Origin of the sequence: Fortiea sp. LEGE XX443, assembly GCF_015206815.1 — a bacterium.
Classification (GTDB): Bacteria; Cyanobacteriota; Cyanobacteriia; order Cyanobacteriales; family Nostocaceae; genus Nostoc_B.
Genome location: NZ_JADEXZ010000030.1, coordinates 1 through 57,671, shown reverse-complemented (window position 1 = coordinate 57,671; position 57,671 = coordinate 1). Strand labels below are relative to the sequence as shown.

Sequence of the window (57,671 nt, the reverse complement as noted above, 5' to 3'; positions counted from 1 at the left end):
TAGGCAAGAAAGCCTATCAACAGCTATTTGAATTGGGTTTTGTCGATACTCCCTACCCCAGACAAGGCGGCTCAACTTCTCAAAAATAAATTTTGGTCATTTGTCAATGGTCATTTGTCAAAATTTCATAATTCATACTTCATACTTCGTACTTCTCCTATCTGTTAATAATAGAGAAGTAGGTTTTTTCAGGAATTGCGATGATTAGTCCGCAGCAGATTGAAGCAATGATCAAGGCGGAACTGCCAGATGCTCAGATTCAAGTACAAGACTTGACTGGTGGCGGTGACCATTATCAAGTAACAGTAGTTTCATCGCAGTTTGCAGGTAAAGGACTGGTACAACAACACCAGTTAGTCTATGCTGCGTTGCAGCAAGCTATGTCAACCGAAGCAATTCATGCCTTGGCAGTAAAAACACAGACTCCTGAATCTTGACAGACAACAGCCACTTCATAAATTTATTTATTAGTAGAAGTGCGATTGACTCCAGACTGTGGACTATTAACTCTTCACCAAAGGAAATACCATGACACCAGAACTCGAAACAAAAATTGATAACTTACTAAAGGAAAACAAAATTTTGGTTTTCATGAAGGGAACCAAACTAATGCCTCAATGTGGTTTTTCTAACAACGTTGTACAAATTCTCAACACTTTGGGTGTTCCCTTTGAGACTATTAATATCCTCGACGACCAAGAAATTCGCCAGGGAATTAAGGAATATTCTAACTGGCCAACAATTCCTCAAGTTTACATTGATGGCCAATTCGTTGGTGGTTCCGATATCCTGATTGAACTCTACCAAAAAGGCGAATTACAGCAAATGGTAGAAGTCGCACTAGCTTCATAAATTAACTAAGCAGTCATCTTAGATGCTGCTGAATACAAACTTACAGCCCCGATTTTAGGGGCTTTTTCATAAAAATACACGTCTCAAAGCCAAAAAATTCACTAATCAGCAGCTAGTGGGCGAATAGAAAACTTTCTGATTTTTATTTAAGAAATAAAAATGTATAATTAAACACCCCTCAGAAAAATTGGCAAAAATACAACAGGGCTGAGGGGATGTTTTGATCAATACAATCTCTCCAAAGTTTCCTACGAACACACGCTTGATCAATACAGATAATGTGTTATAATCATCTGCGTCAAGCTGCTGTTACTAACACATGACTAAACTACAGTCATTAGTAGTAATCGTGTTGTGGTTCAGGTTCTGGCTGTGTCATTGCAAAATTTGATCCATCGTACAAGTAACGGCTGGCTTCCTCCTCTAAACGATGAATCAGATATGGCTCAATGGCGTTGCTCTGACGAAGTGCGGCTAGATATCCATCCAAATACATCCGCATATCATCCATGCGATAACCGCGATTCCATAGCTCGACGAAGGCGTCGGTAATTCTTTGGTAATAGCGGATAGTTTGTGTGTCTTGGAGCATAACTGCTGTTTTAATCTCTTTGGAATGAGAATTTTAAATGATTCGCGCTGAAATGTGAAGTGCCACTTTCGCCTTGTTGGCGTTTTTAGCATATAACCTATGCCAATATGTTTATCGAGGTCAGCCCCTCCAGCAGCTACAGCGTAGTTAGATCCTATTCCAAAAAACTGGGTAAATGATTCTTTGATAATTTATTCTTAGATTTTTTTTTGGTCAACAGCCCATTTATTGGCTAAGGTGGACGCTTTACAAAGCTGAATCCGCTGGCGCAACAAGGCTGAACAATAGTTAAACTAATGGACAATTGGTTTAACATGAATTTCTCAACAAGCTATATCTTGCCAAGAAAAAGGTCTTTATTAAAAAGAACTTTTGATAAGTCTAACAAAAATTTAAGAATATTACTAACTAAGCTTTGGAAAAGGCATCAGTCAAAGATACTACGGCTATTTGTTTGCAGAAATGTAAAGCTATTTACGATTAGAAGTAACAAAGACTACAAAACCTTGAGCTTGAGCTTGTTACTTTGAAAGTCATCAACGCTAAGGGGTCTTACCGCCGTGGGTTCGGTTTGTATTGAAATCGTTGAGGGGAATCCCCATTTGAGGTCGTTGCTAGGTTGGCACTTGCAACAATTGGAATACAGGGTAAATCAAGCTGCCAGCATTTATCAAGCAAGGGAAGTGTTTTTAACCCATCAACCTACTCTAGTGATTCTAGATGCGGATTTGCCTGATGGAGATGGTATCGAGTTTTGCCGTTGGTTGCATCGTCAGCAGCAGCCTTTAATTTTGATGCTGTCTGCCCGTAGCAATGAAGCAGATGTTGTCGCAGGCTTGAAGGCTGGGGCGGATGATTACCTGAGCAAACCGTTTGGAATGCAAGAGTTTCTGGCTAGGATAGAGGCGTTAATTCGCCGTACACGCACGCCCACAGCACCAGCATATTTAGACTATGGCAGTTTGCAAATTGATTTAGTGCAACGCCGTGTCCGCTTCCAAGGGGAATTTATCGATTTAACCCCCCAGGAATTCAGTTTGTTGTATGTTTTGGCGCAAGCTGGGGGAGTACCTCTCTCTCGCTCAGAATTACTGCGTCGTGCTTGGCCAGATGCGATAGACAATCCGCGCACGATTGATACTCATGTGTTATCGCTACGAAAAAAAGTAGAACTTGATCCCCGCCAACCTAGTTTGATTCAAACTATTAGGAATGTGGGATACCGATTTAACATGGAAATTTTGAATGCTAATCTTCCACAATCACAAACAAAATTAGCAAAAGAACGGTTTAGTAATCAGCGCCCAACGCTAACTACTCAACGGTGATTTTATTAAACGAAAAGTGTGTAGGGGTGTTAAATCCATTCTTCTGCTGCTTGCACTTCTGCTTGAATCAAACTGGCTTGTAAACTAGCTAAGTCTACCTCAGAGTTTGATTTATCTGCTAACAACTGACCTTGGTGCAGGTGCAATATTCGTGTACAAAACATTTGAGACAAATCTAACTGGTGATTGACCATCAAAATTGTAGTTTGTTGGGTTTGAGCTAGTTGAATTAAGATTTGTATCAGATGAGAGGCTGTACCCCTATCCAAGGCAGATGTTGGCTCATCTAATAGTAGGATTTTAGGTTGGATGATTAAAGCACGAGCGATCGCTACTAGTTGTCTTTGTCCCGATGAAAGCTGTAACTCTGTTTTGCCTAACCAATCATCAGGAATTCGCAGTTGTTCCATCCAGTGACTGACTCGTTGCTGAATCGTCTGTTTGGGCAACATTCGCAAAACTAAAGGATATTCTAAGGCTTGCTGGACTGTCATCCCCAGTAGTTTTGACTCTTGCAATACCAGTGTCACCCTTTGGCGTAGTTGGATAGTAGGAATTTGGGAATATTCTTGATTTTCGAGATAGATTTTGCCGCTAGTGGGTTCGCTCAAGCGGTTTATTAGGCGTAGTAATGAGGTTTTTCCAGCACCAGTTACTCCGGCGATCGCAATTCTTTCACCAGGGAATACTTGGAAAGAAATATCCTGTAAAATGGGGTAGCCTTGGTGATTACTTTTCAATTTTGTAAATAGATTAACTTGCTCAACCCTGAGTTGGGCTTGTGACGTGAAATTATCCACAATTACAATTTTCCTTTATTCTCACGCAGAGGCGCGGAGAGTTTTTTTGCGTTTCTGCGTGAGGCTTTTGTTTAAGATGTCTCTATCACAATAATTCGTAATTAAATTTATAGTTTAATGAGGGATTGTAGCCCTTCTTTAATTACGAATTACGAACTAGTAATTATTAGTCAAGGCTGTAGTGATAGTCCAAGCATCGACTAACAGCAGTAGTAATGTAAATCCTAGCAAAATTGCATACATCCAAGGTTGGGCTAAGGGGCGAACATCTTTGGTGTCTATGCCTGTTTTGGCTTGCACAATATTGACTAAACGGGCAAATCCAGCCACTCTCATCGGTAATAGATAAGCTTTGCCATCTTTGCTGAGGAAATAATAAACTAGTCCCCCTTGTCCAGTAGAACGGGGTTTGATTTCTTTAACATCCGACCAAGGTAAAGTCCAACCTTGACGAAAGAAACGCGGAACCCAAACAGGGTAAGTTACTTGAATTTCTTGCTCATTGGTAATTACTCTTTCTGTCAACACTGCATAAAGTCCGACAAAGCCAATACTAATTCCTAGCCAGAGTAATGATGGTGGTGTTTGTGCGGCTGTTGCTTGGGCTAAAAATGGCAATGGTACTGTGAGTGCTAGATATAAACTCAACAGGGTAATCCGAATCAACGGAGATAGACGAAAAACGACAGTAGAGGTATTAGCTGAGTTTGCTGTCACGGTTCCATCACGATAGTTGCTTTCAGTTTTATCCTAACTGGAAGGACAATCTTCAGGCGACTCTATGGCAAATACTTCTGTACCACAGTCCAACCAGTTAGGGATACCCAAGCAAACCCGGCGAAGAGAATCATATTGACAGTAATGTGTAAAGTTTTAACCCAATGTCTTCTGGGGCTAATTTGAGTTGCACTAATAGCAGATAGTAATACTAAAAATACTACTACTAGCCCAGAAACTAAATGTGAAGATTGCCCCAAAGAACCAAAGTGGCCTAAAGTGCCGATAATCCCGATCGCCAGTAATAGTAAAACTAAACTCACCATACTAATGCCCATTGTAAGATGGAGCGATCGCACTCCCCCAGGAAACTCTAAAAAATTAGGCAAAGATTGAGAAGTTCTCGCTCGCCACATCCAAACACCAGTAATTGCTAACATCAAATACGCCAGTAGGGATAACCCCATCGACCAAGCAGCTATTTTCCACAACCAGAGAAAAGAAGGTAGGTGCATAAATAAAGTATGAAGTGTGAAGTCTGTAGACGTGCTTTGCGCGGCTTCCCGTACCCCTACGGGGAAGCAAGCTACGCGTAGCGTCTCCGTTAGGAGAAGAGTAGTATCAAATTTTAGCTTCTTGACCATTGACTCTTGACTTTTAACACAATAAAAAAGGCCGCTGAAATCAGCAACCTTAAATTTTATTGAAGAAATTTTTTATTTTAATCAAAGGATGCTAGAGCATCAGGGTTAAAGGTTTTGTTGTATCTCCGGTTTTGGTATTAATTGAATGGACTATTGGTTTTTTACTGATAGGGTCGAGAGTAACTGAGTCGGTATTAAACTCGACACTGCTTGGCTCGTGAATTGCCAGGCGATCGCACGGAATCGTATCTGATAAAATTGCACTTGCCATCATCCCCGTATGAATCTCCATGTGAGCTTCTAGTGGGGCTTCAAACACGAGGCGTTGCCCAGGAAACACAACCCTTTCAAAGTACCAGTTAGAAATGTTAGAGATGCGAGCTACCTGGATTTTGCTCGTGGCATTAACGTAGCAGCAGAGAATTTTCCCCGATTCCTCAGGTGGTAGAGAATCTAGTATTTGAGCCATAACTGCCGAGGAGCTTTACGCCAAACATTGTATATTACATCAGCCAAGACTAACATCGGCTGATCCCCAGTTGCTGTAACTCCGACTACCAACTGAAAATTTCTACGTTATTTCTATCTAAAGTTATGTTCAAATGATGAAAATTTTATAAAAGAAATTAATTTTTAGTAAATTATACATTGTTAAGGAAAATTTTTAATTATTTTCTTTGGTTACAAATTTGTTATGGCTATTAATTAACCATAAATCAGTTAGCTTGTATCCACTTTGGGATGAGTTATTGTTTTGTTCTATTCCCAAAGTAATAAAAAGAGATCATCGCTTAATGGATGAACTCAATGTTATGGTAAAGATATATGAACAATTTATTCATAAAGCAATCTATCCTGTGTGATGCCAAGCAAATTTAGCCATTTCTGCAATTTTCGCCGGAAAATCGTAAAAGCATAAAATTGCTCAACCGTCAAATTAGATTGCCATAGATTATAAGACTAACCAAAACTTAGATTACAAAACTGACTGTATCTCTGGCTTTTCCTTCCAGAATGGCAAGAAAGAGGTTAAAACACTAAATGATCGAAAATCGAATTCTCTATGTTCGCCTTCCATGTAACCCCATCTTTCCCATTGGGGTTGTTTACCTGTGCGATCATGTCTACAAGCTATTCCCTAAAATCGAACAGCGCATTTTCGATTTGGGAACAGTGCCACCTTTAGACTATGCTACGGCTTTAGATCGCTGTATTGATGAATTTAAACCCACATTACTAGTATTTTCTTGGCGGGATATTCAGATTTATGCTCCAGTGGGTGGACGTGGGGGGAACCCACTGCAAAATGCTTTTGAATTTTACTACGCCAAAAATCCCTTCATAAAATTACGCGGGGCATTGGGTGGATTACGAATCTTTATTGCCTACTATGTAGAGTTGTGGCGGAATCTGGGATTAATCAAACGCGGGTTAAACCGCGCCCAAAAATACAACACTGATGCGCGTGCAGTTGTGGGTGGTGGTGCAGTCAGCGTATTTTACGAACAGTTAGGTAAAAGCTTACCTTCAGGAACAATTATTTCTGTGGGAGAAGGCGAAACCTTACTAGAAAAATTCTTAAGTGGTAAAGAATTTCGTGATGAACGCTGTTATGTAGTCGGAGAAGGCAAACCACGCCAACGCTTGATTCATGAACAACCAACTCCGTTAGAAAAAAGTGCTTGTAACTACGACTATATCGAAAATGTCTGGCCAGAGTTTAACTATTATCTGCAAGACAAAGATTTTTATATAGGTGTTCAAACCAAGCGGGGTTGTCCGCATAACTGTTGCTACTGTGTTTACACTGTCGTTGAAGGTAAACAAGTACGGATAAATCCAGCAGCAGAAGTTGTGGCTGAAATGCGACAACTATATAATCGCGGTGTGCGTAACTTTTGGTTTACCGATGCTCAATTCATCCCCGCGCGGAGATTTATCAATGATGCCATAGAACTATTGCAGGCGATCGTTGATTCTGGAATGACAGACATCCATTGGGCAGCATACATCAGAGCCGACAACTTAACACCCGAATTATGCGATTTGATGGCAAAAACCGGGATGAACTATTTTGAAATCGGCATTACCAGCGGTTCTCAAGAACTTGTACGCAAAATGCGGATGGGTTACAATCTGCGGACTGTCTTGCAAAACTGCCGTGACTTAAAAGCAGCCGGGTTTAACGATTTAGTTTCCGTCAATTACTCCTTTAACGTCATCGATGAACGTCCCGAAACTATTCGCCAAACCATCGCCTACCACCGCGAATTAGAACGAATTTTTGGCGCAGATAAAGTCGAACCTGCCATCTTCTTTATTGGACTCCAACCCCATACTCATTTAGAAGAGTATGCTTTCCAAGAAGGTATCCTCAAACCGGGGTACGATCCTATGAGCTTGATGCCGTGGACAGCTAAAAAACTACTTTGGAATCCTGAACCTCTTGGTTCTTTCTTTGGTGAAGTCTGCTTGCAAGCTTGGCGACAAAATCCCAACGATTTCGGACGAGAAGTAATGAAAATCCTAGAAGAAAAGCTAGGTTGTGCTGACTTAGAAGCAGCACTATCTGCACCTATCGAGACGAAAGAAAAGCAACTATCAAGTATATCATAAAATACAGAGAGAAGTTAGAAACTAAAAAATTTCTTCCTTATATCTAACCTCTTTCCTCATTTCTCTCCCCTCTGCGGTTCACTTAACCAAACCCCATGTTAGAAGGTTCGATCTTACAACAACTGGAAACAGCCCATCGCCGTAGCAGCAGACCAATTCGATTTGGGGTGTATTACAAAAATACCCTAGTTTCTTTGTGTCATGCTCTAGAAGACCACATTCTTTCTGATGAAGGTAAGCCCCTGGTAATTACAGCTTTCCAAAGGGGTAAATGGTATCTGCTAGAAGCAGAAAGATACGCAGACATTGCCAGATGTAGCCGTGAAATTGTCATCATGGCATCATCAGACACAGGCTTTGTTGAACATCCCACCAGTCAATTACCTAATGTAGACTTAGTGTCATTAGAGCCAACCGACCCAGTAGCGCAGGAATGGCATTTGATTATTCTGTCACCAGAATACACTGCGATGGTGCTTTGTCAAGAACTATCAGAAGCTGATTATTATGGTGCAGGTGGATTACCAGCCTCAGATTTAGAGCGAAAATTCTATGGTTTATGGACATTTGAACCAGAGTTAGTCAGAGAAACAGTAGGATTAGCGATCGCTCATATTCAACAATACAACCCAGAACTAGCAAAAAAACTCACTACTCATCAACAAGCAATCCAATCTCGTCTCTTTACACCAGAAGACTTAAGTACAGTCGTCTCACGCGTAGTCGATTACCTCCAAACTGGGCAAGAAAACTTATCTATCCCCATAGCACCGCGTCAACAAGCCCTTGACCGTAACTTAGTTTCTAACGAAATCCAAGCATTTTTGCGGATGGCGCAGTTGATAGATTTAGCAGACATCAACAACCCAATGGCCGCTGGAGAAGTTGTAGCCCTTTCTGAAGTGATGGGACAGTTGTTAGAACTACCAGCTTGGCAAATCAAAAGATTGCGGCTGGCAGGTTTACTACACCGCATCGATCCGCTACAACAAGCTGAAAGCGTTCTGACTCCCGGAACATCCATCCGTTATCAAGAACAAGCCCCCAGTTGTCCATTAACTTGTCCCTTAGTACCAGGGGCGCAGGTGTTACGAACCATGCCCAGACTACGGGCGGTAGCCCAAATCATCACGCACCAAACCGAGTGGTGGGACGGTACAGGAGAACCCGCAGGATTAGCTGGAGATGAAATTCCCTTAGAATCGAGAATTTTGGCATTAGTCGCGGAATTTCAATGGCGAGTCAATCAAATTAAATCAGCTAATCAAAGTCGGGAAGAAATATTTGCTCAAGCTTTAGAAGAATGCCGACACCAACAATCAACCCGCTTTGACCCTAAACTAATAGATGCCCTAACTTTGTTAGTCATGGGTTTGCAACAAGGACTCGATTTACCCGTGATGACAACCAAAGCCAGCAACGGTATGTGGTTGCTTGATTCTCGGTGGGATAGTCACAGCAAGAGTAGTGAGGAGATTGGTAGTTACCTCAAATGAACATTGAAGCAATTAAAGCCGGAACCCTCAAACAACTCCCAGGGGTAAATTTAGAGGATGAGGAACTCTGTAAACTTGATTTAAGCCGCATTAATCTTGCTGGCGCTACCCTAGTTGGCACTAATTTTAGGGGTTCCAAACTCGAAGGTGGGCATTTAGAAGGAGCCAATTTGATGGGAGCAAACCTACAAGAAACTGACTTGCGGGCGAACCTCATGGGAGCCAATTTGATGCAAGCCGATTTAACCAGTGCTGACTTGCGTGGTAGCAATTTACGCGGCGCTAACTTAATGGGCGCAACTCTAAGTGATGTATCTTTAGCGGGTGCTTTTTTGAGTGGTGCGAATTTGATGAATGTTAACTTGCAAGGCGTTGACTTGCGGAGTGCTGACTTGCGCGGTGCGAACTTGAGTGGAGCAAATCTCAAAGGCGCAGACTTAAGCCGTGCTGACTTGCAAGGAACATTGTTAAGTGAGGCGAATTTAGAAGAAGTTGACTTGCGTGGTGCGAATCTTGCAGGGGCAAATTTGACAGGTGCTAACTTGCTGTGTGCAGAATTAGAAGGAGCAAATTTAAATGGTGTGAAGTTATATAAAGCATGTTTAGTGGGTACAGTAATTGAGACACGGGCGTAAATATTGCACAAAAAAAGCACTACCCTTGGCTATTGTTAAAATTTTTGCAGGTGAAGCAGGTAAAAATTTATCAGCCTAACTTTACCCAGTAGCAATCCCTATCAAAAAATCAAAGTATGACCGACGAAAGCTCATCAAACAACTCAGATGAAGAGGAGTTTGACCCGGTAACAGACTCAAGGGATTGGTCAGCAGCAGAAACAGAGTTAGCCTGTTTTGCGCTTGCTAGAAGCAAGGGTAAACGGTTGGTTAAAATCATCAAGACCAAAAAACCACCTATGCCGATTATTTGTATTTTTGAGGACTACCAAGAATGACACACGTCGCCGCACAAGTCTCAATTACCGCAATCATTCCCATGTTGACTGCTATCGGAAATCGACAATGGGAACAGTTCAAAGAACTAGAGGCAGATTTTGTATCTCAGTATGGAGTAGAGATATGGCAAGAAATTTTTAACTTCCGTCTCAAGCCAGCACTGGATAAAGATTCTGACAGATGGTTACTTATTCAGTGGTGTGGTGAAGGAATCATTTCAGTCAATAATGTGGTGTAGGTGCGATCGCATAAAGTTAATTATATCTATAGAAACAATTTAGTTATCAGAGGTGCGATCGCTGCAATTGGCCTCTCATCCACAACGCCGAAATACTCATTAAACATAACCCCATCACGCCCATTAAAGGATTTTGATATACTCCAGTTACCCAATCAGGCACTACACTTGTATATTGAACTAATCCGCCAACATTGATAATATAGAAGCCACCAACCAAACCACCATGCAAACCAATTGGTAAGCCTAAACGTCCTCTGCGCCAACGCTTTGCCCATACCTGCGTTAACCCCAAAACTACTAAAGCAGGGAACTGCGGCAGAGTTTGAATAATTGCTTCTAATGGCTTAATAAAATGCAACGCAGCAAATACAATAGCATCCGTCCATAGTGCCACACGCTGACTGTAATCACGTTGTAATTCATCAAGCAGCCAGCCGCGAAATAATAACTCCTCAGCAAACCCAACGCCTAAACCAACAACTAAACCTTCTAAAATTATTTTTAGTAAAAAAACTTTGGGCTGTTGCCATACCAGCCAGCCTAAAAGTCCTTCTATCCCAAAAAGTATCCAAATATTAGTTAACCCTATAGCCAAGCCACGCAACAAATCTACCCTATTATGTCGCGTAATGTCTAAGCCGTAATGCTGCAAAATTTGAGGTTGCTGATAGACATGTTTACCCCATAACTTCAGGAGAAAAATAAACTCTACATATAGCAGAACCATTGTCAAAATACTTACTAAGTTAGCATCACCCACTAGTAAGTAAATAGGCGTAGCTAAAGGTAACCATAGCGCCAACAGCACGAAAATAAGACAACCCAGCCGAACAGGAACAGGGAGTTTAGCTAAACGGACAAGGTTGTTTTTCATACTGAGTAAGGGAAAAAATTCGTAGTTCCAATTATTGGGTGTTTCTTCATGAATTACGAATTACGTTAGCGTAGCGGTAGCGAGTCCGCGAGCGTCATTACGAATTACGAATTAGTGACTATTCATCGGGTTCAATTGTGCTGGATAAACCATGACTTTTCAGTGTTTCACAGTAGAATTCAGCGTGTTCTTGGGCGCAGGTAATCACTAAAGCTAACCCGTTAGAGTGGGCTTCCATCATAATACTCACAGCCTGGGGTTGAGTGAGGCTGGGTACAGTGGTTAATAGCACCTGTACTACGTACTCCATAGAGTTGTAGTCGTCGTTATGGAGCAAAACGCGATACCGAGGGGCGAGCTTGCGGGATGTGGAACGCTTCTCAATGGTTTCGACTGACACAGTTCTTTGCTCTTTTATCGATGATTTACTACAACGGAATGCCTTTTTGGCGATCGCTTAACAGCTTAACAGTTATTTACTTATTTTATAACATTTAGTTCCAAACTCTCTCTTACCCAAAAGTTTGTTCTCAAGACTAGCGCATTCTCCCAATTAAAATGAAAAAAGCTGCAAAATCATCATTGCCACTGCCCTAGCTAAATGATTATGGATACACATCTAGAATTTCAACCAGGACAAATTGTGTCTTTAGAGCATGGTGACAAGAATTTGTACGCAGAAGTAATTGAAGTTGTAGTGTCTCGTCAGTTGTGTTGGGTGCGTCCTTTACTGCTGGCTAACCATACTCAAGAACCACCACTAATTACTGACTTACGAGACGCATCTGACTTGCTTTGGCCTATCCAATTATTTCGCCCTGCTTTAGACACAGAAGTAATTACCCTGCTGAGTCAGGTTTTCGTTAAAGAACCACAAGGCGAACCAGACTTGGCTGCTAAACAGCAACTCCATCAATTTATTCAGCAGATGTGGCAAGAGAATCATACCCAGTAAACTTAAGCTTGGGCGAATAAAATTCGCGGCTATACAAGCGAAGTCCGCCTTCTCGGACTTAGGGAAAATTAAGGATTAAACCCGCGCAGGCGGGTTTTGTCTGTGTAGACGCGGTTTCTAACCGCCCATTTCGTTGTATTAGGCATAGCAAATACCAGCATCTTTCATTCGCCCAATTGCTTCCTGCATTCGTTCCTCAGGAATAGTTAAAGCAATGCGGAAAAAGCCTTCTCCGGCTGCACCGTAACCGTTGCCTGGAGCCACCATAATGCCGCATTTGTCAAGCAGCAAATTTACAAATTCCGCAGAAGAATAGCCAGGAGGAACAGGAACCCAAACGTAAAGAGTAGCTTTTGGCGGCTGAATCGGCCAACCTAAAGATTGCAATCCTTTCACAATAATGTCGCGGCGATTTTGATAAACAGACATCACCGCTTGCAGTTCGGCTTCTGTGGTAGAGTAAGCTGCGATCGCGGCTTTTTGAATTGCTTTAAAAACTCCCGAATCAACGTTAGTTTTTACTTGTCTTAAACCTTGAATTCCCAAGGCATTACCAGCTACAAAACCAATCCGCCAGCCTGTCATATTGTAAGACTTGGACAAACTGTGGAACTCAATGGCTATATCTTTTGCTCCTGGAACTTGCAACACACTCGGTGGTTTGTAGCCATCGTACGCCATTTCTGAGTAAGCATGGTCATGACACAGCAAGACGTTGTACTGTTTGCAAAAATCCACTAATTCTGTAAAAAACTCCATTGTTGCTACCCCTCCAGTCGGATTATTTGGGTAGTTAATCCACAAGAGCTTTGCTTTTCGGGCAATTTCTTCAGGAATCGCACTCAAATCGGGTAAAAATTGGTTTTCTAGCTTTAGTGGCATTGTGAAAGGCTCACCATTAGCAAAAATTGTAGAAGTGCGATACACAGGATAACCAGGGTCTGGGATGAGTGTATAGTCTCCCGCCTCCACAAAGGCTAAAAAGGTATTATGTATTGCTTCCTTAGAACCGATAGATGCAACAACCTCTGTATCTGGGTTTAACCCCGTCACCCCAAACCGAAATTCCATCCACTTAGCCGCGGCTGCTCGAAATTCTTGCATCCCTTCGTAGGGAGGATAGTTGTGGTTGGTAGCGTCATCAATCGCCTCATGCATTACCTGAAGAATATGTGCAGGAGTCGGTTTATCTGGGTCGCCTACTGCCATATTAATGATGTCTACTCCCTGAGCCACGAGCTTGTCTCGTTTACGGTTAATTTCAGCAAAGAGGTAGGGAGGAATTTTTTCTAGGCGTTGAGCAAGATGCATGGCGACTTAACTACTAGTGCAAACATTAATGCTGATTAGCACAGTTTACGCCACACCAAGTCATTAAACAGTAAAGATCACAGAAAAATACTAGTCATCATCAATTTGGCCGTGACTGTGATTGTGTGAACACAAAATATCGTCTACGGTTCAAGGCTAAATCATGAAAACCGCTTCAGAAGCAGACGATACGAAGATTAATATCCCAGGCTTGGAACTAGTTGCACCCGACCAGCATCCATTTCTGCCATCAATAATTCCAGAGCTTCATAGTCCACATCCGAGATATAACCCATCTGTGTCAATTCACAATTAATTTCATTTTCTATCTCTGGAGTTAATTTTTTAATGTCAAGCGCCTTTTCTACCAGTTGGCGAATAGCGTACTTACTTGTTCTCATATTTATGTACCCATTTTAGGTAATACTAAATTATCAGAGATAGAGTTAAGTATAAATTGTGATCTAAATGCCTACACTTTAGTGATATAGATCACAATTAATTCGATAAATAATTTATCTTTAACTCTATCTTAACCTAGGCAAATGAGCTTATTGAATCTCATACTGAGCTTTAGCTAATTGAGCTTAAGTGCTTACAAACTAAGCTTTTGCAGCAAAATTACTGATGAGTGATTTCTTCCGTGGCTGTCTATGTTGATTGTTTTTGAACCGAGATTAAAAAAAAGTATAGATAAATACATTTCACCCTGTATTTATGACAATCTTTAAGGATGTACCCTCCAGCCATAAAGATTCCGCAAAGAGAAGTAATACATATGGTCGATGCTTAAAAAAAGAGATTATGTTCAAATAAATCTCAGGTTAAAGATTTAATAACTCTAATTTAGGATGTCAATATGCAAGCAGTGCTGAAATGCCCAAAAATTGCAATTATTCGTCCACATGGCAATCTTAATGCCGCCAACGCATTGGAATTTGAAAGAGATTTGACCACAGCGTTAACACAAGAGGCTGTATCAATCTTGCTAGTGGATTTGGCAGGGGTAGAATCATTGGACAGCGCAGGGTTAATGGCATTGGTGTCTGCACTGAAGCTGGCTCAAAACTTAGGATGCAGTTTAAGACTGTGTTCTGCGTCTCCAGCTATTAAGATTATTTTTGAATTAACTCAACTAGATAGTGTATTTGAGTTTGAAGGCAAAGCCGAATTGGCAGTAGTCAGCACTTGATTAGAGGAATCAGCAACATGACATGGGTGACTTGGTGACAAGTTTATGTAAAGGAAGTTGTCATTTGCCAAGGTAACCCGATGGATAGACTTAATCAATGCTAAGGTGGGAGGTGATTATCTGTCATTTATTTTAAAGTAGCTAGAAGATAGCACAGTGGCTGTTGCAGTTGAACAATTAATCACATCGGATATTTTAAAACCGGCACGTTACCTCGGTAACGAACGCCTAGCAGTACATAAGCATTGGGATACGGCAGTCATACGTTGGGTATTAACCTACCCAGAAGTATATGAAGTTGGAGCATCCAACTTAGGGCATATCATTCTCTATAACATTTTGAATGCCCAACCGCGCCAATTGTGCGATCGCGCTTACCTCCCAGGTACAGACTTGGCAGCCAAACTCCGGGAAACAAACACACCCTTGTTTGCTGTCGAGTCAAAGCGATCGCTCAAAGAATTTGACATTTTAGGTTTTAGTCTCAGTTACGAATTAGGTGCTACCAACATCCTAGAAATGTTGGATTTGGCGGGAATCCCCCTCACATGGCAAGAACGAGCAGGAGGAAATTACCCGCTAATTTTCGCAGGTGGACAAACGGCAACCTCAAACCCTGAACCATACGCCGACTTTTTCGACTTCTTCGCTTTGGGTGATGGCGAGGAACTCTTACCAGAAATCGGTTTGGTATTGGAAGAAGGCAAACAAGCCAGATTGAGTCGCCGAGACTTACTCCTCGACTTGGCACAAATACCGGGGGTATACGTTCCCCAGTTATACGAAATGGCAGCAGATGGTTCAGTTCATCCTCACCACCCAGACGTACCAAAACGTATTCTGAGGCGAGTGGCTACTCCCATACCCGCCTATTCCATTGGGCTAGTACCCTACATAGAAACAGTACACGATCGCCTGACAATTGAGATTCGTCGTGGTTGTACCCGTGGCTGTCGCTTCTGTCAACCAGGAATGCTGACTCGACCTGCACGGGATGTCGAACCAGAGAAAGTTGTAGAAGCAATTGAGCAGGGAATGCGGGCCACTGGTTACAATGAATTTTCCCTACTGTCTCTAAGTTGTTCAGACTATTTAGCCCTACCAGCGGTGGGGATGGAAATAAAAAATCGGTTAAAAAATGAAAATATTTCCCTGACTTTACCTAGTCAACGGGTAGATAGATTTGATGAAAACATTGCCAATATCCTCGGTGGTACAAGACAAGGTAGCTTGACTTTTGCACCAGAAGCCGGAACCCAACGGATGCGGGATATAGTGAACAAAGGTTTGACGAATGAAGAACTGCTCCGAGGCGTAAAAACTGCTTGGGAAAAAGGATGGGATAAAATCAAACTCTATTTCATGATTGGCTTGCCAGGTGAGACAGATAGTGATGTTTTAGGCATTGTAGAAACAGTCTCCTGGTTACAGCAAGAATGTCGAGGTAAAGGCAGAAGACCGCTGAACTTTAACTTAACAATTTCTAACTTTACGCCCAAACCACATACACCATTTCAATGGCATTCAGTAGCTACATCTGAATTTAAACGCAAGCAAAACCTACTGAGGCAAGAATTCCGCCGGATCAGAGGAGTAAAAATAAATTTCACCGATGTCCGCATTTCGGCAATGGAAGACTTTATCGGTAGAGGCGATCGCAGTTTGGGTGTAGTAGTGCGCCGCGCTTGGGAATTAGGTGCAGGTATGGATTCTTGGTATGACAGTCTAGATAAAGCTTTCACCGCTTGGGGAAATGCAATCACAGAAGCAGGTCTAGATTGGAAATACCGTCAAGTAGAAAAAGGTGAGTGGAACTTTACAGAAAGTATGAAGGCTGAAGTCAGAAGTATGAATGAAAATTCATTCTATGACATTCATCCTTTCCTAGATGTACCCCTACCTTGGGATCACATTGATACCGGAATTGATAAAAAGTGGCTGAAAGAAGACTTACAACGAGCTTTAGACGCAGCAATTGTCCCAGATTGCTCCTTTGAAGGTTGTTCGCACTGTGGTGTCTGCGGCACCGATTTCGGCCACAATATTGTGATTGAACCGCCTACTATCCCGGAATTTACAGGTGAATTTGTTCCCAATACTACCAAAGCACAAAGATTGCGTGTCTGGTTTGGTAAGCAAGGTGATATGGCTTTGCTTGGTCATCTAGATTTGATGCGTCTGTTTGACCGCGTTATCCGCAGAGCCAGTTTACCAGTCGCGTTCACTGGTGGATTTCATCCCAACCCACGAATTGCGATCGCCAGTGCTTTACCTCTAGGGGCTACCAGCAATGGCGAAATCGTTGATTTCGAGTTAACTGTACCAGTGGACATCGATACTTTCCAAGAAAAGTTAGCGCGGGAATTGCCCACAGATATACCCATATATCACTTGGCAGAGATAGAGTTAAAAGCGCCAGCAGCTACCCAAATATTAGCAGCAGCCGAGTACTTAATTACTGTTGTCCTATGGAGTGAAACCACACCTGCACAATGGCAAGATTGGATTAATGCCATCAAAACAAAAGAAGAAATTTGGTCAGAGCAAACAACTAAGTCAGGTAAAACTCATTTGGTAAATCTGCGCGATCGCTTGTTTGAATTGGCATTAGTAGAAACTCACCACAGTACAGCAGAATCTACCGCTATCCTGCGTTATCTAGGTAGTTGTCGCAATGACGGTGTTTCCCTGCGTCCTGAGCAAATCCTATCTATGCTAGAAGCAGTTGCAGGTAAAGAATTTCAACTTCTGCAAATTCACCGCAATCAATTAGTTTTAGGAGTATAATCCCTAAAGGGTAACTTGCTAGTAGTTGCCCTGATGTAGCACATCATGGGAATTGATTTTTAGCAAGGTTGCGTTAGAATGGGGTGAAGAGAAATTTTCTGGCGCTGCATTGAATTAACTAGTTCACTACCCTTATACTCAGGGAGCGAAAGCGAAGATATTAGAGAGCAACTTCTAGGATTTTATCCCAGACAAGCTGAAGCGGATTAAAAAACAACCTCTCTTTATAGCAACTTGAGTGAACTAGTAACTTAAAAGCAGGCTCCGTCGGCAACTCTTACTCTATATTTTTTTAAACAACTGCTGAATGCCTAATTCCTAAATGGTGCGGGTATCGCATCAAAAATCAACCACGGACGGTTGATTTATTTACTTAAACAATATGCAGCCGTTCTGGAATAATCAGGCGTGTAAACGCAATTACCCAGTCAATAGCTCTATAACCATGAGCTTGGATTCACAATTTTTATTATCAGCAGCGCCTTTGGAAGCTGGTAGGGGCGAGGGGCATAACAAACCTCCAGAGCTACACTAGTGCTGCCAATTTTTGAGGAAATTGAATGCCAAAACAAATTATCATCGCAGAGCAGCATCAAATTGCTGCCGTCTTTTCTGAAGATCAAATACAAGAACTCGTTGTAGCCACAGGCCATCACCAAATTGGCGATATCTACTTAGGTGTAGTAGAAAATGTACTGCCCGGAATTGACGCGGCTTTTGTTAATATCGGTGATCCAGAACGGAATGGCTTTATTCATGTAACAGACTTAGGCCCATTGAAACTAAAGCGGACAGCCGCCGCAATTACAGAACTTTTAGCACCGCAGCAGAAAGTGCTGGTGCAAGTAATGAAGGAGCCAACCGGTACTAAAGGGCCAAGGCTAACTGGTAACATTACCTTACCTGGACGCTACGTGGTACTGATGCCTTATGGTAGAGGTGTGAATTTATCCCGACGGATTAAGAGTGAAACTGAGCGCAACCGCTTGCGAGCATTAGCGATTTTAATCAAGCCGGCGGGTATGGGTTTGTTGGTGCGTACAGAAGCAGAAGGCAAACCAGAAGAAGCCATCATGGAAGATTTGGAAGTACTGCAAAAGCAGTGGGAGGCGATTCAGCAAGAAGCGCAATCAACCCGTGCGCCAGCACTACTTAATCGAGACGATGACTTTATCCAGCGTGTATTGCGGGATATGTACGGTGCGGATGTTAACCGGATTGTTGTAGATTCCAGCACTGGACTAAAACGGGTGAAGCAGTACTTGCAGAACTGGAGTGGAGGTCAAACACCACAAGGGTTGCTCATTGATCATCACCGCGATCGCTCACCCATATTAGAATACTTCCGCATCAGTGCAGCAATTCGGGAAGCCCTGAAACCAAGAGTAGATTTACCTTCTGGTGGCTACATTATTATTGAACCAACAGAAGCACTCACAGTAATTGATGTTAACTCCGGTTCATTCACGCGATCGGCCACTGCCAGAGAAACAGTATTGTGGACAAACTGCGAAGCAGCCACAGAAATTGCCCGACAATTGCGACTGCGGAATATTGCCGGGGTAATCGTTGTTGACTTCATTGATATGGAATCGCGGCGCGACCAATTGCACGTTCTGGAACACTTTAATAAAGCACTAAAAGCAGATAAAGCTCGTCCCCAGATTGCTCAATTAACAGAACTTGGTTTAGTAGAACTAACCCGCAAGCGTCAAGGTCAAAACATTTACGAATTGTTTGGGGAAACATGCCCCACTTGTGGCGGTTTAGGGCATGTTGTCCGTCTACCAGGAGAACCCGAAAGTCGCTTGCCCACACCACCAGAACTGCCTGATCGTTTCGTTTCCTTACCTCACAGAGAACCCCGTCTGCCCGCTGCTCGTCTGACAGAACCACGAGAAAGCTTTGATAGCTTTGGGGAAAATTTTGATGCCGATCCTGACTTAAGTGCCTTAAATTTAGTGAATCATCCCAGTTATCACGAACTGGGTGATAACAATAAGCGTGGTAGCCGCACTCGTCGTAGACGAATTAGCATCAATGGAGCAAATGGTAAAGATGAACCACGGCTGGCTCCTAATTCTCTGGGCTTTGATAATGATACCGATCTAGACCTTGATAATGAAGTTGACTTAAGCCCAACACCAGAAATCCCCGCACCCAGCTTAGGCAAATCAGGTTGGACTGAAAGAGTTGAACGGAATAAGATCATCAAAACAGAACCTGTGAAACCAGTGGTTGAACCACCGGAGATTAGAACTGTAGAAATGACTCTAGAAGAACAGGATGTTTTTGCCTTAATGGGAATATCTCCCTTAGTGAAATTGGATCGGGAAGTAAAAAATCCCAAGTCTGTAATTATTAATATTGTTCAGCCTGGACAAGTGGCAACTGCACCACCAGAACCACCCTCAAGCACAACTATTACCGAAACAGTCAGCAAAGAAGTAAATACATCGCCAGTAGAGTTAGAGGAAAAATCCTTACCAGAAGAAGAAAATGAGTCAGATGGATTTGCGACAAGTGCTGAAGAAGCTGAAGCAAATCTTAGTGCCACAGGTAGCCGTCGCCGTCGCCGTCGTTCCTCGGCAGTAGAGTCAGATACTTCCAACTCCGAGGAAAGTTAATATGTTCTATGGTAGATATCAACCCAACTGCTACTTTTACTTCACCAACAGATTTAGGTGAACTTAAGTGGCTTGAGTTTTCTTCTACTTTATCGGGCATTTCTGGATTAGTTGCAGGAATCGATGAAGTTGGGCGTGGTGCTTTATTTGGGCCTGTAGTTGCAGCAGCAGTTATCCTACCAGTCGATGCTTTTTCAGAATTGATTGCAGCTGGGATTAAAGATAGTAAAAAACTGTCTAGTTCTCGCAGAACTCATCTAGCAAAACAGATTTGTCGGCTGGCAACGGACTGGAAAATCGGTTTTGCGGCAACTGCCGAGATAGATCAAATAAATATTTTGCAGGCAACGCTTTTAGCTATGAAACGGGCTGTACTAAAACTGAAGGTACAGCCTGCAATCTGCTTAGTTGACGGCAATCAGCCAATTAAAGACTTACTTGTACCCCAACAAACAATAGTGAAAGGAGATGAGCGATCGCTTTCCATCGCAGCTGCTAGTATTGTGGCTAAAGTTTGGCGTGACGAGTTAATACTGCGTCTAGCATCAAAGTATCCGCAATACGATCTAGAGCGTAATAAAGGATACGGTAGCCCAAAACATTTACTGGCGTTGCGACAATACGGCGCTTCATCCCTGCATCGTAAATCTTTCAGCCCTTGCCAAATTCAGCAGTGATTTGCATAATCTTGGTGTATTTGTTGGTGGGTGCGATCGCGTTTAGGGTGCTGCTTCCTCCTTAACAGAGATGCTCTGATACCTTAAAATCCTGACTTTTGATCATAAATAAGCCTAACTTGGTAATAGAGATGAAAGTCAATCGAGTTAGTTAGATCGGTAATATTCTATAGTTGTATCAGAGGGGCATTTCGCTACACCATTTATGTATTCTGGCGGAGAGGGTACACGGCCATAGCTTTCAATGTGTTTACAGACAATACTGACCGTTTTCGCTTGCTTGTCCTCAGTACGCGGAACAGCAAAGACTGCTCCAGCATACCATCTAAGTTCTATGCCCAACATGCCACCACAGTCATCTTGAACGGCATAGCTATAAACAGCGTCAATCTTTGTTTTAGAGGCCAAGTCAGCATTTGTTTCAGTATAGTAACGGTAACATATTTGTATTCCAAAAATTGGGGGAGAAGAACCATGCCTAGTTGCTGGTTCATCAGGAGGTTTAAAAAAAGTTTTGTGTTTAGCGAAGTATCTTTCCTGTTCTTTAATTTTATATATAAGACGGTTTTCTGCGTCTTTCTCAAGTTTTGATATTTTTTTGACCATTACCTGATATTCGTTTTCATGATTACATCCACTAAAAAGAAAGCTTATTGAAATAATGCTCAAAAATAAGATGTTCAGGCAAAGGAAAGTACTATTATTACTTGAACTATCAATAGGTTTTAACTTTCTTAAATATAGGAAATGCCTAAAATCTTTCATGAAAACACATGATAGTTATTTTGTAAAGTGCGGCAGTTATAACTGAGCGTGCAAACAATCAGTATAAAAGCTCATAGCTGGTAGTGAGTGATGAATCGCTTAATACTAGCTATGTATTTTTATAAAAACTGCTCATTTAATACTAAGTAAATATTAGTCTAAATTCAAAATTGGTAAATCACCATTATCTTCTAAGGCTTTTTCTGATATTTGTGATGTCACCCAATGACGATAATCTGCTAGTAAGTGATGTAACAATCTTTGCTTAACGGTTACTAATACACTTTTAAGTAAAGCATTGCCAGTGGTTTCTATAATCGGTTTTGGAGTAAAAGAAAGTGGTGGTGGCAAGTCTACTTGCACTTCTAAATCGGCTTTGCCTTCTAAGAAAGTACCGCTACTGTGCTGATAAGGAGATAAATGTCCTTGTAAATTGAGAGCAAAACGCTGGTTAATGTACTCAACACCCCGAATTTCACAAGCAAGCGATCGCAAATAAATTATGCCATTTGATTCTGCCCAAACTCTCATATCTACGGTAGGCTGAATACTTAAAGACATAAAAGATAGAGGACGCATTTTTAAACGGAATACTTCCTCGGAAAGTTGATGAATACGGCTATTATCAACTAAAGCATTCACCAGACGTTGCGGCTGACGTAAGTAATGCTGTATGGGAATAGGCTGATGCGGTACAGCAATTTTTACCGATTGAGAGGCAGTAAATCTGGTAGGCATGATTTGCAAACAACTATTATTTGATACTTCTATATCTTAATGAATTTATTATATTTATTATTTTTTATTGAATAAAGTAAATCTAGAATAAGTACCACTAACTTTTAACCTATCTTTCTCGATATTAAACTAGTCTTGCAAGGATATTTGAAAGAATTTTGCTACTATTTTTAAAATTATACAATAATTCTAAAAAAATTATGAACTCTTCTATTTTCCTGCTTGATTTCCTCTAAACTCCAGTCACCTCAACAAGAGTTGCCCCCACACAGTGCTGACCCATCCTTAGCAGTAAGATAAAAAAATCAAATTATTCACAACCCAGATCAGAGAGATGTAAATTAAAATACAAGTATTTTTGAGCAACGTTTTTTAAGATGTGGATATTGCACATTTAGAAACTACTTCTCAATTACAAACTATATCGTTGTTCGGTTTTTTCAACAGACATCTCCGAAAAAAATGCAGAGGCGTAGCAATGCTACGCCTCTACAAGGTTTCTGGATAACACATATTTAAATTTGGTCGATGTCTAACACTGAGTTTGTCTGCGGTATAGTCTATGAATCTCACAATAATTCAGCTTCAAACATTATGTCTCTATCTATTGCTCATTTAGGGCCTCCAGGCACTTATGCAGAACAAGCAGCTGTTTTATATGTCAACTGGCTAACCAAAACAACAGGGATTAAAGCTATTTTATGCCCATATCCCAGCATAGCCCAGTCACTCCAAGCGGTTGCTGCTGGAAAAGCCCAGTTAGCAGTTGTACCAGTAGAAAATTCCATTGAAGGTAGCGTCACTATGACAATGGATGCGCTGTGGCAATTGGAAAGTTTGCAAATTCAGTTGGCTCTAGTTATGCCTATCTCCCATAACTTAATTTCCTGCGCTACTGACTTAGATAGCATTAAGAAAGTTTATTCACACCCGCAAGCTTTAGCACAATGTCAAGGTTGGTTAGGCCAATTCCTGCCAACTGTACAAATAATTCCGAGCAATTCTACAACGGAAGCACTACAGTTGCTCCAGCAAGATTTAACAGCAGCAGCGATCGCATCTTCCAGAGCCGCTCAACTCTATAATTTGCCAATCTTGGCTCAAGGCATCAATGACTATCCAGAAAACTGTACGCGCTTTTGGGTGGTCAGTCAGAGCAACTTAGCACCTGATTACCATATATCTTTATCAAATGTTACTCATACATCACTAGCTTTTAGCGTACCTGCAAACATACCCGGTGCTTTAATCAAGCCCCTGCAAGTATTTGCTGAACTAGGAATTAACCTGAGCAGAATTGAATCTCGCCCTACCAAGCGATCGCTAGGAGAATATTTATTTTTTATTGATCTAGAGGCAAATGTTAATGAACCAAAAATGCAATCTGCCATAGCAGATTTAAGGAGTTACATAGAAATTTTTAAAATTTTTGGCAGCTATGGTGTCTTACCAGTTAGCATTCTTGAATCATAATTCAAAAATCAACACTCCTATTTGCTTGAACTTGAGAGAATTAAGTTTGAATAGTTAGCAAATGAGACTACTGGCATTTTCCGTGCTAATCCCAGTAAGTCTCCAGCATTTCTACACCTTCTTGATGATCAGGATTCTTGAATTTAGGTGTCTTGAGTAAGATTATCCACTCAGAAACCAGGCTTATGACTTCTGATTAAAGGTATCTTTCAACACAGAACGGGCTGCCAAGTGATTACGAGTAGAGGTTAAAATTTCTGCTTCTCGTTCCAAGCGAGCTGACGTGTCTTGCATTTCTAGCAACGACTGTTGTTCGGGAGCAACACCATAAAGGTTACTAGCTACCCAATAAGATAGCTCTATAGGCAAGTCTGGTAATTCTTCTGGTAATTCAATGTTTTGTTCTGTTAACTTAGCTGAGAGACGCACTACATCTTTGAGTAATTGTTCAACTTCTGCACCCAAAGGACGCAAATCTTTTGTTGGTGGTTCATCTTCTATCCACTGGACTAAACCGACGCGATAGGGTTTTTCACGTACATATTCTAAGACGCGAAACCTTTGTTGCCCCAAGGTTAGCATCTTCATCCGGTCGTCTGGTAGACGCTGGTAATGGATGATTTCTGCACAACAGCCGACGTTTGCTATTGTGCCTTTCACGGGATCGACCATTAACACTCCGAACCTGCGATCGCTCTCCAAAATCGTGTTCATCATGATTCGGTAGCGAAATTCAAAGATGTGTAAGGGTAATGGTCTAGTAGGAAAAAGAACTACTTCGGGTAACGGGAACAGAGGTAGTTCACGAACAGCAATTCTAGAAGAAGATGTCATTGTTATCTTAGAATAAATTTAATTTTAAAAATTTATCGTTCTCTACTTTTCCCGTACTTTGCTTACATTCTATCACTAAATAAAAAGCCCTGAGGTCAATTTCCTCAGGGCTAGTTCAGTATTCATACCATAGTCAATGGTCAATAATAATATTTTCCTTATAGCAACAGCCAAGGTGATGAGGACATAAATAGATGACAAAAGACTTTTAACCCTGTAACCTGTCACCTGTAACCTGTCACCTGCTATAACTATTGACTCTTTACCAACTACAGTTTGACTTCAATATCCACGCCCGATGGCAAATCTAGCTTCATTAAGGCATCAATAGTCTTAGAGGAAGGCTGGTAGATGTCAATAATTCGGCGATGAGTGCGGGTTTCAAAATGTTCGCGCGAATCTTTGTCTACGTGAGGCGATCGCAATACACAATATATTTTCCGTTTTGTAGGCAAGGGTATTGGGCCTATGGCTGTAGCGTTAGTCCGGTTAGCTGTGTCTACAATCTTCTCGCAAGATGTATCCAATAATCGACGGTCAAAAGCTTTTAAACGAATTCTAATCTTCTGCTGCTGTAGAGTTGCCATCTTTAGTTTTCCAGGTTCTGATTAATTGAGAGAGAGACAGATAAAAGAGCAGAGATGGTAAAACGCCTCTCTGCTCTTGATTATTAGGGTAAAAAGAAAGGTACTACTTAAGGATTTTAGAGACGACACCAGCACCGATGGTGCGACCACCTTCACGAATAGCAAAGCGCATACCCTGCTCGATTGCGATCGCGTTGATCAATTCTACAGTCATCTTGATGCGATCGCCGGGCATCACCATTTCCGCTTCACTACCATCATCGGAGGTAAAGGTTTTAATAGTACCGGTTACATCTGTTGTCCGTACGTAGAACTGAGGACGATAGCCAGAGAAGAAGGGTGTCTTCCGTCCACCTTCTTTTTCAGTGAGTACGTAAACTTCACCTTCAAATTGGGTGTGAGGAGTGATGGAACCAGGCTTGGCAATTACCATCCCACGTTCAATATCAGCTTTTTGGATACCACGAAGTAGTACGCCTGCATTATCCCCAGCCATCCCTTCATCAAGACTCTTCTTGAACATCTCGATCCCGGTGACGGTGGTGGCACGAGTATCTCTGATCCCAACCAGTTCAACGTTATCGCCGACTTTAACTTTACCCCGCTCAATCCGGCCAGTGGCGACTGTACCCCGGCCTGTGATGGAGAATACGTCTTCTACTGCCATTAGGAAGGGTTTATCAATATCCCGCTCTGGTGTGGGGATGTAGGAATCTACTGCATCCATTAATTCGTAGATTTTATCTACCCAAGGATTGTCACCCCGTTGTGTTTTGGGGTTAGCAGTCATTGCTTCTAGGGCTTGTAGACCAGAGCCTTTAATAATGGGAATATCATCACCAGGGAAATCATAACTGGAAAGCAGTTCTCGTAGTTCTAGCTCTACTAGTTCTAAAAGTTCTGGATCATCCATCAAGTCTTCTTTGTTCAAGAAGACCACCAGACTGGGAACACCCACTTGTTTTGCTAACAGGATGTGTTCGCGAGTTTGGGGCATAGGTCCATCAGTAGCTGCAACTACAAGAATGCCACCGTCCATTTGCGCCGCACCGGTGATCATATTTTTTACATAGTCAGCGTGTCCGGGGCAGTCTACGTGAGCATAGTGACGGTTTTCCGTTTCATACTCAACGTGAGCAGTATTGATAGTAATACCCCGAGCTTTTTCCTCTGGTGCATTATCAATTTGGTCATAGCCTTTAGCTACTGCTTGACCCATAGCCGCCAAGGTCATGGTGATGGCTGCTGTTAAAGTCGTTTTACCGTGGTCAACGTGACCAACAGTACCTATATTTATATGGGGTTTATTTCTTTCAAACTTTGCGCGTGCCATGAATCCTCGTTTCCTTTTTTAATTAAGCGTTCCCTTTGCTTTTGGCGATGATAGTTTCAGCTACGCTGCGAGGCACCTCTTCGTAGTGGCTGAATTCCATCGTAAAGATACCCCGACCTTGGGTTTTCGACCGGATATCGGTGGCGTAGCCAAACATGGTCGCTAGTGGAACTTTAGATGCCACTTTAGCGAGTCCCTGTTCAGTGCTTTGGCTTTCAATCTGCCCCCGACGGGAGATGAGGTCGCCAATGACGTTCCCGATATAGTCTTCAGGAACTTCCACCTCGACTTTCATCATAGGCTCTAATAGCACTGGTGAAGCTTTCAGCACAGCTTCTTTCAGTGCCATTGACCCAGCAATTTTAAAAGCCATTTCCGAAGAGTCTACATCGTGGTAAGAGCCATGCACTAGCGTCGCTTTCACATCAATTAGTGGATATCCAGCTAAAATACCAGATTCACAGCTTTCTTTCATACCTTGCTCGGCAGGGCCAATGTACTCTTTCGGTACTACACCGCCGACAATTTTAGAGACGAATTCAAAGCCAGTACCGGGTTCTCCTGGTTCCAAATTGATCACAACGTGACCGTATTGACCTTTACCACCACTCTGACGGATGAACTTACCTTCCACGTTGGTGACAGTTTTACGAATTGTTTCGCGGTAAGCTACTTGTGGCGCACCAACGTTCGCTTCCACTTTGAATTCGCGTAACATTCTATCCACCAGAATCTCTAGGTGGAGTTCTCCCATCCCTGCAATTACAGTTTGGTTGGTTTCTGGGTCAACGTTGACACGGAAGGTTGGATCTTCTTCTGAGAGAGATTGCAGAGCCTTGGATAGCTTATCCATATCGTTTTTGGTTTTGGGTTCAACCGCTACCGAGATCACAGGCTCTGGAATGAATAGGGATTCCAGAATTACTGGTGAGCCTTCATCAGTAATGGTATCACCTGTCAAGGTGTCTTTTAACCCCAGCGCCGCACCTAAATCACCTGCTCTTAGTTCATCGACATCTTGGCGGTCATCTGCCTTCATCAGAACTAGGCGGGAAATCCGTTCTTTCTTATTTTTAGTAGCATTTAAGACGTAGCTACCTTTTTTCAGAACACCGGAATAAACGCGAACAAAGGTGAGGCGACCGTAGGGGTCAGCCATAATTTTAAATGCCAGCGCTGATAGAGGTTCATTGTCATCAGCCCGACGCTCTACAGTGTCGCCATTGGCGAGTGTGCCTTGAATTGGGGGTACTTCTGTTGGTGCGGGTAGATAATCTACTACAGCATCCAACATCAGCTGCACGCCTTTGTTCTTAAAGGCTGAACCACAAAGTACAGGGACAATTGTGCCTGCAATTGTCCCTTTCCGCAGGGCAGCCCGGATTTCCGCTTCTGTCAATGCTTCGCCGTCGAAATACTTAGTCATCAAAGCGTCATCAGTTTCGGCGACTGCCTCTACCAGCTTGGTGTAGTACTCTTCGACTTGCTCGTGCATATCTGCTGGGATATCCGTTTCTTGGATATCTGTGCCTTGGTCGTTGTTATAAATATATGCCCGTTTCCGAACCAAGTCTACAATGCCTTTGAAGTCGTTTTCGCTACCGATAGGCAGTTGAATGGCAATGGCATTTGCCCGTAGGCGATCGCGCATTTGTTCGTGAACTTTATAGAAGTTCGCACCTGTGCGATCCATTTTGTTAATAAAGGCGACTCGAGGCACTTTGTAGCGGTCTGCTTGCCGCCACACTGTCTCCGATTGTGGTTGTACTCCACCTACAGAACAAAATACAGCAATTACACCATCCAACACCCGCATGGAGCGTTCTACTTCAATTGTGAAGTCTACGTGACCAGGAGTATCGATAATGTTAATTTGATAATCTTTCCAACTGGTACTGATAGCCGCAGCAGTGATTGTGATTCCCCGCTCCCGCTCCTGCTCCATCCAGTCGGTTACAGCAGTTCCTTCATGAACTTCACCAATTTTATGAATTATCCCAGAGTAAAATAATATTCTCTCTGTTGTTGTTGTTTTGCCCGCATCTATATGCGCCGCAATACCGATATTGCGTACTCTCTCTAGCGGGTTTGTACGTGCCACAGTAGCCTCCTATAATTTTTGGCTCATGATATCTTGTATATTACTCTTTGTTAAGATTCTATACTTTTACGGATAACCGTCTGGGTTTTTGTTAGTCGGCGATATACCACTGCTTGATGCTAGATATATCGCGGCTCTGTTTAGTAACGATAGTGGGCAAATGCTTTGTTAGCTTCTGCCATCCGGTGCGTTTCTTCGCGCTTACGAATTGCATTACCGCTTTCGTTGGCTGCATCCATTAGTTCATTTGCCAATTTGCCAGCCATTGTGCGCCCTGGTCTAGACCGAGAAAATTGTACTAGCCAACGCAGTGCTAGGGTAGTACCCCGTTCTGAGCGTACTTCCATTGGGACTTGGTAAGTTGCACCACCAACACGGCGAGCTTTCACTTCTACCAAAGGTGTTGCATTACGCACTGCTCTTTCAAAGGTTTCTATTGCAGGATTTCCAGTGCGCTCCTCAATAGTTTTCATCGCATCATAAACAATGCGTGCAGCTAATGATTTTTTTCCGTGACGCATGATCCGGCGAATAATCATGCTCACCAGACGACTGTTATACACGGAATCAGGCGGAACTGGCCGCCTTTGAACTACACCACGACGAGACATACTTTACCCTTAATTCGGAATTTGGCAACGAAATTATATGCTATCAGACGACGAAGTATCTAAGAGGTGGAGTCCGCCACCTAGACTTTCGCAATTTTTTTTACAGTACAGTTGCAGCGACCCTGAATTGCTGATTTGCTATCCTCAAATGGGACACACAAAGCGACAACATCACGGGTATTAATTTGATGAAAGTGCTGTTGTCGCTTACAGCAATCTCAATAAAACTTACACTTGCTCGCTGAGTGTAGGCTGTCAGTGTTAACTTGACTAATTTAACTTTTGAAAACAGACAATTTTATCTATTTTCACAACCGTTTGAGAGCGATCGCTAACTTTTTATATTTTTTGCCGCTTCCAGACAAAGCGACTAATCGCAATTTGATACGACTAATCGCCTCTGCCTTATTTTTTGGCTTCTTTCGGGCGCTTGGTTCCGTATTTGGAACGGCCTTGTTTGCGGTCTTTAACGCCAGCTGTATCCAAGGTGCCACGGATGATATGGTATCTTACGCCTGGCAAGTCCTTGACACGACCGCCGCGAATCATTACAACTGAGTGTTCTTGTAAGTTATGACCAATCCCTGGAATATAAGCTGTAACCTCAAATCCAGATGTAAGTCTTACCCTTGCTACCTTGCGTAGGGCTGAGTTAGGCTTTTTAGGTGTGGTTGTGTAGACTCTTGTACAAACACCCCGGCGTTGTGGGCATTGCTTGAGAGCTGGGGATTTGGTTTTCTGACGCGCTTTTTCGCGTTCGCTACGTATTAGTTGCTGTATGGTTGGCATGAGTTACAGCGCGTGAAGCTGTTTATGGGTCTAAGTTTTAACAAATCCTGATTATATCTTTTTTCTTGCTTCTTTGTCAAACTAGATGCTTTAAAGTCCAGAATGGTGACTTGTGGACTCTTGAATAAAAGAGAATGAGTTACCACAGCTACAGGTAGCAACAGCTTGAGGATTGTGGAAACGAAAGCCTCCGCCCATCAAATCTTCAGAATAATCTAATACTAACCCATTGACATATTTTAAACTTTGGTTATCTATAATAATTTGCAGTCCGTTCACTTCAAAAGTGCGATCGCCTTCCTTGATAATCTCATCAAAAGACATATCGTAAAATAAATCAGCGCATCCCCCTAATTTTACAGCTAACCTGACCAAGGCATTGGGCTGCTGCTTTGACTTTAATCGTGCGATTTCAATCTTTGCTGCTTGACTCAGTTGAATCATGGAATTTATTTTTGCAGTTGAAAGCCCTTCTTTAAATATGACAGATGGCGTGACACTAAAACTTAAAAAACTGTTTTTGCTCTGAGAATTTAAATTTAGTTATGAACAACGAGATCCCCGATTTATCAAAGCAATCGGGGATCTCAGCTTTAAATTGTCAAAAAGAAGGGTGTTGTAGGTGGGTGTCGGGGAAATTAGTGGTGAGGTGTACAAAAAGAAAGTTTTTTTTCTCCCTTCACACCCCACATCTTACACCCTAGTTTTGGTCACAAATCAGGACAGATTGTTATTTATCCAGATTCATCTAAATTTTGGGACTATTTTTCTGTACGAGCATAATCATCTTGGTAGCGAATAATATCATCTTCGCCCAAGTATTCGCCATTTTGTACCTCAATTAGCACTAAAGGAATCACTCCGGGATTCTCTAGACGATGGGATGTACACTGAGGTACATAGGTTGATTGGTTATTACCCAGTAACACTTCGCGATCGCCACAAGTTACTCTAGCTGTACCAGAGACAACAATCCAGTGTTCGCTGCGATGGTGGTGCATTTGCAAGCTGAGACGGTGTCCGGGCTTAACTTCGATACGCTTGATTTTATATCCACGCCCTTCTTCTAAAACTGTAAAAGAACCCCAAGGGCGCAACTCGGTTGCAGCAACGCCTCGATTAGCGAGCGCAGCAGTTAGGGGTAGGGTCTTAGTTGGTGCGGTTTCTTGATATTGAGCCATAGTTACCTCATTTGGAGACATAACAAGCTGTCCTTACTTTTAACCATTGATGGAAAAATCTGGCGCAATCTTGCAACCGTGAAAATCAGCAATTCAATTACACCTTGCTAACCATAGCAAAATCAAACTTTAAGGTGTAAAGAGTCACGGCTAAAACTCTGGTGAATACACAAACTCTTTATATAGCGGCATTCGAGCTTATCTAATCTTTAAAAATTGTTGCGAACCGTGAAGGATAAAGGCTGAAATGAATGTTTCAGACTAGCCTGCGGCAAGCCGCTGCGCGTCTACATACTTCATTCATTTTTGTTGCAAGAAAATCCCAATACCGTTATGAACACGAGCAGCAGTATTCGGAGAACGGTCGAGTAGTTGTCCTCCCAGATAAAGACTGGTTGAACTACCACCGTCTAAATTAAGGGCGTTAACACAGCCAAGCTGTTTCATCAATTGGGCATGTTCTGCTAGTGTAGGCCCTGCTCCACCAGCACGGTTATGCACAGCAGCAATCATCAGCGTACCTGTGGCGGTGGTGCATATACCACTGCGAACAGCTTTTTCTGCAATAAAAGCATTGCTAAATTTTTCTTCTTTAGCATCGAGGACAATTTGACCGTCTTGGATTAAAAGTGGCCCGGCTCCCATAATATTGGGGTAACGGCTAAAGTCAGCCGGAGTAGTCGCAGCAGTAAGACTAACTTTTGTTCCTATGGGAAGTTGAGTAGCAGCATTCGCAGCCATCCCGCGGAAGGTTAGCAAGTAACCATTTTGGGGAATAGGAATAGTAGTCTCACCAGCTTTACCACCAGCTAACTGACTACTAACTTCGTCTTTTTCAACTATGAGGATAGTTTCATTGTCTATAAGGGGTGTATAGTTTAATCCCCAGCTAGGAGTATAACGAGCAATCCCACTCTGCACATAACCACTATTGAGAAACAGAATTGGTAAGCGGAGATTGTTAGGAGCAATCAAAGTTTCTTGTAATGTCAGTCTACCTACATAAAATTGCCCAGAATTATTCCAAGCGATCGCGCCTCGATTGAGAATTGGCCCGGATATCCACTGATTATCTCGACGAATTGCGCCTAAAGGTAATCGATTGTTGCGGTTAAAATAACCACCATTAATTGCAGCTACAGCTAAGTATTTTTGCGCTGTTTGAATTAAGGGATCTGTGCCAATTAGAGTATCAGGACTTGCCCAAATTGGTTTTAAGACTAACCCAACTGTGCGGGGGTTTGCTTCTAACCAAACAACTGGAAAACGCGCTGAGTTTAAACTGACAAATTGCTGTCGCCAACGCAATCCTATTGCCCAAGCAATATTTCGCTCTACCATTGCATCAGGTCGAATCTCGACAATTAGGCGATTGGGGTTAGCTACTGTAGTGACGCGGGGAGCAAAACCAAAAGGAACGCTGAGGCGAAGAATAGTTTGGTTTTTGACCACCTCTACTTTTTGAATCAAGGTATCAGGAGTTGATTGTGGTGGTGCTGCTTCTGGTAATAATTGTTTAAGCAGATTTGGCAGTAATGGTGGTGGTGTAGGCGTGTAGCGTTGAATTAAGGCGGGATCAGCGACAGCATCCAGAGTAATTGTCCATTCTCGATTGGGTGGCGTAGTAGCTTTAGGTGCGATCGCATCTGGATCTACCGACGGTGGAGTTTGGGGTTGTTTGATTGGTAATCCTTGCCTAATTTGCCAAGGTGTTGAATTGTCTAAATCGACAACAATGTGGTTTTTCCTGATGGTAGTAACACTGGGATCTATCGGTTGCTGACTGGAAACAATATTTTTGATTTGGGCTTGAGGAGTGACAATCACCAAGGTGTTACCATTGGCCTGTACCTGCCAATCTGCTTGTTGAGCAAATTTAGTGATATCTAAATAGCGATATCCTCCCTGTAGCTGAGTTACCAAAATGGATGGGTTGGTAACTGACGAAAACCACTGTATTGGTTGTCTGTTTGGGTTGTTGCTGTTTAAAAAATCAGCACCAATTATTTGCTTAAAAACTCCATCGCTGAGATGTATTTTCCCTTGACCAGCTTTGTCTTGTCGTAATAACCAAGCACCAGTTATAGTACGACCATTGAGGGAAATTTGATTACCAGAAGATGGTACTTTTAATACAGATGGTGCTGGCGATCGCGGAGTTACTTCTGGCGCAGGTTGAGCTACCGCAGCCCAAGTAGTGGATAAGCAAAGTATCGTCGCTATTAATGAGATATTTACTGGGAAAGCACGGCGATCGCCAGACTGAGCTACAATTTTTTGGCAAGGATTTGGCATTTTTACCATAATTTATGCAGTACTTTAGCAAGCTATCACCCAAGGGGTAAACCGACTAGTTGTCGGAAAACCTTTAAAAAAGGTGATTTAACTTTTGAAGAAACGTGATAGTCTATATAGTGGCTTGCTGTCTCTTATAAAGATTAACAAGTTCTCTTCCCGCTAAAACCACTGTAACTGACCGTTTTAACTAGCACTAGTTCCCGCCAAACTATACATATATAGCTTTGGTAATCAAATTTAGATTTAAAGTACTCTTACCTCACTCGATAGTTGCTATTCTGTTACTTAGAAGTGAGGCGTAACTGTCAGTAGCAAAAGTTGCAACGGCTCATCAGGAAATATAGACAACAATAAAAATATTTAGGAATTGTCAAATGGGTATATAGTGTAATACGCTGATTTTGTTGCTGAATCAGGAACCTTATAGCTTTTAAACAGTGGATTTTTCAGTTTGAATTTTGTGTCAGGTAAGTAGAAGCTGCCTACCTGATAGACATATATCATCTGAAGAAATTGCGAAAATACTTAATCTTTGAATACAAACAGATAACTTTAGGACAAAATGTAATTTGTCTAACCTAGCATAAACACATAAGAATTAACGCAACAATTTTAACACGGCTAAACTAATAATTAACCGCAGTTAAAATTTTTTTTCCCTAAATTCCAGTGATTTATGTATTGCTGCGGCGCAAAATTGAGAAATTTTTCCTCACAAGCAGTGGCAAAATTTGTGACTCAACTTCTCAGGAATAGGCTATGAACGATCAACGGGTGAATCAATTGCAAGAAATGACATTTTCAAACAAAGACTCTAGAGATACCTACCAAGGACAAAGGTGGTTAGTAGAGGAACGAGATGCCTGTGGCGTAGGTTTTATTGCTCATCGCCAGAATATTGCCAGCCATGAAATCGTCACCAAAGCCTTAGCTGCATTGACCTGCTTAGAACACCGGGGTGGTTGCAGCGCTGACCAAGACTCTGGTGATGGTGCAGGGATATTGACAGCGATTCCTTGGGAGTTGTTGCAAAAAGAATATTTTTCAGGAAGGATGGAAATTGGCTCTACCAGCAATATTGCTGTGGGGATGATATTTTTACCGCAAGACCCAGAAGTAGCACAAAAAGCGAAAGCCCAAGTTGAGCAAGTTGCAACAGAAGAAAAATTTACTGTACTGGGCTGGCGAGAAGTACCAGTACATCCCCATTTATTGGGAATACAAGCCAAAGAAAATCAACCCAAAATAGAACAAGTTTTTCTAGCTGCTGACCAAACTGGCGATGAATTAGAAAGACATCTCTACATCAGCCGGAAGCGAATTTTCAAAGCAGCAAAAAGTATCTCAGAGGACTTTTACATCTGTTCCTTATCTAGCCGCACAATTGTGTACAAAGGCATGGTGCGTTCGGCTGTATTGGGAGACTTTTATGCGGATTTAAAAAATCCCGCTTATCAGAGTGGCTTTGCAGTTTATCATCGCCGTTTTAGTACCAACACCATGCCCAAATGGCCTTTAGCACAACCAATGCGGCTATTGGGTCACAACGGAGAAATTAATACTCTGTTGGGTAACATTAATTGGATGATGGCTAGAGAAGCCAGCATTAGTCATTCAGTGTGGGGCGATCGCAACAATGAACTCAAGCCCTTAGTACTGTTGGACAACAGCGACTCGGCCACCCTTGATAACGTACTGGAGTTACTAGTGCGTTCAGGTCGCAGCCCCTTGGAAGCCTTGATGATTATGGTTCCAGAGGCTTACCAAAATCAGCCATCTTTGCAGAAATATCCCGAAATTACTGATTTTTACGAATATTACAGCGGCTTGCAAGAAGCCTGGGATGGCCCAGCACTGTTAGTATTCGGCGATGGTAAAAAAGTTGGTGCAACTCTCGATCGCAACGGTTTAAGACCAGCACGCTATGTCATTACTAAAGATGATTACATTGTTGTGGCATCGGAAGCAGGTGTAGTTGATTTTCCAGAAGCCAATATTGTTGAGAAAGGCAGACTTGGCCCAGGACAAATGATTGCCGTGGATTTAGAAACTCAGGAAATTCTGAAAAACTGGGAAATTAAACAACGCATTGCCAAACAGCATCCTTACGGGGAATGGTTGCAAAACCATCGCCAAGATTTACAGTCCTTAGTCAACAATCATGGGACAAATGGCAATGGGAATGGCAACGGTAAGGGACAATTCACAATAGACAGACAAACATTACTCCAGCAGCAAACAGCCTTTGGTTACACCAGCGAAGATGTGGAAATGGTGATTCAACCAATGGCGGCTGAAGGTAAAGAGCCGACTTTCTGCATGGGTGATGATATCCCTCTCGCAGTGTTGTCAGGAAAACCCCACTTGTTGTATGACTATTTCAAACAGCGTTTTGCTCAAGTAACCAACCCACCAATTGACCCACTGCGGGAAAAGCTGGTGATGTCCTTAAAAGTGGAATTGGGTGAACGGGGTAATTTATTAGAACCAAAACCAGAATACGCCAAGCGAGTCAAGCTGGAATCGCCCGTATTGACAGAAGCAGAATTAGATGCAATTAAAGTGTCTGGTTTTGCGACAGCGCAATTGTCAACTCTATTTGCGATCGCCAACGGCCCAGCAGGACTAAAAGCCGCAGTCCAATCTTTACAAGCCCAAGCAGCTGAGTCAGTCCGGGCAGGTGCAAAGATATTAATCTTGAGTGACAGAGTAGGTGAGAGCATTAGCTCAGAATCCAGCTATATTCCACCTTTATTAGCCGTGGGTGCAGTCCACCACCACCTGATCCGGGAAGGCTTGCGGATGAAAACATCCCTAATAGTTGATACGGCTCAGTGCTGGAGTACCCATCACTTTGCTTGTTTGATAGGCTATGGTGCGGGTGCTGTTTGCCCATACATGGCTTTAGATACAGTCAGGGATTGGTGGTTTGACCCGAAAACCCAGCAGTTCATGGAACGAGGTAAATTGCCTAGCCTCAGCTTAGAACAAGTTATTGGTAATTATCGCAAAGCTGTAGAGTCGGGATTGTTGAAAATCCTCTCCAAAATGGGTATATCCTTGCTTTCGAGCTATCAAGCAGCCCAAATCTTTGAAGCCATCGGGATTGGTGGAGATTTATTAGAACTGGGATTCAAGGGTACAGCTTCCCGCATCGGTGGTTTGAGTGTCAGCGAACTAGCACAAGAAGTGCTTTCCATCCACAGCAAAGCATTCCCAGAACTGACAGCTAAGAAGTTGGATAACTTGGGTTTTGTTAACTACCGTCCTGGTGGCGAATACCACATGAACAGCCCAGAAATGTCTAAAGCATTGCATGAGGCTGTTAAAACCAAGCAATACGACCATTACGAAGTTTACAAACAATATCTCCAAGGCAGACCAATCACAGCTTTGAGAGACTTGTTAGACTTTACAAGCGATCGCTCCTCTATTCCTTTAGCAAAAGTAGAATCGGTGGAAGCAATCCTCAAACGCTTCTGTACTGGTGGGATGTCCTTGGGCGCATTGTCACGGGAAGCCCATGAAGTTTTAGCGATCGCCATGAACCGCATTGGTGGTAAATCTAACTCTGGGGAAGGTGGCGAAGATCCTGTGCGTTACAACGTCTTAGATGATGTAGAAGAATCTGGTTACTCGCCTACCCTACCGCACCTGAAGGGCTTGCGGAATGGTGATACTGCTTCTAGTGCCATCAAACAAGTCGCATCGGGGCGCTTTGGTGTCACCCCAGGATATTTAGCCAGTGCCAAACAAATAGAAATTAAAATTGCTCAAGGTGCAAAACCAGGAGAAGGCGGACAACTACCGGGAGCAAAGGTTAGTTCTTACATAGCCATGCTCAGGCGCTCCAAGCCAGGTGTGACATTGATTTCGCCACCGCCGCACCATGATATCTACTCCATTGAAGACTTAGCACAACTGATTTTTGACCTGCACCAAATCAACCCGAAAGCGCAGGTATCCGTGAAGCTAGTTGCAGAAATCGGAATTGGGACAATTGCGGCTGGTGTTGCGAAAGCCAACGCTGACATCATCCAAATTTCTGGGCATGATGGCGGTACAGGTGCATCACCACTCAGTTCAATTAAACACGCTGGCTCACCGTGGGAACTCGGATTAAGTGAAGTACATCGCGTCCTGATGCAGAATAGTCTGCGCGATCGCGTCATTTTGCGGGTAGACGGCGGACTCAAAACCGGCTGGGATGTCTTGATGGCTGCGTTGATGGGTGGGGAAGAATTCGGCTTCGGTTCCATTGCCATGATTGCCGAAGGTTGCCAAATGGCGAGAGTTTGCCACAAAAATACCTGTCCTGTAGGTGTAGCGACTCAAGATGAAAAACTGCGGCTGCGATTCAAGGGTATACCCGAACACGTCGTTAACTTCTTCTACTTCGTTGCCGAAGAAGTGCGGAGTCTGTTAGCAAAACTGGGATATCATTCCTTGTCAGAAATTATCGGTCGTGCAGACTTATTAACAGTGCGTCCAGAAGTGACACTCGCCAAAACCCAAGCACTAAATCTCAACTGCTTACTGCAACTACCAGATACTAAAACAAATCGTAATTGGTTAGTGCATGAAGAAGTTCATAGCAATGGTGCGGTAATAGATGACCAATTGCTGGCTGATGGAGAAATTCAAGTAGCTATTCGCAACCAATCTACTGTGGATAAGACTTTAAAGATAGTCAACACCGATAGAACAGTTGGTACAAGATTAGCAGGTGCGATCGCTTCCCGGTACGGCGACGGTGGTTTTGAAGGACAAATTAATCTCAACTTCCAAGGCAGTGTAGGGCAAAGCTTTGGAGCCTTCAACCTCCCTGGCATGACTCTGACTCTCTTAGGAGAAGCCAACGACTACGTAGGCAAAGGAATGCACGGTGGGGAAATCATCATCAAACCGCCAACAGAAGCCACCTATGATCCAGCACAAAACGTGATAGTTGGCAATACCTGCCTCTACGGCGCTACTGGTGGGTTCTTATTTGCCAACGGTTTAGCCGGTGAGCGTTTCGCAGTCCGCAACTCCAAAGGCACAGCCGTTATTGAAGGCGCAGGCGATCACTGTTGTGAATACATGACTGGTGGTGTAATAGTTGTCCTTGGCAAAGTGGGACGTAACGTAGCTGCGGGGATGACTGGCGGATTGGCATATTTCCTGGATGAAGACGGCTCATTCCCTGAGTTAGTCAATCGGGAAAATGTCCAAATTCAGCGAGTACTTACGGAAGTAGGACAAAAGCAACTGCAAGAATTAATTAGAACTCATGCAGAACTTACTGGTTCACCAAAAGCGAAAGCAATCTTGCACAACTGGACAGAATTCGTTTCTAAATTCTGGCAATTAGTACCACCTTCGGAAGCTGATAGTCCAGAAGCGAATCCTCAAGCGGTGGTAGAAAAACACCTGAGTTCGGTGTAGTCATTAACTGATTACTGATGAATAAAAAGGGGACGCTGCTACTGTCCCTTTTTTTCATAGCTACTAGACTTTTGGTAAAAGCTGTGTTTATTCTTTCCATATTTTTGAACACATAATACCAATTCACGAAAAGCCTGATACAAATAAAGCATTTTTACCTAGATTGGGAAATAGTAATTTTGAGGAGCAATCAAAAATATTCTCTCGATTACTAGGATTATTCAATAAATATCAGACTGTTGTATTAGGTGATAGAGAATTTTGCTCTGTAAAGTTGGCTAACTGGCTCTCTGATCAAGAAGTACAGTTTTGTTTGAGATTAAAAAAGAATGAATTTATTCAAAATGAAGATAAAATTTGGCACTCCCTTGATAGCTGAGGTTTATTGATAGAATCACTATGGTGATATTTAAACCTATCTCAGTCTGATGAAAAGCGATCGCTCCCAAAACACACAAACTTCTTTTCAACGCCCTGAACTGCTTGCGCCAGCAGGTAATTGGGAATGTGCTAAAGCTGCTGTCGAAAATGGGGCTGATGCGATTTATTTTGGCTTGGATAAGTTTAACGCCAGAATGCGGGCGCAAAATTTTACCGAAGTAGATTTACCGCAATTGATGAAGTTTTTGCACCTCCGGGGTGTGAAAGGCTATGTTACCGTTAATACTCTAATTTTTCCGCAAGAATTAGCCGAAGCACAGCAATATCTCCGCACAATTATCGCGGCTGGTGTGGATGCGGTGATTGTGCAAGATGTGGGTATTTGTCGTCTTATCCGTCACCTCTCACCAGATTTTCCGATTCACGCTTCAACCCAAATGACCATCACGAGTGCGGCTGGGGTGGAATTTGCTAAATCTCTCGGCTGTCAATTGGTGGTGCTGGCGCGGGAATGTTCTATCAAGGAAATTAATAAAATTCAGCAAGCAACTGCTTTACCACTGGAAGTTTTTGTTCACGGCGCTTTGTGTGTGGCGTATTCTGGTCAGTGTTTAACTAGTGAAGCTTTGGGTGGACGTTCAGCTAATCGGGGTGAATGCGCTCAAGCTTGCCGGATGCCATACAATTTAATTGTTGATGGTGAAGTTGTAGATTTGCAGGAACGCAGATATTTATTGAGTCCTCAAGATTTGGCTGGGTTGGAAGTATTACCAGAGTTGGTGAAGTCTGGGGTAAATAGTCTGAAGATTGAAGGTCGGTTGAAAGCGCCGGAATATGTTGCTAATGTGACTCGTGTTTATCGAGAAGCTTTGGATAAGGTGATGGTGGAGTTGTATGAGAAGAAGGGAATCAACAAAAGTGTTGTATATTCTCAAGAGGATAATGAAAAAACGAACCACAGAGAACGCAGAGAACACAGAGAAATGAGAGTTTCAGAGGATTTATCTGTAAGTTCGGAACACTACAATTTGGAGATGGCGTTTTCTCGCGGATTATATACAGGCTGGTTTAACGGAATTAATAATCAAGAATTGGTTCATGCGCGTTTTGGGAAGAAGCGCGGGGTTTATTTGGGCGAAGTCACTCGAATTCGCAATGAACAGGTGACAATTAATTTAGAAGCACCTGTAAAACCAGGAGACGGAATTGTGTTTGATTGTGGTCATCCTGAGGCGAAGGAAGAAGGCGGTCGAGTTTATACGGTGACACCGAAGGGAAAGGAAACTGTACTAACTTTTGGGAAAGATAACCTCAATTTTCGCCGGGTACATGTGGGTGATAAGGTGTGGAAAACAAATGACCCAGAACTGGATAAACAATTGCGTCAAAGTTTTGCTGGCGACAGCCCGCAATTTCAGCGTCCGATATCTGTGGAAATTTATGGGGAAGTTGGAGAGTTATTGTTGGCGATCGCTCGTGATCAACTTGGTAACATTGTACAAGTAGAATCTGCGATCGCCCTAGCCGAGGCGCACACTAAACCTTTAGATACAAGTCGCTTACAAGAACAATTCGGTCGCCTGGGTAACACTCCCTTCTGTTTAGGAAACCTCACCAATCATCTCAATGGTGCTGTGATGCTTCCAGTGAGTGAATTGAACAGAATGCGTCGAGAAATTGTAGCGCAGTTAGAAGAGTTACGCACTCAACCCAAACCCTGGGAACTCCGTTCTGCTGTTTCCTTTCAAGACTTACTCCCTCCTGCATCTCCCTTATCTCCTGCATCTCCCGCACTGGTAGTTCTAGTACGCAACCTCAAGCAACTCCAAGCCGCCCTGCAAACTGGTGTGGAAACTTTATACTGTGAATTTGAAGACCCGCGCACCTATTGCCAAGCCGTACAACTAGTACACCAAGTCCGTCCAGCAGAATTCTCCCCACACCCCAGCATTTGGGTTGCACCTCCTCGAATTACTAAACCTGGGGAAAACTGGATTTTACAGCAAGTACGTGCTGCAAATGCAGATGGTTATCTAGTACGGAATTATGATCAGTTACAATTCTTTGGTGCAGATAGATGCGTTGGTGATTTCTCTCTTAATGTTGCTAATCCTTTAACCGCAGATTATTATAAACAGCACTTTGGTTTGGAACGGCTAACTGCATCCTACGATTTAAATATTACTCAATTAGAAGATTTACTCAGCAGCTGTCCACCACAATGGTTTGAGGTGACAATCCATCAACATATGCCAATGTTTCACATGGAACATTGTGTTTTTTGTGCATTTATTTCTGATGGAACAGATTATAGCAACTGTGGAAGACCATGTGAAAAACATGAAGTAAAATTACACGACCGCATTGGTAGTGAACACGTCTTACAAGCAGATGCAGGTTGTCGCAACTCTGTATTTAATGGTACTGCCCAAACGGGAGCCGAGTACGTACAGCGCCTCATAGAATTTGGATTACGCCATTTCCGCATTGAGTTTGTCAACGAAACACCAGAACAAGTGACTAAAACAATACAGCGCTACCATCAGCTACTCCAAGGCGAGATTTCCGGTTCTCAACTTTGGCGAGAGTTGAAGTTACAAAACCAATTAGGTGTGACTCGTGGCCCCTTGGGATTATCTAAAGTTGGTGGCGGCAGGAAGTTGTAATAAAGGCAAAGGGTTTAAAGCTTTTACCCATAATTTACATGGTGCAACTTGTATGCACAACAGCTTATGACATTGCCTAGTAATCTAAAATTATGAATAGAAATGTTAAGAAATATAAAGTAAATATCAATGTCCAGTTCTGTTGTTGACAAAAATAAGCCTCATGTCATAGTTATTGGTGCAGGTATTGGCGGACTAACGGCTGCGGCTTTATTAGCCCATCGAGGTTACAGCGTTTTAGTCCTCGACCAAGCGATTGTACCGGGAGGCTGTGCTTCTACATTTAAACGTCAAGGATTTACTTTTGATGTTGGTGCAACTCAAGTAGCAGGGTTGGAACCAGGCGGCATACACCACCGCATTTTTTCTGAACTAGAAATTGATTTACCAGCCGCTACTCCTTGTGATCCGGCTTGTGCGGTGTATTTACCTGGGGAAAGCACCCCCATAAACGTTTGGCGCGACTGTGAGAAATGGCGCGAGGAACGACAAAGGCAGTTTCCTGGTAGCGAACCATTCTGGCAGTTAATGGCAACTTTATTTGATGCTAGTTGGGAATTCCAAGGACGTGACCCCGTGTTACCGCCGCGGAATTTGTGGGACTTGTGGCAGTTAATACAGGCAGTGCGTCCCAGTACTTTTATCACTGCACCCTTCACTTTGTTGACGGTAGGAGATGCCTTAAGATTATGCGGACTGGGTAATGACCAGCGTCTGAGAACATTTTTAGATTTACAACTAAAGTTGTATTCTCAGGTAAGCGCCGACGAAACAGCATTACTATATGCAGCAACAGCCTTAAGTGTCTCGCAACTACCCCAGGGATTGTATCATCTCCAAGGTAGTATGCAGGTATTGAGCGATCGCCTTGTGCAAGCTTTAGAAAGAGACGGCGGACGTTTGTTAATGCGTCATACTGTTGAAAGCATTAAAATTGAAAACGGCAAAGCCACTGCCGTTGTTATCAGAAACCAGAAAACAGGGGAAATCTGGACAGAATCAGCTGATCATGTAGTGGCTAACGTCACTGTACAAAACTTAGTGCAACTATTAGGAAATCAGGCTCCATCAGGTTATCAACAGCGAGTCGAAAAACTACCGCCAGCATCAGGGGCGTTTGTCGTGTATTTGGGTGTAGATGCGAGTGCTATTCCTTTAAATTGCCCGCCCCATCTGCAATTTATGTACGATGCTAACGGCATTATTGGCGAGAATAATTCTTTGTTTGTTTCCGTCAGTCATCCTGGTGATGGGCGCGCACCTGAAGGTAAAGCCACAATTATTGCTTCATCTTTTGTCGATTATGAACAGTGGTGGCAAACCCCAGATTATCCATCGCTGAAACAAAAGTATACAGAAGAAGCGATCGCCCACCTCAACAAATACTTTTACCTGAAACCAGAAACTATTATTTATCAGGAAGCAGCCACACCCCGCACCTTTGCTCATTACACCGCCCGCGATCGCGGTATAGTTGGTGGCATTGGTCAAAGAATACCCACCTTTGGCCCTTTTGGTTTTGCCAATCGTACACCAATTAACTCTCTGTGGTTAGTTGGCGACTCCACCCATCCCGGCGAAGGTACGGCTGGCGTGAGTTACTCTGCACTGACAGTTGTTAGACAAATTCAGGCAGAATTTAAACACAGATAAAATAGATTTTTTAGATTGGTATCATCTGTGGTTTTATCTCAAAAACAATGAATTACGACACAGCACGCAAAATCCTCATCTCCCAAACAATGGCCATCGAAGAAAACCCAGATGGCCTGTTGATGCGGATGAAGCAGGGAAAACCACCAGTTCCCGGTCAGATTACCTCGATTTTGTTAGCGTTAAAAGTCGTATTTGAGTCGCTCAAAGATGCACCCAGTCTCGAACGGGAATTAGTCTTTGCCCTTTATCAGTTAAGCATGAAGACGCAACAGCTATATATAGCTGGGCGAAAAGCAGGAATAGATTGGCCTCCACTGCTAAAAGAAGATTTGCTGAGAATTTCTCTGGCTACAGAAAGCATTTTTTCTGGGGTATGGCAAACCCCGCCATCTGGGATGCTGTGAATAAATAGCCAGTCAAACTGCAATATGGTTCAGTTCAACATTTCTTCTTTTTCTTTGTGTTCTTCTCCCAAGGGGAGACGCTGCGCGTTGGGGAAAGCTTCTCGTAGAGAATGCGGTTCTTTAAAAGAATTTGAGCAAATTTTTAGCATTGCCCACCTGACTTTAATTGCAATAAAACAACTTATTTTCAACGATTGAAAATCTACCAATATCAACTCAATGTGCGAGAGTGAAACATGGAAAATACGGCTCAATGGGTAGGTATTGATGTCAGTAAAGCCATATTGGATGTTTATCTGCGTCCGATGGATAAAGCCATAAAATTTGCCAACACAAAAACAGAAGGATTTCAGGATCTCCCAAACTATCCATGAAAAATTAATACTTAATATTAGCTTAAATCATTAAATAGCAAAGGATTCAAGAAAAACTTTTTGTTTTTCTTGATAATTATGGGTCTGTTTTATTTGGTTTACCATTGTTCAGAGGTTTCTTTCGAGGAGTACTGCTTTCATTCGATTTTTGGCTGGATTGCTGGTTAGGGTTTGATTTTTGATTAGACATAAGACTGAGGAAATTAACTATCAGTTTATATACAATCAGGATATTACTGAATCCAGAAATTAGTTAAAAAATTTACAGATAAAAATAAAAAAGAGGCGCAAGTATAATAGCGCCTCTATTAAAGAAGAAACCCAATATTATGAAGAATTAAAAGTTTTTGCAAATATTGTTACTGTATATTTCAAGCTAAATTGTATACACAGCTATTCTAGTTCATTGAGTTTTTTTAGCTGTGAGTTGGCAATTTTATCATTTTGGCTGATAGATCGGATAGCACCAGGTTCTGTTTTAATAGGCTTACCGTTGTTACGTGGTTTTTGACGAGACATAAAAATACACGCACTATTTGTAAAATCTTTACTACTTGAACTACAACCGTGTAAATGGCTATTCCGGAAATTAACCGCGACTAAACAGACATAAGCTACTTTGGATGTTCACCATGTATAGCAGGTGATAGGGAACAGGTGACACTTCGGCATGGTTCGACTGCGCTCACCAGCCGCTCAGTGACCGCAGGCTTCCGCCGTGAGCGTCAGCCGAACGGTGACAGGGTTAAAAGTCTTTTAGTGCATGAGTTTTATCATTGGCCGATGTCCTAACTGCCTTGGCTACTGCTATATACTAAAAACGGCTGGGAATTTTACTTTTAAACGCAGAGGCTGGCGCTCGGTAAATGCAGCGAAAAGTTCTAAGGAGGGTTTCCCTACGTAGGAAACTTTTCAAGACAAAGTTAAGCAGAGTTTTTCTTCAAGTTTTCCCTCTGATTTTATGCAATCTGTAAAGTCCAAATATTAGCCGTTTGCAGTATAGATAAACGTATGTCTAGCCGCGATTTTAAATAAAGCTAGTTTTAGGCGAAAGAGGAAAAGCCTAAGTTTGGTGGTATGTCTTGAATGCGTCCTGGCCCAATCGCTCGCAATGCTTCTTGAAGTAAAATATCGCCAGTATACAAAGCACGTCCGATAATTGCACCTGTAACGCCTTGAGGTTCTAAAGCTAACAAACTCAATAAATCAGTTACAGAACTGACACCACCAGAAGCAATGATAGGGATGGAAATTGCATTAGCAAGTTCCCGCAAGGCTTCGATATTTGGGCCACTGAGAGTCCCATCACGGTGAATATCAGTGTAGATAATGGCGGCTGCACCTAGTTCCTGCATTCGTACAGCGAGTTGGGTTGCTAAAACTTCCGAAGTTTCTAACCAGCCACGAGTTGCGACTTTGCCATTACGTGCATCGATACCGATAATAATCTGTTCGGGAAATTCTTGACAGAGTTCTTGGACTAGCTGGGGTTGTTCAACAGCGACGGTTCCCAGAATTGCCCATTGCACACCCAAATTAAACACTTGTTCTACACTAGAGCGATCGCGCAATCCGCCACCAATTTCAATCGGTACTGATATTGCTTGAGCGATCGCTTCAATAGCTTTTAAGTTTACTACTTTACCTGCTTTTGCTCCATCTAAATCAACTAAGTGCAATCGAGTTGCACCTTGTTCTACCCATTGTTTAGCAACATCAACAGGATTTTCGCTAAAAACTTGCGATCGCTCATAGTCTCCTTGATACAATCGCACACAACGACCTTCGAGTAAATCAATTGCTGGAATTACGTCCATTGACATTTACCTTTCCTTGGTTAATTTTTCGTTTTTAATTGCTGCACAGCTTGGCGAAAACCAATCACAATCAAAATATTAGACAGAGTTAAAAATACTTCAGCACCACCATGTAGCCAGTCTATATTTGCCAAAGACGCTCCATAATGTACTTGGGCGTAAATACCTGCCGGGATAGTCACGCCAACAAACACCAGTGTGCCGTAAAATCCATATAGTGCTAAACGCGGCATTTCCTGACTGCGGCTAATAAACCACAAGAAACCCAAATAGGGAAACAGGGAAAGGGCGAACAGGGTTTCTTTTGATATCATGGCTCTGATTTAATAGATTGCGCTGCAATAGTATTAGTGTCATTTTTGGTAGACTTGGTAGAACGCCAAATCAACACTGCGGCTGCCCAAAGTGTAAAATTACCAACTAAGGTCATGGCAGCTTGCAGTGTTACCATCCATTCCAAAGATTCTGCATTATCAAAATAATGCCAAGTGCAAGCACACATAGCACTAACCAAAGCTGGTAACATTGCTAGGGATAATCCCCACCAGCTGCGATTACCAGTGAGTTCGCCGTAAGTCCAGATTAACCAAATCGCGGCAATCCACTCAATAACGCTAGAAATATGAATAATCCAAGTGGGAATTGATAGAGCGTGCATAGGAAAAGGCTGAAGTATGAAGTATGAAGTATGAAATTAGGCTACCTGTAAAGGGATGGGGCTGGTAACGAATGCTATGAACTGTGGTTCCTCAGCACTATTTCATCTTCCCACAAGGAAATTCATCTTTTGTCGGTAAGATGGCTGACATCGGATGAACTACTGAGAAAAAGTTGATATTCTAAAATCCAAACTCTAAAAATGGTAACTATGCGGGCGTTATTGTCTGGGTATTACGGCAAAGGTAACGGTGGTGATGAAGCTTTACTAGCGACGCTTTTACAAATGTTGCCATCTCATGTAACGCCTGTGGTGCTTTCTGGCAATCCAGAAGAGACGCGCGATCGTTACAATGTAGAAACTTACAACCGTATGGCTATGCTACCCGTGCTGCAAGCTTTACGTTCCTGCGATGCTTTGATTTGGGGCGGTGGTAGTTTAATTCAAGATGTTACCAGTACCATTAGCCCTCTATATTATGGAGGATTGATGACATTGGCGCAAACAATGAATTTGAAAACTATTGCTTGGGGGCAAGGTATTGGCCCGTTATTGCATCCACAAACTCGCGCTTTGGCAAGGCGGAACTTTGCTAAATGTACCAAAGTTAGTGTGCGCGATCGCGCCAGTGCAGCTTTATTATCTGATTGGCAAATTCCTTATATCATTGCACCAGATCCGGTTTGGGCATTGGAAAGTAAACCAGTGCCTGGACTTTGGGATTTACCTGCGCCGAGAGTTGCTGTAACATTGCGATCGCATCCTCAACTCACAGAAACACGCCTAGCTAACCTAACTAAAGCATTAGTTGATTTTCAAAAAGCTACCCAGGCATTTATTTTACTACTACCATTTCAAAAAAGTGAAGATTTAGGCATTGCCCAAGCAATCCAGCCTCATCTTGCAGATGTTAGTAAAATATTGTGTCTGGAAGATCCGCAACTTTTAAAAGGTGTATATCGTGGTGTTGAGATGGCAATTGGAATGCGGTTACACAGCTTAATTATGGCTGCTGCTGAAGGTTGTCGCTGTTTTGCCCTGAGTTATGATCCCAAAGTCAATCGTTTAATGGAAGATTTAGCGATGCCTGGTTGGGATTTAGTGAGTTTACCAGATGACACAAATGTAATTAGTAAAACCTGGCTGGAACATTACGCCAATGGTGAGCCACTTTTGCCAGAACAAATTCAATCTTTAGTAGATCGAGCCTTAATGCACCGCGAATTGTTGAGTGACGCACTTGCATAATTTATAGATAATTTACCACTAGAGCGATCGCTTAACTTTGATTTGGGATATTACGAATTTGAAAACATGCTCTGAGCGATCGCTAAAATATAATAATGCTATCAACTCCTACTCACTTATTCCGAATATCTCAAGGACAACTCAATTTACTAGAACGTTGTCCCCGTCAGTTTCAGCACACATATTTAGAGCAAATCAATTCTCTTTCAGATCCTGAACACGAGGAGAAGCAAACTTTAGGTAGTCGTTTTCACCTACTGATGCAGCAGCGAGAAATGGGTCTACCAATTGATAGTTTCTTAGAAGCAGATGCTCAACTGCAAAGCTGGATTTCTGCTTTTGTTGATGCTGCCCCAGAAGTTTTAACACATACAACAGATACTCAAACCTTCCGCGATAGCGAACACTACCGTACTCTCCAAATTCAAGATTATTTACTAACAGTTATCTATGATTTATTAATTGCAGATAACCAGCAAGCGCAAATTCTAGATTGGAAAACTTATCCAAAACCACAAGATAAACGCAAATTAGCACAAAACTGGCAAACACGACTTTATATGTACGTGTTAGCTGAGACTAGTGAATACTTGCCAGAAGATATATCGATGACTTATTGGTTTATTCAGTCCGAAGGTAGACCACAAAATATAAAATTTACTTATAATAATACGCAACATCAGCAAACAGAAAAAGAACTAAATCAACTGTTAAGCGACCTGACTAATTGGTTACAAAAATACCAAATAGGACAGCAATTACCCCAAATATATAAAAGTAGTAAAGCCTGTAATTATTGTCAATTTGCTATTAGATGCCAACGTGTACAGTCTAATAATAAAGCTATGACAAACCCACTACCTAATATTGATAGCATTCAAGAAATCTCGCTTTAACTAATAATTCCTATGACAGTTTTAAATTATTCATGAAAAATTAGATCCCAAATTTCTTAAAGAAGTCTGGGATCTGCACACCACAGAATTACAATATAAAATTTTTAACTAAATCATCACTAATTTACTGTTCAATACTCTTGACTTATGACTAATTTTGATGAAAGTGATTTAATCTATGTACGCGAATTAGGAATTGATGATATCGCCCCCGTGTACCATTTGGGAGAAGAACTATTTACCAGTGATTTATATCCATACCTATACCGTACTTGGGATGAGTGGGAAGTAATTGGACTTTACAACACAGATCCAGAATATTGTTTAGTTGCAGAAACTAATGGAGAATTAGCAGGATTTATTTTGGGAACCATCATTACTAAAGCATCTTGGACTTATGGTTATATTTTGTGGCTAGGAGTTAACCCTAGATTTCAGCGTCAAGGAGTAGCCGATAAACTAGTTGATAAAGTTGTATCTCGAATGATTGAAGATGGTGCAAGATTCATGTTAGTAGATACAGATCCCACCAATACAGCAGCAGTGAAATTTTTCAATCGCAAAGGATTTGGTAATATCCGTCAGCATATTTTCTTGTCGATGAATTTAAGTAAACATCCACATTATGGCAGACTAATTGATTACGAACACCAAAAAGCGGAAAGAGCCGGTTACAGGCGATCGCGTCCTGCTATTCGTCCTCGTAAATCTGATGGAGTTGCTAATGAATTAGTTCTCAATCCTTTAGTAAAAGAACATCCAATAACTGAAGAACAGAAATAGAAAATAACAAATGAACAATGACCAAATGCAGTGGGTTATCACAACAACTGAACAACCACCAGATTGGTTTATCCAAGCAGTAAAGCAGTATACACCTGCATCCAATGGATTATATGCAGCACAATTATTGTGGCAAAGAGGGATCAAAAATTCTCAACAACTAACAGCTTTTGTTAGGTATCAAACTTATCAACCTGCCAGTCCCTTTGAATTTGGGGAAGAAATGCACATAGCAGTAGAAAGATTACAACAAGCACGTAATACTGGTGAAAAAGTCGCTATTTGGGGGGATTTTGATGCTGATGGGATCACTTCTACTGCTGTATTATGGGATGGCTTAGGTCAATTTTTTCAGCAACATACTCAGTTAACTTACTACATTCCCAATCGCCTGCGAGAATCCCACGGATTGAATAATTCAGGAATTGAGAATTTAGCTAAACAAGGTTTTAAATTAATAGTTACTTGTGATACGGGCAGCACAAATATTGATGAAATTATTTATGCTAAACAGTTAGGCATAGATATAATCGTTACAGACCATCACACCTTACCCACAGAACGTCCACCAGTTATAGCAATTATTAATCCTCGTTATTTATTTAGCGAACATCAGTTATTTAATCTTTCTGGGGTAGCAGTAGCTTATAAGTTAGTAGAAGCCCTTTATCAAACTCTGTCAAATGTCCCTCAAGATGCGCTAGAAAATTTATTAGATTTGGTAGCTGTGGGATTAATTGCCGACTTAGTACAACTCAAGAGAGATTGTCGCTACTTAGCACAGTTGGGCATTCAACGCTTACAAGCAGACTTTAAACAACCACCAACAGCGCGACGACGACCAGGAATAGGGCGATTATTAGAATTGTGCCAAAAAAGTGGCGATCGCCCCACAGATATTTCCTTTGGTTTGGGGCCACGCATCAACGCAGTCAGTCGTATTCAAGGTGATGCTAGTTTTTGTGTAGAATTATTGACCAGTCGAGATGCCAAACACTGCAATCAATTGGCTGAAGTTACAGAACTTGCCAACACCCGCCGCAAATCATTACAAAAAGATGTGCAAGCCCAAGTAGCACAAAAACTTACACAGTTAGATTTATCAACTACCAGCGTCATCGTCCTCGAAGATTCACAATGGCCCGCAGGTGTTTTAGGCTTAGTCGCAGCCCAAGTAGCCCAAGAAACAGGCCGCCCAACAATTTTATTAAGCACAGAAGGGAATGAGGAATTGGAAACAAACAAGGAAAATTCTACCCCGACTCCCCATTCCCTACTCCCTACTCCCTTAGCCCGTGGTTCTGCCCGTTCTATCAATTCTGTTGATTTATATCAATTAGTCAAAGAACAAGCACATTTATTACATCGCTTTGGTGGACATCCTTATGCTGCTGGTTTGAGTTTGCCAGTGGAGAATATACCTTTATTTACACAAGCAATTAATCAGCAGTTACGGCAATCTTTGAGTAGTACAGACTTGATACCTACAATACAAGTAGATTTGAAAGTCACCGTAGCCGATTTGGGCAAAGAGTTATTCTCGGAACTGAGACTATTAGAGCCTTGCGGTATGGGCAACCCAGTTCCAAAACTACTTATCCAAAACTGCTGGTTTGAAAATGCTTGGCATCGCAATCAGCAAGATTGGCAAGGAAAAAAAGTACAGTACATTAAAACTGATTTTGACATTCGGGATGAATCAACTAAAAATCCTTTTCCTGGCGTGTGGTGGGGACATTATAAAGATGAATTACCTATAGGCAAATCTGATTGCATCGCAGAACTCGACTACAACACCTTTAAAAAACGCTACGAAATTAGATTAATTGCTGTCCGTCCCGTTGCTAACTCACAACTCAACCAACAACACACTGCACTTATCCTAGACTGGCGAAACTCCCAACCAGAAGAACACTCAGCACTTACCATTGAACAATGCCCCAATAGCTGGGATGAATTACGCACTTGGTGGCGAAGAGCGCTTTATAATGGTCAAAAATTAGCCTTGGCTTGGTCTAAACCTTACCTTCAACCACCACAAGAAATTTGGCTTACCTTGGTTGGCATTGCGAAATATCTTAGTCGTACACACCAGTTAGTCACCCGCGTACAGCTATTAGACAAATTAGGTATAGGCAACCAAAGCTTACTTTTAGGACTCAAAGCCTTAAAATACTGGGGATTTTTAGTCAAAACACAAGACAATCATTTGCAAATCAGCCAAAATTCTCAAACTATTTCAGCCACCCTAGCGGATGCAGCAGTCATACAATTTTTAGCCGCCGTCAGCGAAGAACAATTTCAGCAGCAGTATTTTTCGGAAGTGCCTTTATCTACAATTGTAGCGATTGTGAATAGACCTCTAACTTTTTAATTAAGATGGCGATCGCCATTTATCCAAACAGAAATTTTATCTTCTGAAAATGCACTACTAGCTTGAATATTCCCCATACTAACAGTGTATTTGTGCTTGATAAATCACCTGATGTATAGAGAATCGACTGCATATCTGGACATTTGCTGAGTATGCTGCATCTGACCAATGGAAAAGCTTTTGATAGGTTTTTATGTGCCAGCGCGGCTCTACCAATATCTAAATCTAAGTTGTAGACCTTAACAAAACTTTATATATGCCTCTCAAAGGTAGATTTCTCCAAGTCTTTTCATAATCAAAGCTTTATATAAATTTAGGTAGATTCAGCAAGCCAAAAACAAAAATCTGAGAGTTAGAAATAGGTTAGCAATCTTGCGTTTATCCAGTTTGAGAAGATAATTTCCCATGACAACAAAACTATTCCAAACTCTAGCCGCTGCTACAACTTTAGCAGGTATTGTTGCTACCGCCGGCGCTGCAAATGCAGCTTCACTCTCATACACTGGTTCCACAAATTTTAAGACTACCAATATCATCAATGAAAGCATTGGTGTTCAGAAGTTTGACGCTTCTCTTGGAACACTCACAGGTGTAACAGTAAAATTTACCAGCGACATTCAGGGTAGTATTGCTTTTGAAAATCTAGGTAACGCTCCCACAGACATCACTGTTACTCTTGGCAGTAATGTTAACCTAAAACTCGGTAATGACCCTTTATTTAATATCAATCCTCAAACTTCCCAAACATTCCAAAGTGTTGCTTCATTTGATGGTGTACTTGATTTTCAAGCACCCTCTGGAAACACGCTTCAAGGATTGAGTGCTACACAATCAGATCAAAAGACTATTAGTGATAGCCAAATGTTGCAGTCTTTTATTGGTACTGGCAACCTAAACTTCTTATTCTCCGCTTTAGCTACCTCAAATGTTAGTGGTTCTGGTAATGTTGCCAGCTTGATCAATACATTGGCTAGAGGAACTGTTGCAGTTACTTATAACTATGATGCAGCTAAAGCTGTACCAGAACCCTCTGCTGCAATTGGTATTGGTTTAGTAGCAGGAATTGGCTTGTTATCTCAACGCAAAAAAAGCTGGCTCAAGGCTTCTAACTAGTCAGCATTTGTAAATGGATGAGTTTTCTCACTCTATTGAATCTACTGTACCAAAAGGCACATTAAATAATTACGACGGCTGTGTGTGCCTGTTAGACTTTTCATCATGCCGATGATTACTGTCAGAGTCATCTTTTATTTAACTTTGAAAAGCCCAGACTTTTATAGTCTGGGCTTTTATTTTGGTTGACACTTGCAACGTCTTAATTGAGCCATGTTATGCCAATGCCTGTTAACCTCTTACTGAGAGTTAAAACCTTGGGGATTTATGTATAAAGCATCTGCTGATAACTTAACATCGCCTGCTCATCAGGCTACGCCTACACAAGACATTAAGTTACTAGTTTTAGATATAGATGGCACGATCGCAGGAGAATCAAATACCTTAAGCATACCTGTCAAGGAAGCGATCGCGGCAGTTCAATCGCTGGGTATTTATGTAGCAATTGCTACTGGTCGTATGTATCGGTCAGCTTTACGCTTCCATCAAGAAATTAGTTCTAACTTACCGTTAGCAGCTTATCAAGGAGCCTGGATTCAAGACCCAACTAACCAGAAAATCCACCGTCATTTGCCTGTGGTGAGAGAAATAGCATACCAACTACTAGACTACTTTGAACAACCTGAATGGCGATCGCTTCTCTCTATCCATTTTTATATCAACGATCAACTTTACGTGCGGGAGTTAAGCAAAGAAACCAAAATTTATGCACAACGGTCTGGAATTACCCCAATTGCTGTGGGTGATTTACGCCAAATCCTAACTGAGCATGAACCAACAAAGGTTTTAGCTTTGTGTGATGATACAGATGCAATCGACCAGTTACTAGGAAATTTGCGCCGCCAGTACACACCTGCGGAACTTTATCTGACAACCTCTGTAGCTACGTTCTTTGAAGCGACGAATCCTTCTGTAAATAAAGGCACTGCTGTGCGTTATTTTGCCGAAGAACTTCTGGGTTTACAAAGGCACAATGTTATGGCTATTGGTGACAATTTTAATGATGCAGAAATGCTCGAATACGCTGGTATTGGTGTAGCAATGGGAAACGCACCAATACCTGTGCAGGCGATCGCGCAGTGGGTAGCTCCTAGTGTAGAAAAAGACGGAGCCGCAGTAGCTATCAAAAAATTTTTACTCTCTTAAAGCACACTTTTCCAGCTGTAGTGCATCATGAAATCAGAAAGAACACCGACGACTGGCCGTGTTTCGTCTCGGTGCTCTTGCTGGTTCGCTCCTCACACAAGTGAAAGTATAGTTGAAGTGCTTGTATGAGTCAATAGCTGAAATAAAAATTGCTATATTTTCCCTCAGAAACACTACTGATGAATAGCACCTTGATTGTACGCAAAATTGCGTAGCTGTTTTGTACCACTTAATAAAATCAATAAACTATCCAGCAGGCAATGTTTAGCGCACAACTAAAAAGTGGAAAACTTTTCCAGAAGTCTGCAATATTTGACACGGAAAGTTCATAATTCAAGAGGAGCAGAAACCCCTAGTTTTTCTAATAGTAAAAAACTAAGCAAACGCTGAGTAGCCATGACTAAACCCAGCCTAGCTTGGGCTAGTTCCAGAGAAGAAATTTTTACTTCACCCCAAATGCGACACTGACACCAGAAATTTTCAAAAGTTTTACTCAACTCTAAGCTGACTTTGTGCCAGTTAATTGCATCATCAACATCAGAACACACTAAGTCATCTACTACTCGCACTAACTGAGTAATTAAAGCCCTCTCAGCTGGGTGATGGAGACAAAGTTGGTTGTCATAATTTAACCAAGGTATTGATTCTGTGGTTACTAGCTGCCAGGCTGGACTGGGTAATGGTTCCCTAAGTTTGATTAATCCCTCGCGGTGAGCCAGGAATACCAGTGAACAGCAGCGTGCATGAGCATATTGAACAGCAAACTCAATTGAAGGGTTTTGGCTTTGAGATTTTGGAGTAATTTCTCCTGTTCCCATCTTTCCTGCTTCACTCATGTACTCCATTGCTAGGTTTTGTAGCCAAGTTGCCAAAAAAGGGTGAGTTAGTTCTAAATAAATCCAACCAGGAGGAACAATTTTAACATTGAATACGTCACCACTGGTCGCCAATAATTTAGATCCGATAATATCAGCTATCTCCATAGCTGTGCAATTATGAGATTTTGATAACTTCTGTGCCACTCCTGAGATATACAAGATTCTATGATTATTTCTATCTTTGTACAGAGGAACTTTTTTAAATTCTGTGCATTCAAGCTTTTGGTCTTGAGTATTACTATTAAGTATTTGAAGTATTTGACCACATAATAGCTGTTTAATTGATGTTTGATTACCTATTATTAACCAACTATACACTGATTGTGAGATTAATAACCAATTTACTATTTACTTGGCAGCTACTTGTCATCTTCCTTTAGACATAAGTTTAATGTATATAAAGAAAAATGAGAAGAGGATAAAATTTAATAAATATTCTATGAATAGTAAGTAAACTTTACTACCGTCATTGTACAGTAAGAAGTATAACAAAAGAGTAGGAGCTAAATTGCTTTCTACTCTTTGGATGGCTGACGCTGTTAGGCGTTAAGCCTACCCCGTCAACACAAAGACACTCCTTGCACCTTTTTTTATGACGTCTTTGTCTTCAGCCGAACGCTCTTTGTTACCTATGCAATCTCCATCCTCCTTTTCTGAGGCATCACGCCCTTTTTTGACTTGGCAACGGATTCTTGATTGGGCTCAAGAACACTATCGCTGCCGTACCTTTAGCAAAGATGAACGCATTCCAGCCAGACCTGGATTGCTATATTTAGTGCAAAGAGGTGCGATCCGTATGGTAGGCACTGCCCAAGTCAGTGCTACTGCTAGTCAGCTAACATCTCGACGCATCAACAGAACTCCAGAAGAAGCTTTCTTGGGTTTTGTCGGAGCCGGACAACCATTTGAAATTGTTGCTCAGTCCCCATTCACGCTTCAGGCATACGCTCATGTTGATCAAACTGCGGTGCTGTGGATGTACTGGCATGATTTAGACAATTGGCCTCACTTCCGGCGCGAAGTTATGGATGCCTTCAGATATCAGCATCAACGCAAATTGTTGTGGCTGAGTGCCTTAGGCCAACGACGCACAATTGACCGACTCTTAGGATTCCTCACATTGCTAATTGAGGAATATGGCGAACCGGCAATGAGTGAAACTGATCCTGATGTGATTCGTGGCTATTGTCTACCTTTCCCTCTGACTCATGCCCAAATTGGTAGCGCGATCGGCTCTACTCGCGTCACTGTTACCCGCTTAATGGGCAAGTTACGTCAACGAGGTTTAATCCTTACTCAAGGAGATAATCTCATTTGCTTGCCAGCAGAATCGATTAATAGATCCAGCTAAGGCACATTCAGAGTGCCTGCAATAGCATCTATCAGAACTTGATCCCGATCGCTCACCAGTAAGTTGGCGCAGCAACACCTTCATGCTGTTGGGTTTGACCAATCTGTTTGACCACCACAAACAGATTGTGCGTAATCGGGTATTTTCTGGGTAAATAAAGTCTCGGTGTAAAGTTTGTTTCTTTTACAAAATATTCACAAGAGAATAATAATAGTTCTTGGTAGAGAAATTATTGATTGTCTTGCTTGTGAGTCAAAGGCCAGGACTAGGTTAAATACTGAAGAATAGTAGAACCCAGTAAAAATATCAACCAACTTTGATAAAGTTTGGGTGGTCTTGGAAAGAAACTCAAAGTCAGGGTTAAAAATATTGAGGGTTCTTCAGTACCTATTATGCCAAACAATTAAAATTAACTCTAAAAAAATGTAATTAACTGTATCAAAATATTATTGTAACCCTGGCTGTACTTGACATAGAAAGAATGTTTGTTGTTATCTGTAGATACAACAAGTATGATTTTTTTACATTTACAGCGATGATGAAGAAAAGAGGAATAAAAATTCTGGCGTTGCATAAATGCGGGAGGAATCAACTAAATACAGGTATTCGTCCATACTTGAGATAATGGAGTAATAAACGAATTGAATATTTAAGCATATCTACTGATTTGGAATAACATAACGTTTTGTGATGTAGACGTGCTAAATAATGACGTAAGCGTGTATTTTCTCATGTATGTTTCGCTAATAATGTGGTCTCCTAAGTCAATAAAACTCGCGTAGACCGGCTATCCATCAGAGACATAAAAATAGCATTGCCATAAAGAAACAATATCCCATAGAGGTTGGAAGGTTTCTGCACTGTGGTCTCCCAAGACCCAAGCCAAAATATTTTTTTGGAAGTGATTTACTGATGTCCACAAGGGACTTCCAGAGAATAAAGTATACAACTTATGAAAATGATAATCATTCCGGTGGGGGGAAGGGAAAGGTTGCCGTTAGCAACCTTTCCCTTCCCTTTTTGTAGTAAATTCAATGATGATTCGATTTTGGATGTGCATAGGTGTCAATGGAATTAACAGATTCACTAAAGCATTTGTTGAAGGAAACTGCACAGCAATTAAAAGG

The 57,671-nt window shown here is 42.0% G+C and carries 51 protein-coding genes and 1 pseudogene (1 of these 52 running past the window's edge); 27 read left to right on the top strand and 25 right to left on the bottom strand.

Annotated features, from left to right (window positions below):
- The 3 genes from IQ259_RS13530 to grxD form a co-directional block, all read left to right on the top strand.
- Window positions 1–89, top strand: partial view of a hypothetical protein gene (locus IQ259_RS13530; protein WP_193885503.1) — the end only. The gene continues 508 nt to the left of window position 1, outside the view; only the last 89 of its 597 coding nucleotides appear in the window; its start codon lies beyond the left edge, outside the window; the stop codon is at window positions 87–89.
- 111 nt (window positions 90–200) lie between these two features.
- Entirely contained in the window at window positions 201–437 is a 237-nt protein-coding gene (locus IQ259_RS13525; protein ID WP_193885501.1) for a BolA family protein, read from the top strand.
- Between the two features lie 91 nt (window positions 438–528).
- Window positions 529–852, top strand: coding sequence for a Grx4 family monothiol glutaredoxin (gene grxD / locus IQ259_RS13520; protein ID WP_193885499.1), 324 nt, complete (start codon window positions 529–531; stop codon window positions 850–852).
- A 337-nt stretch (window positions 853–1,189) separates the two neighbouring features.
- On the opposite strand, the gene IQ259_RS13515 is transcribed toward grxD, so the two are convergent.
- Entirely contained in the window at window positions 1,190–1,444 is a 255-nt protein-coding gene (locus IQ259_RS13515) for a DUF6761 family protein (RefSeq protein WP_193885497.1), read from the bottom strand.
- A 560-nt stretch (window positions 1,445–2,004) separates the two neighbouring features.
- Here IQ259_RS13515 and IQ259_RS13510 point away from each other — a divergent pair.
- Window positions 2,005–2,772 carry a response regulator transcription factor gene (locus IQ259_RS13510; protein WP_193885495.1) on the top strand — a complete coding sequence of 256 codons (768 nt, stop codon included), beginning with the start codon at window positions 2,005–2,007 and terminating at the stop codon, window positions 2,770–2,772.
- 29 nt (window positions 2,773–2,801) lie between these two features.
- Here IQ259_RS13510 and IQ259_RS13505 read toward each other — a convergent pair whose 3' ends face one another.
- The 4 genes from IQ259_RS13505 to IQ259_RS13490 form a co-directional block, all read right to left on the bottom strand.
- The gene (locus IQ259_RS13505; RefSeq protein WP_193885493.1) at window positions 2,802–3,572 is read right to left on the bottom strand and encodes an ATP-binding cassette domain-containing protein; all 771 of its coding nucleotides are present in this window, start codon (window positions 3,570–3,572) and stop codon (window positions 2,802–2,804) included.
- Window positions 3,573–3,728: 156 nt separating this feature from the next.
- Window positions 3,729–4,289 carry a hypothetical protein gene (locus tag IQ259_RS13500; RefSeq protein ID WP_193885491.1) on the bottom strand — a complete coding sequence of 187 codons (561 nt, stop codon included), beginning with the start codon at window positions 4,287–4,289 and terminating at the stop codon, window positions 3,729–3,731.
- Between the two features lie 62 nt (window positions 4,290–4,351).
- Entirely contained in the window at window positions 4,352–4,804 is a 453-nt protein-coding gene (locus IQ259_RS13495) for a DUF4079 domain-containing protein (RefSeq protein WP_193885513.1), read from the bottom strand.
- A 220-nt stretch (window positions 4,805–5,024) separates the two neighbouring features.
- On the bottom strand, window positions 5,025–5,402 hold the full coding sequence (locus tag IQ259_RS13490; RefSeq protein ID WP_193885489.1) for a DUF1830 domain-containing protein: 378 nt from the start codon (window positions 5,400–5,402) through the stop codon (window positions 5,025–5,027).
- 572 nt (window positions 5,403–5,974) lie between these two features.
- Here IQ259_RS13490 and IQ259_RS13485 point away from each other — a divergent pair.
- From IQ259_RS13485 to IQ259_RS13465, 5 genes are all read left to right on the top strand, one after another.
- Window positions 5,975–7,549, top strand: a complete 1,575-nt coding sequence (locus IQ259_RS13485) for a photosystem II high light acclimation radical SAM protein (RefSeq protein ID WP_193885487.1) — start codon at window positions 5,975–5,977, stop codon at window positions 7,547–7,549.
- A gap of 95 nt (window positions 7,550–7,644) precedes the next feature.
- Window positions 7,645–9,045: a DICT sensory domain-containing protein gene (locus IQ259_RS13480; RefSeq protein ID WP_193885485.1), complete on the top strand. Its 1,401-nt coding sequence runs from the start codon at window positions 7,645–7,647 to the stop codon at window positions 9,043–9,045.
- On the top strand, window positions 9,042–9,680 hold the full coding sequence (locus tag IQ259_RS13475; protein ID WP_193885483.1) for a pentapeptide repeat-containing protein: 639 nt from the start codon (window positions 9,042–9,044) through the stop codon (window positions 9,678–9,680). Before IQ259_RS13480 ends, IQ259_RS13475 begins: the two co-directional genes overlap by 4 nt.
- A gap of 116 nt (window positions 9,681–9,796) precedes the next feature.
- Complete coding sequence (locus tag IQ259_RS13470; RefSeq protein ID WP_193885481.1) at window positions 9,797–9,997, top strand: hypothetical protein; 201 nt, start codon at window positions 9,797–9,799, stop codon at window positions 9,995–9,997.
- Complete coding sequence (locus IQ259_RS13465) at window positions 9,994–10,236, top strand: hypothetical protein (protein ID WP_193885479.1); 243 nt, start codon at window positions 9,994–9,996, stop codon at window positions 10,234–10,236. The genes IQ259_RS13470 and IQ259_RS13465 overlap by 4 nt, the downstream gene beginning before the upstream one ends.
- A 46-nt stretch (window positions 10,237–10,282) precedes the next feature.
- Here IQ259_RS13465 and IQ259_RS13460 read toward each other — a convergent pair whose 3' ends face one another.
- Entirely contained in the window at window positions 10,283–11,113 is an 831-nt protein-coding gene (locus IQ259_RS13460) for a CPBP family intramembrane glutamic endopeptidase (RefSeq protein WP_193885477.1), read from the bottom strand.
- A 118-nt stretch (window positions 11,114–11,231) separates the two neighbouring features.
- On the bottom strand, window positions 11,232–11,513 hold the full coding sequence (gene clpS / locus IQ259_RS13455; protein WP_193885475.1) for an ATP-dependent Clp protease adapter ClpS: 282 nt from the start codon (window positions 11,511–11,513) through the stop codon (window positions 11,232–11,234).
- A gap of 207 nt (window positions 11,514–11,720) precedes the next feature.
- On the opposite strand from clpS, the gene IQ259_RS13450 reads away from it, so the two are divergent.
- Complete coding sequence (locus tag IQ259_RS13450; RefSeq protein WP_193885473.1) at window positions 11,721–12,068, top strand: hypothetical protein; 348 nt, start codon at window positions 11,721–11,723, stop codon at window positions 12,066–12,068.
- A gap of 138 nt (window positions 12,069–12,206) precedes the next feature.
- On the opposite strand, the gene IQ259_RS13445 is transcribed toward IQ259_RS13450, so the two are convergent.
- Both IQ259_RS13445 and IQ259_RS13440 read right to left on the bottom strand, forming a co-directional pair.
- Complete coding sequence (locus tag IQ259_RS13445) at window positions 12,207–13,379, bottom strand: LL-diaminopimelate aminotransferase (RefSeq protein ID WP_193885471.1); 1,173 nt, start codon at window positions 13,377–13,379, stop codon at window positions 12,207–12,209.
- Between the two features lie 197 nt (window positions 13,380–13,576).
- Window positions 13,577–13,780, bottom strand: coding sequence for a hypothetical protein (locus IQ259_RS13440; protein ID WP_193885469.1), 204 nt, complete (start codon window positions 13,778–13,780; stop codon window positions 13,577–13,579).
- A gap of 458 nt (window positions 13,781–14,238) precedes the next feature.
- On the opposite strand from IQ259_RS13440, the gene IQ259_RS13435 reads away from it, so the two are divergent.
- The 4 genes from IQ259_RS13435 (at window position 14,239) to IQ259_RS13420 (ending at window position 20,662) form a co-directional block, all read left to right on the top strand.
- A complete protein-coding gene (locus tag IQ259_RS13435) occupies window positions 14,239–14,571 on the top strand; it encodes an STAS domain-containing protein (RefSeq protein ID WP_193885467.1) in 333 nt (110 codons plus the stop codon).
- A 156-nt stretch (window positions 14,572–14,727) separates the two neighbouring features.
- Window positions 14,728–17,358, top strand: a complete 2,631-nt coding sequence (locus IQ259_RS13430; protein ID WP_193885465.1) for a TIGR03960 family B12-binding radical SAM protein — start codon at window positions 14,728–14,730, stop codon at window positions 17,356–17,358.
- 560 nt (window positions 17,359–17,918) lie between these two features.
- Complete coding sequence (locus tag IQ259_RS13425) at window positions 17,919–19,985, top strand: Rne/Rng family ribonuclease (RefSeq protein WP_193885463.1); 2,067 nt, start codon at window positions 17,919–17,921, stop codon at window positions 19,983–19,985.
- Window positions 19,986–19,993: 8 nt separating this feature from the next.
- Window positions 19,994–20,662, top strand: a complete 669-nt coding sequence (locus IQ259_RS13420; protein ID WP_193885461.1) for a ribonuclease HII — start codon at window positions 19,994–19,996, stop codon at window positions 20,660–20,662.
- Window positions 20,663–20,809: 147 nt separating this feature from the next.
- On the opposite strand, the gene IQ259_RS13415 is transcribed toward IQ259_RS13420, so the two are convergent.
- Together IQ259_RS13415 and IQ259_RS13410 are read right to left on the bottom strand one after the other, a co-directional pair.
- On the bottom strand, window positions 20,810–21,427 hold the full coding sequence (locus IQ259_RS13415; RefSeq protein ID WP_193885459.1) for a hypothetical protein: 618 nt from the start codon (window positions 21,425–21,427) through the stop codon (window positions 20,810–20,812).
- 153 nt (window positions 21,428–21,580) lie between these two features.
- Complete coding sequence (locus IQ259_RS13410) at window positions 21,581–22,165, bottom strand: DUF1997 domain-containing protein (protein WP_193885457.1); 585 nt, start codon at window positions 22,163–22,165, stop codon at window positions 21,581–21,583.
- A 594-nt stretch (window positions 22,166–22,759) separates the two neighbouring features.
- Here IQ259_RS13410 and pheA point away from each other — a divergent pair.
- A complete protein-coding gene (gene pheA, locus IQ259_RS13405) occupies window positions 22,760–23,638 on the top strand; it encodes a prephenate dehydratase (protein WP_193885455.1) in 879 nt (292 codons plus the stop codon).
- A 183-nt stretch (window positions 23,639–23,821) separates the two neighbouring features.
- Here pheA and IQ259_RS13400 read toward each other — a convergent pair whose 3' ends face one another.
- The 9 genes from IQ259_RS13400 to IQ259_RS13360 all read right to left on the bottom strand — a co-directional run bounded on the left by IQ259_RS13400 (window position 23,822) and on the right by IQ259_RS13360 (window position 33,378).
- A complete protein-coding gene (locus tag IQ259_RS13400) occupies window positions 23,822–24,472 on the bottom strand; it encodes an LON peptidase substrate-binding domain-containing protein (protein WP_193885453.1) in 651 nt (216 codons plus the stop codon).
- 269 nt (window positions 24,473–24,741) lie between these two features.
- Entirely contained in the window at window positions 24,742–25,059 is a 318-nt protein-coding gene (gene rpsJ / locus IQ259_RS13395) for a 30S ribosomal protein S10 (protein ID WP_015113498.1), read from the bottom strand.
- Window positions 25,060–25,162: 103 nt separating this feature from the next.
- Window positions 25,163–26,392, bottom strand: coding sequence for an elongation factor Tu (tuf, locus tag IQ259_RS13390; protein ID WP_193885451.1), 1,230 nt, complete (start codon window positions 26,390–26,392; stop codon window positions 25,163–25,165).
- A 22-nt stretch (window positions 26,393–26,414) separates the two neighbouring features.
- A complete protein-coding gene (gene fusA / locus IQ259_RS13385; protein WP_193885449.1) occupies window positions 26,415–28,493 on the bottom strand; it encodes an elongation factor G in 2,079 nt (692 codons plus the stop codon).
- 140 nt (window positions 28,494–28,633) lie between these two features.
- Entirely contained in the window at window positions 28,634–29,104 is a 471-nt protein-coding gene (gene rpsG, locus IQ259_RS13380; RefSeq protein WP_193885447.1) for a 30S ribosomal protein S7, read from the bottom strand.
- A 405-nt stretch (window positions 29,105–29,509) separates the two neighbouring features.
- The gene (gene rpsL / locus IQ259_RS13375) at window positions 29,510–29,893 is read right to left on the bottom strand and encodes a 30S ribosomal protein S12 (RefSeq protein WP_015140400.1); all 384 of its coding nucleotides are present in this window, start codon (window positions 29,891–29,893) and stop codon (window positions 29,510–29,512) included.
- A gap of 90 nt (window positions 29,894–29,983) precedes the next feature.
- Entirely contained in the window at window positions 29,984–30,337 is a 354-nt protein-coding gene (locus IQ259_RS13370) for an iron-sulfur cluster assembly accessory protein (protein WP_193885445.1), read from the bottom strand.
- Between the two features lie 317 nt (window positions 30,338–30,654).
- On the bottom strand, window positions 30,655–31,074 hold the full coding sequence (locus IQ259_RS13365; RefSeq protein WP_193885511.1) for a phosphomannose isomerase type II C-terminal cupin domain: 420 nt from the start codon (window positions 31,072–31,074) through the stop codon (window positions 30,655–30,657).
- Between the two features lie 300 nt (window positions 31,075–31,374).
- A complete protein-coding gene (locus IQ259_RS13360) occupies window positions 31,375–33,378 on the bottom strand; it encodes a phosphodiester glycosidase family protein (protein ID WP_370568025.1) in 2,004 nt (667 codons plus the stop codon).
- 753 nt (window positions 33,379–34,131) lie between these two features.
- On the opposite strand from IQ259_RS13360, the gene IQ259_RS13355 reads away from it, so the two are divergent.
- From IQ259_RS13355 to IQ259_RS13335, 5 genes are all read left to right on the top strand, one after another.
- Entirely contained in the window at window positions 34,132–38,799 is a 4,668-nt protein-coding gene (locus IQ259_RS13355; RefSeq protein ID WP_193885441.1) for a glutamate synthase-related protein, read from the top strand.
- A 428-nt stretch (window positions 38,800–39,227) separates the two neighbouring features.
- Entirely contained in the window at window positions 39,228–41,846 is a 2,619-nt protein-coding gene (locus IQ259_RS13350; protein WP_193885439.1) for a U32 family peptidase, read from the top strand.
- 129 nt (window positions 41,847–41,975) lie between these two features.
- Window positions 41,976–43,499, top strand: coding sequence for a C-3',4' desaturase CrtD (gene crtD / locus IQ259_RS13345; protein ID WP_193885437.1), 1,524 nt, complete (start codon window positions 41,976–41,978; stop codon window positions 43,497–43,499).
- A gap of 47 nt (window positions 43,500–43,546) precedes the next feature.
- Window positions 43,547–43,906: a Dethiobiotin synthetase gene (locus IQ259_RS13340; RefSeq protein WP_193885435.1), complete on the top strand. Its 360-nt coding sequence runs from the start codon at window positions 43,547–43,549 to the stop codon at window positions 43,904–43,906.
- Window positions 43,907–44,142: 236 nt separating this feature from the next.
- Window positions 44,143–44,280, top strand: coding sequence for a hypothetical protein (locus tag IQ259_RS13335; protein ID WP_228014520.1), 138 nt, complete (start codon window positions 44,143–44,145; stop codon window positions 44,278–44,280).
- A gap of 1,043 nt (window positions 44,281–45,323) precedes the next feature.
- Here the strand turns inward: IQ259_RS13335 and hisA are convergent.
- From hisA to IQ259_RS13320, 3 genes are read right to left on the bottom strand one after another with little or no spacing between them, the layout of a single operon-like run.
- Window positions 45,324–46,097 carry a 1-(5-phosphoribosyl)-5-[(5-phosphoribosylamino)methylideneamino]imidazole-4-carboxamide isomerase gene (hisA, locus tag IQ259_RS13330; RefSeq protein ID WP_193885433.1) on the bottom strand — a complete coding sequence of 258 codons (774 nt, stop codon included), beginning with the start codon at window positions 46,095–46,097 and terminating at the stop codon, window positions 45,324–45,326.
- Window positions 46,098–46,117: 20 nt separating this feature from the next.
- Complete coding sequence (locus tag IQ259_RS13325) at window positions 46,118–46,411, bottom strand: DUF3593 domain-containing protein (protein WP_193885432.1); 294 nt, start codon at window positions 46,409–46,411, stop codon at window positions 46,118–46,120.
- Complete coding sequence (locus IQ259_RS13320; RefSeq protein ID WP_193885431.1) at window positions 46,408–46,755, bottom strand: DUF2499 domain-containing protein; 348 nt, start codon at window positions 46,753–46,755, stop codon at window positions 46,408–46,410. The genes IQ259_RS13325 and IQ259_RS13320 overlap by 4 nt, the downstream gene beginning before the upstream one ends.
- Before the next feature lie 210 nt (window positions 46,756–46,965).
- On the opposite strand from IQ259_RS13320, the gene csaB reads away from it, so the two are divergent.
- The 6 genes from csaB to IQ259_RS13290 all read left to right on the top strand — a co-directional run bounded on the left by csaB (window position 46,966) and on the right by IQ259_RS13290 (window position 54,315).
- Entirely contained in the window at window positions 46,966–48,003 is a 1,038-nt protein-coding gene (gene csaB / locus IQ259_RS13315) for a polysaccharide pyruvyl transferase CsaB (protein WP_193885430.1), read from the top strand.
- A gap of 95 nt (window positions 48,004–48,098) precedes the next feature.
- A complete protein-coding gene (locus IQ259_RS13310; RefSeq protein WP_193885429.1) occupies window positions 48,099–48,899 on the top strand; it encodes a PD-(D/E)XK nuclease family protein in 801 nt (266 codons plus the stop codon).
- Between the two features lie 147 nt (window positions 48,900–49,046).
- Complete coding sequence (locus IQ259_RS13305) at window positions 49,047–49,682, top strand: GNAT family N-acetyltransferase (protein ID WP_193885428.1); 636 nt, start codon at window positions 49,047–49,049, stop codon at window positions 49,680–49,682.
- A 25-nt stretch (window positions 49,683–49,707) separates the two neighbouring features.
- A complete protein-coding gene (gene recJ, locus IQ259_RS13300; RefSeq protein WP_193885509.1) occupies window positions 49,708–52,056 on the top strand; it encodes a single-stranded-DNA-specific exonuclease RecJ in 2,349 nt (782 codons plus the stop codon).
- A 405-nt stretch (window positions 52,057–52,461) separates the two neighbouring features.
- Window positions 52,462–53,169 (top strand): choice-of-anchor E domain-containing protein, encoded by a 708-nt coding sequence (locus IQ259_RS13295; protein WP_193885427.1) that lies wholly within the window; start codon window positions 52,462–52,464, stop codon window positions 53,167–53,169.
- A 267-nt stretch (window positions 53,170–53,436) separates the two neighbouring features.
- Complete coding sequence (locus IQ259_RS13290) at window positions 53,437–54,315, top strand: Cof-type HAD-IIB family hydrolase (RefSeq protein WP_193885426.1); 879 nt, start codon at window positions 53,437–53,439, stop codon at window positions 54,313–54,315.
- A gap of 326 nt (window positions 54,316–54,641) precedes the next feature.
- On the opposite strand, the gene IQ259_RS13285 is transcribed toward IQ259_RS13290, so the two are convergent.
- The gene (locus IQ259_RS13285) at window positions 54,642–55,298 is read right to left on the bottom strand and encodes a DALR anticodon-binding domain-containing protein (protein ID WP_339383885.1); all 657 of its coding nucleotides are present in this window, start codon (window positions 55,296–55,298) and stop codon (window positions 54,642–54,644) included.
- Window positions 55,299–55,785: 487 nt separating this feature from the next.
- On the opposite strand from IQ259_RS13285, the gene IQ259_RS13280 reads away from it, so the two are divergent.
- Complete coding sequence (locus IQ259_RS13280) at window positions 55,786–56,544, top strand: Crp/Fnr family transcriptional regulator (RefSeq protein WP_193885422.1); 759 nt, start codon at window positions 55,786–55,788, stop codon at window positions 56,542–56,544.
- A gap of 588 nt (window positions 56,545–57,132) precedes the next feature.
- Here the strand turns inward: IQ259_RS13280 and IQ259_RS13275 are convergent.
- Window positions 57,133–57,466 (bottom strand): annotated as a pseudogene (locus tag IQ259_RS13275) (IS1 family transposase); the annotation flags it as partial.
- Between the last annotated feature and the right edge of the window lie 205 nt (window positions 57,467–57,671).

Bases quoted from the DNA above. Each gene is read 5' to 3' on its own strand.
- IQ259_RS13525 (WP_193885501.1), top strand. From the start codon at position 201: ATGATTAGTCCGCAGCAGATTGAAGCAATGATCAAGGCGGAACTGCCA.
- grxD (WP_193885499.1), top strand. From the start codon at position 529: ATGACACCAGAACTCGAAACAAAAATTGATAACTTACTAAAGGAAAAC.
- IQ259_RS13515 (WP_193885497.1), bottom strand. From the start codon at position 1,444: ATGCTCCAAGACACACAAACTATCCGCTATTACCAAAGAATTACCGAC.
- IQ259_RS13495 (WP_193885513.1), bottom strand. From the start codon at position 4,804: ATGCACCTACCTTCTTTTCTCTGGTTGTGGAAAATAGCTGCTTGGTCG.
- IQ259_RS13490 (WP_193885489.1), bottom strand. From the start codon at position 5,402: ATGGCTCAAATACTAGATTCTCTACCACCTGAGGAATCGGGGAAAATT.
- IQ259_RS13485 (WP_193885487.1), top strand. From the start codon at position 5,975: ATGATCGAAAATCGAATTCTCTATGTTCGCCTTCCATGTAACCCCATC.
- IQ259_RS13480 (WP_193885485.1), top strand. From the start codon at position 7,645: ATGTTAGAAGGTTCGATCTTACAACAACTGGAAACAGCCCATCGCCGT.
- IQ259_RS13475 (WP_193885483.1), top strand. From the start codon at position 9,042: ATGAACATTGAAGCAATTAAAGCCGGAACCCTCAAACAACTCCCAGGG.
- IQ259_RS13470 (WP_193885481.1), top strand. From the start codon at position 9,797: ATGACCGACGAAAGCTCATCAAACAACTCAGATGAAGAGGAGTTTGAC.
- IQ259_RS13465 (WP_193885479.1), top strand. From the start codon at position 9,994: ATGACACACGTCGCCGCACAAGTCTCAATTACCGCAATCATTCCCATG.
- IQ259_RS13460 (WP_193885477.1), bottom strand. From the start codon at position 11,113: ATGAAAAACAACCTTGTCCGTTTAGCTAAACTCCCTGTTCCTGTTCGG.
- IQ259_RS13450 (WP_193885473.1), top strand. From the start codon at position 11,721: ATGGATACACATCTAGAATTTCAACCAGGACAAATTGTGTCTTTAGAG.
- IQ259_RS13445 (WP_193885471.1), bottom strand. From the start codon at position 13,379: ATGCATCTTGCTCAACGCCTAGAAAAAATTCCTCCCTACCTCTTTGCT.
- IQ259_RS13440 (WP_193885469.1), bottom strand. From the start codon at position 13,780: ATGAGAACAAGTAAGTACGCTATTCGCCAACTGGTAGAAAAGGCGCTT.
- IQ259_RS13435 (WP_193885467.1), top strand. From the start codon at position 14,239: ATGCAAGCAGTGCTGAAATGCCCAAAAATTGCAATTATTCGTCCACAT.
- IQ259_RS13425 (WP_193885463.1), top strand. From the start codon at position 17,919: ATGCCAAAACAAATTATCATCGCAGAGCAGCATCAAATTGCTGCCGTC.
- IQ259_RS13420 (WP_193885461.1), top strand. From the start codon at position 19,994: ATGGTAGATATCAACCCAACTGCTACTTTTACTTCACCAACAGATTTA.
- IQ259_RS13415 (WP_193885459.1), bottom strand. From the start codon at position 21,427: ATGAAAGATTTTAGGCATTTCCTATATTTAAGAAAGTTAAAACCTATT.
- IQ259_RS13410 (WP_193885457.1), bottom strand. From the start codon at position 22,165: ATGCCTACCAGATTTACTGCCTCTCAATCGGTAAAAATTGCTGTACCG.
- pheA (WP_193885455.1), top strand. From the start codon at position 22,760: ATGTCTCTATCTATTGCTCATTTAGGGCCTCCAGGCACTTATGCAGAA.
- IQ259_RS13400 (WP_193885453.1), bottom strand. From the start codon at position 24,472: ATGACATCTTCTTCTAGAATTGCTGTTCGTGAACTACCTCTGTTCCCG.
- rpsJ (WP_015113498.1), bottom strand. From the start codon at position 25,059: ATGGCAACTCTACAGCAGCAGAAGATTAGAATTCGTTTAAAAGCTTTT.
- tuf (WP_193885451.1), bottom strand. From the start codon at position 26,392: ATGGCACGCGCAAAGTTTGAAAGAAATAAACCCCATATAAATATAGGT.
- rpsG (WP_193885447.1), bottom strand. From the start codon at position 29,104: ATGTCTCGTCGTGGTGTAGTTCAAAGGCGGCCAGTTCCGCCTGATTCC.
- rpsL (WP_015140400.1), bottom strand. From the start codon at position 29,893: ATGCCAACCATACAGCAACTAATACGTAGCGAACGCGAAAAAGCGCGT.
- IQ259_RS13370 (WP_193885445.1), bottom strand. From the start codon at position 30,337: ATGATTCAACTGAGTCAAGCAGCAAAGATTGAAATCGCACGATTAAAG.
- IQ259_RS13365 (WP_193885511.1), bottom strand. From the start codon at position 31,074: ATGGCTCAATATCAAGAAACCGCACCAACTAAGACCCTACCCCTAACT.
- IQ259_RS13360 (WP_370568025.1), bottom strand. From the start codon at position 33,378: ATGGTAAAAATGCCAAATCCTTGCCAAAAAATTGTAGCTCAGTCTGGC.
- IQ259_RS13355 (WP_193885441.1), top strand. From the start codon at position 34,132: ATGAACGATCAACGGGTGAATCAATTGCAAGAAATGACATTTTCAAAC.
- IQ259_RS13350 (WP_193885439.1), top strand. From the start codon at position 39,228: ATGAAAAGCGATCGCTCCCAAAACACACAAACTTCTTTTCAACGCCCT.
- crtD (WP_193885437.1), top strand. From the start codon at position 41,976: ATGTCCAGTTCTGTTGTTGACAAAAATAAGCCTCATGTCATAGTTATT.
- IQ259_RS13340 (WP_193885435.1), top strand. From the start codon at position 43,547: ATGAATTACGACACAGCACGCAAAATCCTCATCTCCCAAACAATGGCC.
- IQ259_RS13335 (WP_228014520.1), top strand. From the start codon at position 44,143: ATGGAAAATACGGCTCAATGGGTAGGTATTGATGTCAGTAAAGCCATA.
- hisA (WP_193885433.1), bottom strand. From the start codon at position 46,097: ATGGACGTAATTCCAGCAATTGATTTACTCGAAGGTCGTTGTGTGCGA.
- IQ259_RS13325 (WP_193885432.1), bottom strand. From the start codon at position 46,411: ATGATATCAAAAGAAACCCTGTTCGCCCTTTCCCTGTTTCCCTATTTG.
- IQ259_RS13320 (WP_193885431.1), bottom strand. From the start codon at position 46,755: ATGCACGCTCTATCAATTCCCACTTGGATTATTCATATTTCTAGCGTT.
- csaB (WP_193885430.1), top strand. From the start codon at position 46,966: ATGCGGGCGTTATTGTCTGGGTATTACGGCAAAGGTAACGGTGGTGAT.
- IQ259_RS13310 (WP_193885429.1), top strand. From the start codon at position 48,099: ATGCTATCAACTCCTACTCACTTATTCCGAATATCTCAAGGACAACTC.
- IQ259_RS13305 (WP_193885428.1), top strand. From the start codon at position 49,047: ATGACTAATTTTGATGAAAGTGATTTAATCTATGTACGCGAATTAGGA.
- recJ (WP_193885509.1), top strand. From the start codon at position 49,708: ATGCAGTGGGTTATCACAACAACTGAACAACCACCAGATTGGTTTATC.
- IQ259_RS13295 (WP_193885427.1), top strand. From the start codon at position 52,462: ATGACAACAAAACTATTCCAAACTCTAGCCGCTGCTACAACTTTAGCA.
- IQ259_RS13290 (WP_193885426.1), top strand. From the start codon at position 53,437: ATGTATAAAGCATCTGCTGATAACTTAACATCGCCTGCTCATCAGGCT.
- IQ259_RS13285 (WP_339383885.1), bottom strand. From the start codon at position 55,298: ATGGAGATAGCTGATATTATCGGATCTAAATTATTGGCGACCAGTGGT.
- IQ259_RS13280 (WP_193885422.1), top strand. From the start codon at position 55,786: ATGACGTCTTTGTCTTCAGCCGAACGCTCTTTGTTACCTATGCAATCT.